The following is a 57,671-nucleotide window of genomic DNA, read 5'->3' on the forward strand; positions in this document are numbered from 1 at the left end:
GCCTTATCCAAAGTCTCCATGGACAGCTCACCGCTATTCACCGCGTTTACGATCTTGGCATCGCCAATTCCGCCGCTTGACGGCATTTCCAGCTCCAGCCCGGCCTGCAGCGCCTTCACCCGCTCATTCACCGCACCCCAGTCGGACACGACAAAACCCTCAAAACCCCATTCATCGCGAAGCACCTTAGTCAGCAGTGTTTCACTCTCTGAGGCGTACTCACCGTTGACCTGATTGTAGGAACACATTACGCTCCAAGGCTGACTCTGCTTCACGGTCCCTTCAAAGCTGGCCAGATAAATCTCGCGCAGGGTCCGCTCGTCAATGACGGCGTCAACAGACATTCTGCGGTGCTCCTGGTTATTGGCGGCAAAATGCTTGAGCGAAGTGCCTACGCCCTGGCTCTGCACACCCGCCACATGGCTTGCCGCCATCTCCGAGGCTAAAAACGGGTCTTCCGAAAAATACTCAAAGTTCCGCCCGTTCAGCGGCGAACGCTTAATGTTGTTACCCGGACCCAGCAGCACGGCAACATTCTCCGCCTGACATTCCGCGCCAAGCGCTTGCCCTACCCGGCCGATCAGCTCACGATCCCAGGAGGAAGCGAGTCCGGCGGCAGACGGAAAACAGGTAGCTGGCACGCTGTCGTGCAGCCCCAGATGATCCGCGCTGCTCTGCTGCTTGCGCAGGCCATGCGGTCCGTCGGTTACCATGAGCGACGGAATGCCCAGCCGTTCAATTCCTTTCGTATGCCAAAAATCCAATCCGGAGCATAGTCCTGCTTTTTCTTCGAGTGTCATTTGTGAAATGAGGTGTTGAATGTTCGTTGTCATCAAGAGCCCTCCCTAAGATAGCGTTTTCTTTTTTTCATTCTAACTTACTTTTCTCTGTATTTATGGCATTTTTATTTGATTTTTGGTATTTTAATTGGATAAGAGGGAGGGCTGGAATGTTAAACTACTTGAAAGAAGCCGACGGTATTCCTTATATCTGCAGGCTGCTGTATGAGGCTTACCGGATACAGGTAACCTGGCTGGACGCAGAAGACAATATCCGCCTGACGTTGCCTGCACTAGTAGAAGGACGTCCGGCCAAACCTGGCAGCAAGGGCCTGCTGGAGGAAATTATGGATGTTGTCCGCAGCAACAGGATATCCCAAAGCACTGAGGCCCACAGTCCGCTTCCGCTTGTGCACACCACCGGCTTTTTGGAGAATTGCTTATTACTCCGCCTTCCCGCTGACGGAGCACATTCCGGCGGAACGATCCTGCTCGGTCCTTCACTGTCCGCTCCCATTACGGAGGAGATGGCTGCCAGCCTGCTCTGCGACTATAATCTTCCGCAGAGTCAACTGGAGAGCTGGCTTCGATATTACCGTAGCCTGCCAGTATTGAACCGGATGAGATGGTATCATGCTGCACTGCTGCTGTACACGCTTATCACCGGGCAGGCACTGTCTGTTACGGACCTGCTGCTGGCTTCGGCCATTCCGGAGCCGGCTGTGCATCCGGGTGACGGGCCGGATCTGGACCTGTCTTACCGGCGCGAGAATGTGTGGCTGCACCATGACCCGATGCTGGAGCGGGAGATGTTCCGCCATATTGCCAGCGGGGATAAAGCCGGACTGCTGAGGGCCCAGGCTGCTTTTCCCGAAGAGAGTTTCGGTCTGCTGTCCAAGAAGAGCCAGCTGCGCAGCAAAAAGAATCTGGCCGTCTCCTCCATTACCCTGGCGACACGCGCAGCGATTGAAGGCGGCCTGTTCTGGGAAATCGCCTACACCCTCAGCGACTTCCATATCCAGCACATTGAGGAGTTAAAGGACATTCCGGCTGTGGACCGGGCCTTGAACGCCGCCCTGTGTGATTTCGCCGACCATGTGCGCGACAACCGCAGATCAAAGCTGTCCCGCACCGGGGCCCTGTGCCAGAACTATATTTTTAACCATTTGTATGAAGAGCTTTCCTTAAGCAGGTTAGCTGAGATTGCCGGATTGAATGCCAGTTATCTTTCTCAATTGTTCAAAAAAGAAACCGGACTTGCCATCAGCGACTATATCCAACGGGAGCGGATTGAGGAAGCCAAGCGCCTGACGGAGCTGCCAGGCATCACCCTGTCAGAGATCGCTACCCGGCTGCATTTTAACGATCAGAGCTATTTCACGAAGGTGTTTAAGAAATATACGGGGAAGACGCCAAGGCAGTACAGGCAGGAAAAGGGGAATCTTCTGTAGCCAACTTGAAAATTATGGTATGATTATTAGGAGATTTCCTCACACTATTTCCTAAAAGGAGCGATACCTACTTGGGCATAGGCATTATTTTTATTGGTGTGGTTGCGTATATCATTGTGCAGGCCATTGTACGTGATAATGGAAGAGGCCGCAGAAGAAATCGGTACGGGGACAAAAGCGACTCTGCCGACAATTTTTTTTATACGGGTGCGAACCCGAATTTCTTCACTGGTGACGACAATCGTAATGATGATAACAGCAAAAATAGCGGACATCATGGACATCACAGTCATAACCACGGCGGAAGCAGCTGGAGCGGCGGACATGATCACGGGCATGGCGGACACGGAGGCTGGGACAGCGGCGGTGGAGATTCCGGCGGCGGTGGCGGGGATTCTGGTGGCGGTGGCGGAGATTCCGGCGGCGGTGGTGGCGGGGATTAACTCAAGTAGTAGCTAACCTCTCAGGCTGCACTCTAAACGGTCGTTTTTTTACGAAGCACTTATCCATAAGTTCCTAAACTTTAGGTCTTGACTTTCTATCCGAGAAAAATACTAAGATAAATATATCAGTGTGTAGCGATGACGCATGACCATCTGAACCGGGTCTTGCGTTTTTTTGTGTGATGTTGTGAAATATCCTGTACAAGAACGTCTTCCATCTGAAATCACATTTTGGAGATGACAAGCATGCTGCAAGAAACAAGGTTACCAAGGAACAAACAAGAGGGTCTTCTCTTCCTATTGATTGTTTCGCTCATTTCAGTTAACACCATTGCTCCAACTATTGTGGGCCTGGAACGCGGCTTTAGTAAAGAGGTTTATTTGGATACGCTGCAGATTCTTCCGGTCATGTGGATTATCGTAGTGTTGTTAGTTAAGTTCGTTGCCGGGCCAATTGTTGGCAGGCTTCTGCCAAAGTTCGTAGGGCAGACAGATGGATTTAATGCCAGAGTATTATTCAATATTGTTCTGAATGTATTGGTATTATCCCTCATACTATCCATTATCGGAACTTGGGTGGGAACGAAGCAAATAAGCCTGGAGCCCTTTAGAAGCTTTCTTCATATCTGGCCTAGAAATTTCGGTGTAGCGTTCTGGATTGAAATGATAATTGCTCAGCCGATAGCACGATTCGCAATGAAGCTGCTGCATGCCAAGCAGGCTAAGCGCGCCGGAAGCATCAATTAAATTACGCGCTATAACACACCCGCCTGGCAGCTTTCCACGCAGCTTGGCGGGTTTACTATTTTGGACATGAATCTATTGCTTAATCCAGCCACCATGAAACATACATTCATACACTTTCATACCGCCCGCCCGGATTTCTTCAATACCGCTGAACCAGCCAAAATCCCCGTTCACAGTACAGGTGTAGGTGAAATGTCCATCACTATAATGCTCTGGCCCACGAAATGGCCGATCAGCCGGCACATGCAGCAAAGCCTCCTTCAGGAAATCACCACTGAATCCTTCAACGGTAACACGGCCCGCATAATTCATGGCCCATAGCGGCTTGTCATTCTCCCACAAGGCTTCTTCTCCGGCAAACTTCTCTGACCCAAGATAAGTATCGATGTATCGAAGATTCCCGCGTGTAAACTCCAAATCATGAGATGACGGGCGGGACGGGGACAGCTCCGGACCCTCTCCTGCATAAGTTGCTTTCTTAGCCTCCAGCAAAAAATCAATCAATTCCACCATACCAACCATCTCCCCGGAATTATTAGTCACCCCTCTATTGTAGAACATATGTTCTTGGATAAATATGACTTTTATCCCAAATGCTCTGTAAGGCTCAAAATGTCGTCAGAAAATGTGAATGTTGAACTATGTTCCCCATTAATGAGCCGCTAATATAAAAAAAGAACCTCTGAGGTCGCGCCTCAAAGGCCTTGTGTTTAGTAATGTTTTATGACTGGTTTAATTCTATTGATCTTCTACACCGGTAGGTAGGTTTTTACTCGCTACATTTGGCTTCGTGTATATTTTATTGAGTATGATCGTTTGCATGATAATGAATATACCGCCAACCGCCCAATATAATGGTAAAGCAGCGGGCATCCCAAAGGAAAATACCCCCATCATGATCGGAGACAACAATCCGATGAAAGCCATTTGGTTATTTTGATTTTGCGGATACTGCGCTGAACCGGATTGAGACACGCGAAACTGCAAGTAATACACCGCAGCAGCAATAAGCGGCAAAATCATATCTGTTTTCCCCAAGCTAAACCACAGAAAATTGTGAACTGCAATCTCGGGGGTACGACGGATGGCGTAGTAAAATGCAAGGGTGACCGGCCATTGGAGAAGCATCGGTAAACACCCCATGCTTAAGGGATTAAATTGATGTTTCTGGTAGAGCTGCATCATCTCGGCTTGCTGTTGTTTTTTTGCCTCGCTATTGACGTCGTTCTTATACTTCTCCTTAAGTACAGTTAGCTCCGGCTGAAGGACGGCCATCTTTTCTTTCATGTCCATTTGTTTCTTGGTTTGATTCATCATGAGCGGCATGATCGCAATTCTGATGATGAAAGTCATCAGCACGATCGATAATCCGTAGTTACCGTCAAGTGCATTCGCAAAGAATTTGATCAGGATCGAAAACGGATAAATAAAAAAGTGATTAAATATTCCTGATGAATCTGCATTAATCGAGTTTGATTGGGATGCTGTTGAACACCCGCTTAGCACAAAGATCGGAATAACTCCAATCAACATAATAAGAATGGGCTTGACCCATTTTTGGAGCACCAAAATCTTTTTCATCATTGTCCTCCCTTATTGAAAGAATGAAATATCAATGTGGGGAAGGACCATGATTCTCTTCATCGGGTGCTTCTCTTCGTCTGGCGATACGTACGATCCACCGCTGAATGCTGCTCACTTGCGACAGTCTGACAGCCACAAACCAAGTAGAACCGGCTGCAGCAATTTCATGACCCCTGTGAATCTGTTGTAAAGAAAAATAGGTGAGTGGAATTAACACTAAGGAAGAGATGAGAGCGATCGAGAATGCCAATTGAACCAAGTCAAAAAAATGCTCCAGTCAAGTTCACCTCCGTACGAGCTGCATTTGGAAAATTTTGAATAATGACTATACGTTAGAAAAACAGGGTGGTTTCACTAAGCTGCCTGTTACCTTATTAAAGGATCGTCAGTCTAAAACTTTATTTTCTGAGTTTATCAAGACCTAAATTTAAGAGAATAAGATATAAATAAAGGGTGCAAAATCTTCCATGCGATAAGCCAGGCTGTTTGGAGAAAGTTTATTTGATATAAGATAGGTTCTTGTCATCCGCTGTACCGATCCAGCCAGTCCCGCTGCCACGCCTCGAAGGACTTGCCACTTCTACTCTGCAGCGGCTTGCCACTGGGGAGCGAGAACATGCCGTCCCCGTTTAAATCTACAACCGTTACGGTGCCGCCGATCGGCTTGCCGTCAAGTAATAAACACCAAGGCAATAAATTCCCCCTCCATCGCTAGGCTTCCAATCGCCTTAAATCGTTCTACCTCTATGGTTTTGCCTATAATCGGCTGGATCAATGTCTTCCATTAGTCACCATTCGACCATATCTGGCATACGGGTCAGCACTTCCCGATGCGACTGTCGAAAATCCTCTCTACCGCTGGATATTCCTAGAATCTTCGATCAATGAAATGTTGAATAACCGCCCCGTAAAGGGGCGGTTATCTTTAATCTTGCATGAATGCTTCTAACGGCTCCAGAGTCGAGAACGTCTTCTTTGCATCCTTCTTCCGTTGCTCATCGTAGAGTTTAGTCAACTCCACGAATGATTTAGCTTCAATCTTCCTATACCCCGACTTGGTGTATCTGTTAATGTACGTCTTTTGTCCTTCCTCTTCAACCCACTCGTAAACAACGTCATATAGGTTCCTCAGATTCTTCAAATGAAGTGCCCGGCACAATACTGCATAGTGTTCTTTAATGGCTTCATCGCATTCCTCCACAATCTTCTCGTATGGGCAGCCAACTCGCATCAGAATCTCAAAGGCCCGTTCATCGCCGTATCTCAAGAGAAATTCCTTCAACGAAACCAGAGCATATAGCGTTATTTGTTCCTTGTCATTCGGATTCTTGTATTCATAACAACCTACAACCAAATTGCGATCAGTCAATTCCTCCTTACTGAATTGCATTTTGAACAAATACTCGAGTGACTTCTGCTTCATAACGGTTTCCAACATCTGTTCTTTATCAATCTTGATGCCCGTTGTCACCCAGGGAAACGGTAGTTGGCCGTTACTTTCATGCGATATGCTACCCCTAACATTCAAAATCGGCAGACCTGCAGCACTTGCGTACGACCTGTTATATCCTTCGGCCGCGAATATTTCCTGTTCTTCTTGCATGTGTCCTGTCCCTCCCTTTAGTATCATATTCCATTCGGCGCGTAGTGCCGGCAGTTGTCTGCGAAGTGAATCTCCGCTTACTTCTTCGCTCGATTCCAGCGCACCTTCATACTGTGTTCTGGCTTGTAGTTCTACCGCGTTCCTGCCCTACTGACCTGCAAATGCTTCAGATACACACGGTTAATACTTTGCCGCTTCCGACTCCTTTCAATTAAAGCAGTCGATTCTAGAACAACCTCCATTTATGACAATTAAAGAATTACCCTTGGTATTTAGGTCTAGGGAAGAGTTTCATATTATTCAGTTACCCTGCCAATTAGCACAAGCCTTTCCCCCTATTAACCAATATTAACATAGGTTTATTCGGTAATTACCAGCATTATCCTGCTCGTTGGCCTAATGAATCATCATCAGTCTAACACTCCATTTCCTCAAACTTTTTTTCTTTTGATATAAGTCCCCTCCGCCACTTTTCCGTTAAGTTTAACTTTAATCCAGTAAAAAAGCCCCGCCATTTCTGATAACCAGAAATGACAGGGCTGTACATGTTCCATTCATACTTCGCAGCCAGGATTTACAGCGTAAACTGGAAACGGCTGAGCAATACTTCGCCTGCAAAGAGCAGGAATACATCGGTGGTTCCGGCATCGACTCCGGCTATAGCCGACAGCTGCTGCCATTCTTGAAGCCCTCCGCCTGCCGGAACCTCCAGGGTTGCCGCAAGCTTACCTGTCGGACTGCCGGTTCTGACCTCAATACTGCCGCCGCTCACAGACGAGACAAGCGCCTCGAAAGCTGCCGCTCCGTCAGCAAACTGCACATTATTGAAAGCGATCCAGGCTCCGTCCTGAACCGGATGAACCGAAGCACCGCCTGCCTTGCACTCATCCAGATAGACGCCTTCATAATCGTCGTAATTCTCTGCTTTGGTTGCAGTATAGAGATTGCGGGCCGGTACCGTATCGCCGTGCACTCTAATCTTGGCGGACAGCTGGATGTCACCGGAGGAGCGGCCAACTAAAATGTTATATTCTCCGTCTTCCACACAGTATTGTTCACGGGTTACATCCCAGAACGCCAGTTCAGCTACCGGCAGGGAGAACGTCACGGTCTGCGATTCACCGGCGCCCAGACGGATTTTCTCAAAGCCCTTCAGCTGCTTGATCGGACGTTTGATCCGGGTGGACAAGGACTGCACATACAGCTGAACAACTTCATCGCCTTCTACACTGCCGCTGTTCTCAAGCTCCACGCTCAGGCTGATGGTATCGTCCTGCTGGAGTTCTTCCGCCGCAAGCGACAGTTTCTTATAAGCCACCTGTGCATAGCTCAGGCCGTGGCCGAACGGATACAACGGTTCACCGTCAAAGTACATGTACGTTCTTTTGCCTTTGATAATATCGTAGTCCATCAGCGGAGGAAGCTGGTCCACCAAACGGTACCAGGTCATATTCAGCTTGCCGGACGGGCTGTAGCCGCCGAACAGCACTTCGGCCACAGCGTTGCCCAGCTCTTGACCGCTGTGGGAAGTATACAGTACCGCCGGGATATGCTCATCGATCCAAGTGGAGGTAATCGGGTAGCTGCCGACAATTACGACAACCGTGTTCGGATTGGCTGCATAGACAGCCTTTACCAGATTCTCCTGCTCTTCCGGCAACACGATATCCGGTCTGTCGATTTCTTCCTTGCCGTTCAGCAGCGGATGGTTTCCGACGAATACGACGGCAACCTCGGCAGCCTTCGCCGCTTCAACCGCAGCTTCCACACCATTCACAACGATGTTTTTGCGGAACGTGTGCGCCTTAGCATCGTCCTCCGGCTCACCGGCACGGAGCGTACCGTCTTCTGAGACGGAGACCGGCTTGTCATTCCAGGTCCGCAAGCTTACCGTTCCGTCTTTTTCCGGCACAAGGTTCATCGATTCCTTCACATACCAGCCGTAGATTTCATCAGCGGAGGCTGTTAGTGTCCCCTCATCGTTCAGGGTTACATATTGCCCGCGGCTTGTCGCTTCAAGCGTATGGGCAGTCCAGCCCCAGGCGGTATGGCGGAACAATTCCCCGCGCTCCGGCACATCATGCAGCACAGCGAGTCTGCCGTCTTCTCCAGTCATTCCTACAGCTTGGCCGCTGGCTGCTGAAGTCAGAATAATCCGGTCATCACCGCTTTCAAATGTCACCTGCTTGCCGGCCAGCTTCTTGGTTACCCCCTGCAGCGGAGTGACCCCATAGGCCAACGTGCCGGAATACCAGTCTCTGAAGGCTTCGTCTCCGAGCGGCCCGATTACAGCTACTTTGGACAGCTCCTGCGGGTTCAGCGGAAGTGCAGCCTTCTCATTCTTGAGCAGCACGATGGATTGCTTGGCCGCTTCGAGCGACAGCTCGCTATGTTCTGTGCAGAGAATGACAGAGTCGTCGATAGATGCATAAGGATTGCCTTCCTCGGGATCGAATTCACCTAGACGGAACCGAACACGGAATGTATTGAATAGCGCGCGGTCCAGATCTGCCTCCGCCAGCAGTCCTTCGTCCAGCGCTTCATGAATTACTTTGATCGTTTCAGCCGTTTCTTCAGTCACGCTGTCGATCCCGTTTTTGATAGATTCCGCCATGGACTGGGCAAAGGACTCGTAATATTTATGGTCCTTCACAATCCCGAACAAATCGCCGGCATCACTTACTATAAATCCGTCCATTTCCCATTCGCCCTTCACCACATCCATAACCGCTGGATGCAGGATCACCGGCACTCCGTTGACCGAATTGTAGGCGGTCATCATCGACTGGGCGCCGCCTTCCTTGAAGGCAGGCTTAAAGGCTTCCAGATAATATTCACGCATATTGCGCGGATCAATGCTGGAGGAGTCCACACCGCGGTTAATTTCGTTGTTGTTGCCAAGGAAATGCTTCAGCGTTGCTACCGCTTTCAAGTATACCGGATGATCTCCTTGAATTCCCTGCACCAGCGAGGTGCTGAGACGTCCGGTCAGTTCCGGGTCTTCTCCGTAAGCTTCTTCGGTACGGCCCCAGCGCGGATCGCGTTCCATATCCACTGTCGGCGCCCAGAGGGTCAGTCCGTTGACCGTCGGATTTTTTTTATAGAAGGCTCTGGCTTCGTCGCCGATGGCGGAACCGATCTGCTTCATCAGCTCCGGGTTCCAGGTGCAGGCCAGGCCGCTCGGCTGCGGGAATGAGGTTGCTTTGCCCAGCCAGGAGATGCCGTGCGCTCCTTCCGTACCATGCTTATAGGCGCCTACGCCCAAACGCTCAATGGCCGCTTGATACTGCGGCATCAGACTTACTTTCTCATCCAAAGTCAATCTCGACAGCAAATCCTGCACACGCTCATTTAGCGGCAAGTCGGTCTGCTGAAAAGGATATGTAGCGGTTTCCATTCATAGTCACTCCTTCGGTCTATATGATAACGGTTTCATCCTATTTCATCATAAAAGATAACCGCTTTCAGAAACACCAGAACAATTGACATAAAAATCAGTGCAAAATTAGAGATTTATTCTTCCGTTTTGAGGAACTTCAGAGCATCGAGGGACAGGCCGGTCAGCTTAATTTCTTTTCCGCTCGTAATGACGTAGTCGCCCTCCGGTTCGCTCTCCAGCAGACGGCTGCGGATTTCTTTGGGTGACATCCCGTATCTCGCCTTGAATACCTTGTGAAAATACGAATAAGTCCCGAATCCGCAATTGCCGGCAATACTCTCCAGACTTAAATCCGTATAGCGGATGCGCTCCATGGCGTTGGACAGACGAATTTCCTGGGTGTATTGGATAATGGTGTAGCCGGTCTTCTCTTTGAATAGATGAACCGCCCGCGAGACGCTCAGCCCGGCGAATTTCGCGACATCCTCAACCCGGAGCGGCAGCAGCGCATTCTCATTAATATACCGCTTCATCCGCATGATCAGCTCATTAGAGCGCCCGGGGGTGTCCTGCCGGGAAAGTGCTTCAACCGGCAGGCGGTCAAGCGATAAGCAGAGTGCGCAGAGCAGATGGCGGATCAGCTCGGGATTCTGCTGCACAATCCGGTGCTGCTCAAGGCCGAGCTGCTGCCATAATGACAGCATCCCGGCATCCAGATGGATCCGCTGCTGTGTCTGCCGCGGCTGGGCAGCCCACCAGGACTCGATCCACGAACCTTCACAGAGCAGGTAATAATCGCCGCTTTCAATCTTCCCGTCAATCTCCTCAACAGACAGATAATACGGATCTCCGGGACGGTAAATGAGCAAATCTCCCGGCTCGATCAGGCACATTTTTCCGTCAACGAGCGCCCGGCAGCTCCCCACCACCTGCAACCGGAACAGAAAAAACGGCGGCGGCCTAAAGGTCGATTTGAATGGAAGTGTATGAAAGGAATACGCGCAGGCATGCAGCCTCAAGTCCACAATTGTCACCTTCCCAGCCAAATAGTAGAGGTTTGTAATCAGATAAAACATTCACTAATCTTAAGTAAATCACTATACTATAACCAAATCAAAGAGAATACCGCAAAGAATTCCGAAGGAGACTATTTACATCAATGTCAATTCGCATCCGCCAGCTTTTCAGCATTCCAGGCTATACCACGTTTATGATTTGCATGATCCTGCAGGGGATGGGCATTTCCATCAGCTCACCGTTTCTGGCTGTCTACTTCACCACTAAGTTAGGGGTATCCGCCGGTGTTTTCGGCATTTTCACCGCCATCACTCTGATCAGCGGCGTCTGGGTCAGCTCGCTCATTGCCGGGCGTTCTGACACCGGTATGAACCGGAAGACCCTCATGGTTACGGCTATGTTTTTTAACGCTCTGGCTTTTTCCGGGTATTTATTTATCCATGAATTTTATCTGCTGCTGATCTACATGACTATTTTCACAGCAGCCGGTGCATCCGCCATGCCGCAATTGTTCGCCAGTGCGCGGGAAGCGGTCAATGCCAGCCGCAGCACCGATCATGCTTTTGCCAATTCTACGCTCCGTTCCATGTTCTCCCTGGGCTTCATCACCGGCCCGCTCATCGGCGCGGTTCTGCTCAGCCGTTTCGGATTTCAGGGTATCTTCACCGGAACCACTCTGATTTTTGTCATCAACGCAGCACTGATGCTTCTCTTCGTGAAACGGCCGGCACCGGCAGCTGCAGGCTCTGTACGCGCCAAGCCCAAGCTGCAGCTTAAGCTGCATCAGAATCCGCGGGTTCTTATTCCGTTTCTTGTATTGACGCTGCTCTATTCCGGACATTGGCTGAACAACCTGAATATCTCACTGTTTATTATTAACACTTTAGGCGGCAGTACAGAGAATGTAGCCTCGGTATCCAGTATATGCGCCTTGCTGGAGATCCCCTTCATGCTTGTACTCGGCGTTCTGTCAGCTAAATATTCCAACCGTCTGCTGATGATCTGGGGAGTTGTTCTCGGTGGAGCCTATTATGTACTGGTGCTGTCTTCAACTGAACTGTGGCAGATTATCGCCGGGCAGGTGCTGCTGGCTTTCTTCGTAGCTGTAATTTCGGCGATCGGGATCAGCTATATTCAGGATCTGCTGCCGGATCTGCCCGGCTATGCCTCCACTCTCTATACCAACGCTACAACGCTCGGCAGACTGTTCGGAAGCCTCGCGGGCGGAGCTGCAGCGCAGTGGGTCGGCTACCGTCATGCCTACTGGGCTTGTCTGCTGCTCGTGGTCATCTCCTTTGGCCTCTTGGCACTTCCCCAGCGCTTGCCGGGACGGCAAGCCGCGGATTGACGGCCTATCCAGACAGGAGGAACTTTATTATGAAAATCATACTTATCGACGATAAAGCGCATGTGCGCGATTCATTGAAGCCGGTGCTGAAGAAGCTGTCGTTTAAAAATGAAGACATCCTGGAGGCCAATTGTGATCAGGGGGCGATCCAGCTGATCGCAGCGCATGAACCGGATATTATTGTGACCGACGCCAAGCTGCTGCTGCTCAGTGAGTCCCTGCTCCCGGACGAAACTTACCCTAACAGCAGAATCATTGTTACCAGCAGCCATGCCTTTGTACTGGATGCGTTTAGCCGGGGCGGGATGGATTCTCTCCTGAAGCCCATTGACACAGGTGAACTGGAGAATGTCCTGCTGCGGGTGTCAGCCGCCGGATAGGCGAAGCTATCGGTTAATCCAGCAGCTGCAGCTCCCGCGCGCGGGCAATAGCCTGGGCGCGGCGTTTGACGCCGAGCTTGCCGTACAGCCGGAACACATGACTCTTCACGGTTCCCTCCGTAATTCCGAACCGTTCGGCAATCTCCTTGTTGGACAATCCGTCTGATAAGGAATATAAGATTTCTTTTTCCCGGTAGGTAAGAGAATCAACCAGCGGATCCTCCGCGCGCTCCACAGGCCCACCCGGTTCATGCTCAGGCTCATGTTCATAGGTAGTCCCCTGCGGCCCTACACTCTGCTGTGAATGCAGGTATACCATGCGGGCGATCATGAAATCCAGCACGTTCTGCCCATCCAGCGTGAACACTCCCGTAATCAGGTCATTCTCCAGGTAGAGCACAGAGGTCATGGCCTCTCCCGGAAAAAGAATCGGCATGCATAGTACCGACAGCACCGGATGCTTACGGATGTGGGGATCAGCGGCAAAGGAACTGCGCCCGGCATCGGCAAGCAGCACTGGCTCAGTGGTCTTAACGACATAACGCACAATAGACTCCGCGAATACCGTGCCTTCCTCCCGTACCGGGGCCTCGAGGTTTCCGCTCTGTGCAGATACAGTAAAATTCTTGCCGTCGCTATTCAGCACATATCCCTGTACTGCTCCCGAATACCGGACGGCCGACTCCAGGAAGCTGCTGATTCTATCCAGGCGTTCTATGGGCTCAGGCCACCCGTCGAACCGGTATGGCGCCTCTTTGCGCTGTTCCGGCACAGCTTCTCTATCAATGATTGCTGTAGCCGTTTCTGCAGCCGCCAGCTCTCCCGCCTTCAGCAAAGACGGCAAGGACAGATCAGGATAACGCTCCTTGAGCAGCTGTACCTTACCTTCGGCCCCCCACAGGGAATAGGCCCGGCAGGCATCAGCCAAGAACCCGTCTGCTCCGGCCACACTTCCAGCCGCTCTGTAAAAATGTGAAGAGCGTTCGCAGGCAATTCCCTCCATCATCCCGTTGCCTTCCCTACGCGCTGTTGTAATGGCCAGTTCATAGTTTTTAGCTGCTGCCGTCCGTTTTCCGTCAATCCGCTCGATTTCAGCCTTAATCAGCAGGCAGGCGGATGAATCCCGTCCGAAATATCCGGTCCAGCGTTTCAGGGAGTCCAGCTGTTTGTTAAGCTGCCGGCGGAACCTGCTGCGCTCCTCCGGCAAGGCGTCCGGATAAAGGGCGGCAAGCGTCAAAGCATGGTAGATATGCTGTTTGCGCACCTGCATCCGGGTTTGCCGGAAGGTGTTAAAGCGGCCTTGAGCCACCCAGACAAGCGCGTCCCGGTATCTCCCTTCCAGATAGGCCAGCTCCGTTTCACAGGTACAGATATAATAGATTTCGTTATTCAGACTTTCCTCGGAACGGCTATTGTTCAGTACCGGAAGAGCCGCTTCCATACTAAGGCCGGTATCTCCCTGCATCCGGGCAATATACTCTTTAGCAATCCGGAAAATGCTGAGCGTAACCTCATCCACAAGCTTCCGCGAGAGGATCTCATACTCCATGATCATCCTGGATAATGAATGCAGGCTTCCCGTGTGGTTAACGGTAGAGGTCAGCATTGCAATACTGACAAAAGACAGATTGGCCGCCTCCATGCCATGCTGGACCGACTTTCGGAAATAACCCCCCGCCTCCTGCGGATTCTGCTGCAGCCGGGCCAGCCCGCGGATATAATCGAGGCGGCACGATAAATCTGCACTTTCAAAAGGAGCGGACAGCTGACTGGCCGTTTCAATGTACAGCTTCCCTTTTTGATAAAGAGACAATTTATTGCGCAGAATCACCAGCCCGTAGCCGGCAAGAATATAGGCAAAGGCTTCATTGTTCCCGGCCTTCAGCCCATAGCGGACGAATCTGGAAAAGAGCACCGCCGACAGTTCCAGACTTACCGTAAATACGGAGCTGGCAATGGCCATTATAAGGTCAGATAAAGCTTTATAGTGGGGGTCGCGGTTCACCGGAAGTGCTGTAAGCTGATCACGCTTGCGGTACAGGGCCGTCTGAGTCAGCGTCACTTCCTTTAAAATGGCGGCATGGGAAGGTCTGAGCGGCAGCTTCCAGCCGAATTCCGCGAGCGCCTTACGCCCGACTTTTACAGCCAGCTCGTCTTTTTTCAAATAAGCATACATAGCAATCCGGATACGGTAGATATTGGAACGTTCGAGCAGGTCTCCGGTGAGCCCCATCAGCCGGTCGAGCAGCGCCGCCGCACGCTCTGTATACCCGCAGATATATTCACATTCCGGCAATTCCAGCATCAGCCTGTAGGGCAGCGAGCCGGGAGCAGCCTCTTCGTCTCCCAGGAGATGTAGCCCTGTCTCCAGAAAATATAATGCGGCGGCAAACGCTGTAGTCGCTTTCGACTTCAGGCCAGCCTGAAGATTCAGCTCGGCAAGCGTTCTGCGCTCTGCACGGTCATCCATCTTGGGGGAGCCCAGATTGAGGTGATACACCCGGTCAAAAACCGAGTATGCCTGTTTGTCGAGGCTACGGCTCATACTGCGTCCGATAGCCAGATGCAAGCCGGCCTGCTCCTCCTCCGGCACAATACCATAAGCGGCTTGCTGAATCCGGTCATGCAGAAAGGAATAGACCAGCCCGCCCGCTTCTATATCCGGGGAACTCTCCTCCCGGCTGATCAGGCTTTCCAGCTCGGCAGGCTGCAGCAGCACCAGGGTATCTTCCAAAGAATACCCGCTCATTGAAGCAATATCCGATACACGGAAGCTATATCCGAGCGCCGCTGCTATTCCCAGCAGGCCGACGGTATCTCCGGGAAGCAGCCGGATGCGCTGTTCAATTAATTGGAGAAGCCCGGGCGCTTCCGGCAAGGCGGTAATTGCCGTTATATCCCATTCCCAGCTCCCCCGCGCTTCATCAAAATATAGACATTGCTCGCGGTGAAGACTGTCCAGCAGCCGGTGTATGTAGAGCGGATCCCCGCCCGTGCGGTGGTACAGCAGTTCAGCGAGCATCCGGACACGTGCCGTGTTCTCTTCAAAAATATCCGAGAGGAATTGTCTGACATCCACGTAAGTCAGCGGCTCCAGCGCTATATGCTGGACACGCGGTGAAGATGGTTTGTGCTGCATTGCCAGCATCTGCTCAAGCCAGGCTGCGGAGGCCCCATTCTGATCCCCGCTGTCCAGCCGCTCCTCCAGCGTTTCTGAGCGAAATGATCCGATCACCGCTATACCGCTCGTCACTTCATCCTCTGCAAAGACCCTCAGGAAATCCTGTGTATCCGGGTCAGCCCATTGCAGATCATCCAGGAATAACACGAGCGGCTGGTCTTCGCCGGCAAACATACCGATAAACGTCGGCAGCAGCCGGCGGAAACGGAGCGCAGCCTCCGCGGGAGGAAGAGGTTCAGCTAAAGGGATGGTACCGAGCAGCCGCACGGCTTCCGGTAATATTTCAGTGATGATCCCTGCGCCCTGGCCCAGAGCGTCCAGCAGCCGGGATTTTAACTGCTCCACTTTGTCCGGAGCTTCGCTCCAGGTTTGCCGAAGCAGCCGGCGGAGAGCCTGCAGAATAGGCGCGAACGGAATCTCATGATTCATGTAGTCACATTTCCCCGTAATAAACGTGCCGCCTTCACGGGTGAACGAAAGCTGCAGCTCGCCAATAAGCGAGGTTTTGCCGCTGCCGGCACGGCCTGTAACCAGAACGAAGCCGGATTCGCCGGCCGAAGCCCGTTCAACCACCGCCCTTAGTTCACGCGCCTCCTCTTCCCGGCCAAATAGCCGTTTCGGCAGCCGAAACTGGCTGATCCGGTCCTTCATTCCGATCTCAAAGTGTTCAATCTTCCCTGTTATGTCCAGAAATGAAATACACTGCTTCAGATCAGCCAGCAGTCCGTACGCACTCTGATAACGCTGTTCCGGGGACTTGGACAGCAGCTTGGCAATGATATCTTCCAGAGGCCCCTCAAGCTCCGGCCGCAGTCCGCTGAGCGGTGCGGGCACAACAGCCATATGTACATGAATCCAATCCTCTAAACGCCGGGCCTGCAGCGGCAGCCTGCCTGTAAGCATCTCATAGAACAGGATTCCCAGGGTATACAGGTCGCTGCGCTTGTCCGGCAGCAGTGGATTGCTCCGGCTCAACTGCTCCGGGGACAGATAGGCATAATTCTCCCCGCCCTCTTCAGACAGGTAAGCTTCCTTCAGCTCTCTGTGAACCAGCAGCACGCCAGGCTGTAGGCAGCCGATGACTTTATCCTTCTGATGTGCAGACTGAACCAGCTTCGTCAACGCCACAGCACAATCTAAAAAGGAAGATACCTCCATACACGTTCCGTCCAGTAATTCCCGAAGCCTAATGCTGTCTGCAAATGACATTGTGTATTGATTCCTCCAAACCCTTCTTTGCGATTCTTCAAATGTGCCTGCATCAGGTATAGTTGCATTTATCTTAACACGTTTAACTAGCTCAACATATCCGCTGTATAAGCTGAGGTATACAATTTTTAGTTATTATAAATTTAATTGTCCTGCATGAAATCTAACTAAAGTTATAAGCCGGTCAATAAATACAGAAAAAGCCGGCAATCCGGCGAAAAAACGGCCTGACTGTCGGCTTATCATCCTATGCTGGATTAATTCTCATGCTCATCTGTACCCGGCTTCATCCGGTGCTTGCGGTAGTCGCCGGGCGTTACACCGACTACCCGCTTGAACACCCGCCCAAAGGTAATGGAGCTTGTATACCCAAGCTTCAAGGCAATATCCTGGAGATTATCGCTTGTAGTTGCCAGCAGATATTCCGCCCGCTGCATCCGCAGCTGGGTCAGGAAATCTACGAATTTCATATCAAATTCCTCTTTGAACAGATGGCTGGCATATTTGCCGGAGATCTGAAACCGGTCACTGAGATGCTTCAGGGATAGGTCCGGGTTGTCAAAATTCTCTTCGATATAGACCTTCATCTCGCTGATCATGGCCCGGTAGCTCTTCGATTCATTCACAGATACATAAATCCGGTAAATTTCGGCCAGCCACTTCAGTATCACAGCGTGGACCTGCTCCAGTGTTGTCTGTGACTCCATTTCGCTATAGTATCCCTGCAGGCTGGGCTCGGCGAACATTCTGCGCAGGCTGTCCGACAACTGGCCAAGCTCGCGGTCAAGCATCTGGATCAGCATATGCAGCAGCATATGAATCTCTTCATCCTTGATCTGATCGCTGCTGAACCAGCGGAACAGCTCATCCACCCGCTGCCGCCAGTTCTCGTCGGCAATCCGGAATTCACGGACGATTTCACTCAACATCTGCAAATATTTATAGGAATGCAGGGTGGAACGGTCCGGCAGGCTGTCACTCAGTACAATCATATCCCTGCCGAGCGACAGCTTATGCTGAAGCGCTGCTTCCGCTGCGGTGCAGGAATCCAAGATAGCTTCCAGTCCGTCAACAACCGGCCCAACACCTATCGCGAGCGACAGCCCAAGATTATCACTGACCCATCTCAGATAACGCTCAGCCAATATTCTCAGCCTATCCTTGCCCGTCCGCAAATCCCCACCGCTGCCGATCATCAGCCCGATCCGGTTGCCGCTCACCCACTCTGCCCAGCCCTGCAGCTGCTCTTCAACCGCCAGCTCCTGGAACAGATTCATAAGTGTCAGCTTGAGCATGTTCTGCTCCTTGGCCGGATATTTTCTGCGAAATTCCTCATATTGGTTCATCTCTGCTGCAATAAAGGCAAACTGTACCGCCTCATCCGTAAAGGGCTTAAAGTGCTGCAGCTTCTCCTCCAGCGATGAAGTCCCTTGCTCCCCTTCCATTAAATCCAGAAAGAGCTGGCGCCGCTGGACAAGCAGATTCTCATCGTATTGCTTCTGGTAGCTTACCGTCTGGTTAATCAACGTTTCCAGCGCCCGGTCAATCAGCACAAGCTCGCTTCTCGAGGTGTTATCGAGGCTTTCTTCACGGAACTGCAGTGCCTGGATCCGGTTCATCATCGCTTGAATTGGCCGGTAGTTTTTGCGGGTGATATACAGGATGTACAGGGTTCCCAGCACAACGGTCAGGATACCGATGATAATCCAGAGATACGAGACAACAGACATCCAGGCGAACAGCTCGCCTGCACGAATACCGCTCTCAAAGGTCCAGCCTGTGTTATCCAGTGTGATCCGGGTCAGCACATCCCCCTCCGGAATATCGTTTTCCTGGTGAGCAGCATAGACCAGGTCTCCCTGGTCACCCAGCACACGCATGAAGGAGACCTGGCTTTTCGTCATGTCATCAATCATCCGTTCGAGCCGGTACATGCTTAGATTCACTACAACCACACCCTCTGCCCCAAACGGCAGCGGCAGCATTTTGCCCATGCTAATCACCCGCACCGTCTGATCAGAGCTGAATAACCGGAGCGTACGGACATCACTCCAGTTCCGTTCCTCATTCTCCGCCAGCACCCCGGCCAGATAATCCCGGTCAGCAAAAACATCCCGGTCGACCAGCCCGTTAAGCGTCAGCACCTTATCGTCCCACTTACGGTAAATATAGATGGAATCAATCAGCTGGTTGCGGTACAGCATCCCCCGCATATCATTCACCGTATTATAGAGCCGGGTCCGGTCACCTTGATCACTCAGCCCGCTCAGGAAATCCCCGTAATCGTGATTGGTCTCCATTTCCTGAAGCACAGAGAGCTCCACATCACTTAATGCATTCTGCACGGAATCCACGACGTAGCCTGTAGAGATGCGGTTCGCCTTGTTGGTTTCGCTGCGGGACAGCTCGCCTACGATCAGAAACGACAGGAAAATCAGGATAGACACGGTCAGCAAAAAGATAGGGAAGTAGGAGAACATCATGCTTCTCGACCAGTTCCGTCTCATATGTACTCCCGCCCTTCTTCAATGGGTTCCGAAGCATGCCGCCCGATGAATGACAGGAAACATTACACGGGCATCTTCGCTAATCGGTTAATCCAATATAGCATGCCCGCACCGATAAGTGCACTACCTGTACAAGCCAGATACATCATCTGTGCACCGCCCGAATAAAACAAATACCCGTTCAGCAGGTTACCCACGATCCCGCCAAGTCCGGAAAAAACCATATTGAATACGCTTTGGCCCGTCGCCTGCATTCTTTTGCCGGAAGCCTGGGCCACATATTCCACAGCAGCCACATAAAACAGCCCGAAGGACAGTCCATGCAGAACCTGAATGCCTACCATGACCGCCGGCACCGGAAACAGCCACTGAATCCCCCAGCGCAGCGCATAAAATAAAGCCGCCAGCAGCAGCGTCCGCTCATGGCCGATCCCCCTGAGGATTCGGGCGGCCAGCAGCATCGAAGGGATGTTCGTCAGGGAGGCGAGCAGCAGGGCTGTGCCCACAAGCGAATAGCTGCCCCCCGCCTCCTGAAAGGCCAGGACGAAGAATGAGTTGTATGCCGTCAGTGTCTGGTTTACGAAAAAGCAGGCAATCAGAAACAGCAGGAACAGGCGGTTCCCCAGCAGTTCCTTCATCCCTTGCGACAGGGAAATCGCCGCAGCTTTGCTCTCTGTACTGCGGGATAAGGTCAGCACCGTAGCGGTTCCTGCCAGACTAAGAGCCAGAAAAGGCATCCACAGCCGGGTGATCTCGAAGCTCGACAGATAGAATCCTCCGGCATAGCCGCCCAGTGCTGTACCCAGGCTGCCCAGGCTGCGGATCGTTCCATAAGAAGTACGGCCCCTCGATGCGGCAGTGACCGCATAGGAATCTGCTACAGGACTTTGCGTCGCCTGGAAGATAATAGACAGTATATAGACTATCACAATGATTGCAGTATATTGGAAGCTATAAAACAAAGACAGGCAGGCCGGTACAGAGATCGCAAGAATCAGTACCAGCTTGGTCTGACGGTACCTGTCAACGAGCAGTCCCCACACCGGCTGGACTACAATGGACAGTAACGTGCCGATCGACATCAGCACACCGACTACATTGGCCCCGATGCCCTGATGCACAAATAAGGTCGTTAAATAGGGATTAAACAGTCCGCCTGCGAGGCCTGTCAATAAATACAATAAGCGGAGCTTAAGCAGCTCCGTTTTGGCTTCCTGCGGAATGATCGCCGTATATTCCATAGTGCATTCATCCTTTACCACAGAATCGCCGCAGCGGCAGCCGCTGCCCCCACCGCCCCGGCCCTATTGCCCAGCTTTGCCGGCCCGATGGCAACAGGAAACGGCAGATAGCGGTTCACCCGGTTGCGGATTTCATGCACATAATACTCTCCGGATGCCGCTACGCCTCCGCCCAGCACTACCAGCTGCGGGTTCAGCAGCACTGCTGCACTGGCAATGGCAGCCGCCAGATGCTCCAGCGGCTGCTCTATAATCTCACGCGCGGCGGGGTCCCCTTCAGCCGCTGCCTGCAGCACATGCCGGGCGTCCACCGCTTCGGCTATGCCGCCGGCAAGCTCCAGCAGCCGGGAATCCTGCCTAGCTGCCGGACCAGCCAGCCAGACTCTCGCCAGCGCCGTAATCCCGCTGCCGGATGCCACCGCCTCCAGCGGGCCGAAGGCTGCGGCGGAAACCGGAAACCGGCTGCGGGCATATCCGGCATCCACGACCATGTACCCTGCTTCACCGACGGCAAAGGACGCACCTTTATACAACCGCCCGTTCAGCAGCATTGCTCCGCCGATGCCGGTACCTACCGTGATCATCAGTACATGCTCTTTCCCTTGGGCGGCACCCTTCCAGCATTCGCCGAGCAGCGCCAGATTCACATCGTTATCTAAGTGCAGCCGCCCTTTATAATGACGGCGGATGACCGGCCGGATATCTTCTTCCGGCCAAGGAAGCGCCGGAGCCTGGGTCAGAATCCCCTCAGTATCGCCAATTACTCCCGGAAAGCCGATGCCGATGCCTTTCAGCTGCTGAAGGGTAAGCTGAAGTCCTGCCAGAAGCTGCTCCAATTCACTGAACAGCCATGCCATAAAAGGCTCCGGCGCTTCATGTGCCGTCGTGTTTCTCTGCTCCAGCAGTAGAATTCGGCCGTCTCCGCCTGTAATGCAAAACATAGTCTTCGTACCGCCAACATCAATCCCTGCGTGATAGCCGGTCTGATCCTCTGTTGTCATTGTTTGATGCCACCTTTCAGACTTGGCTTTAAGAAACCGGGTCCATCCTAAGTGTAAAGGACATGTTCTGCACACCGTCCTCCGGACGGTGGAGATAGATAATTTCCAGTTTACTCTCCTGCTCATCGCATAGGATAGAAGGCTCTGGTGCATCCGCTGTCACCCGGCATATTAAACCCGGAAGTGACCATAGTTCCGGACTCACCTTCGCCTGCAAGAGCCCTGGACCGGTAACTTCAAACAGCACTTCAACCGGAATCTCTGTGTCCAGCCGGACATCCACAGTCAGCAGATCCTTGTCCACTGAAGCTTCAAAAGTAATCCCCCGTAAATGGCTGTTCCAGCTCCTGCCCTGCTCCCTGCGGATAAGGCGCAAATAATACCGGGCTCCATCCACGTCTATCCAATGAACAGTCGCCGGATGCATCTGCCCGTTCGTATTCCGGCTCCCCGACATCGCCCCGATCATCCGCTTCTCCTCAATCCAAGCCGCCGCTGTGCACAGGTTACGGTTTTCTCCAGGCTTATCCCGCTCACATAGCTCGCGGAACTGCTTTTCCACTCTGCGGCTCTTCCCAAAGGCCGTGAACTGCGGAAGCAGCCCGGGCGGGAGCTCTCCGGCTGACAGCACAATAAGCGGATCATGACTGGTTTCACAGTTCGGTGCTGCCAGATGCTCATAGCCTGCTCCCAGTGCCAGGTAGAGGAATACACCAATCGAGCTGTGACCGGTCATCTCCATCTCATAAGCCCGCGAGAACGGCCCCGACAAATTCTCCAATACCGGATTGTAGAACAGGGCGATATTCTCCCACATTCCACGTTCGAGCGTACGCCCGGTCTCTCTGAAAGCAGCGGTATGCCCATACTTCCTCCACATGCCCAGCACTGTTAGATCCACACCGTAATAAGTAGTTGTATTAAATTCGGCTATACTTCCAAATTCTTCAAACCCCTTCAGGAAGGCCGCAGCCTCTTGGTCTGCATGCCGGGTCCATTCCTCATTTCCAAAGCGGTGCCCGTAGTAATGGACGATAAAGATATGCATCAGTTCAATATTCGAATTCATCGGGATGGCATCGGATAACCGCCGGTCTATGGAAGCTGAAACACTCTTCTTCATCGCCTCCTCCATCCGCTTCACAAGCGCCTGCGGCAGAACTAAGGCAAACTGCTCAAGAATTACAGCAAAGGTACTGGCAATGAATTCACGCCAATTGGGGTCATAGCTCTTCCAGACCGGCGGCAGCACCTCATCGACCGCAGTCTGCAGATATTGTCTAATCTTCTGGCCGTCCGCTCCCGGCAGCCCGGAATTTATTTCCCGGGAAAGTATGTCACTCAGCCGTTTGCCCACCTTCTCTGTAGTTTCACTGAGAAAAAAGGCGAATCCCGGCGCAAACTTTTTCCACTCATAATTGCCGGCCGGCGGCAGAGCCGCCTGTGGAGAAACGCGGAATGTTCCGTGATAGATCTCTTCCGGGCAATCGAACTGCAGGTCCATCACCCGATTCAATAAACCGCAGGCCCGCTCGGCATCGCCTGGACTGCTGCGGATCAGCAGTCCCAGCGCATAATGGGCACTGCTCCGCGTATTATGCCGGTCACTCCGTTCCTCGTCGATCAAGAGCTCCATCACCCCGTCATAGAGCGAATCCATGAGCGCCATGGATTGAACCACCAGATAACGCTGCCTTTCCGTTAGCTTGTCTATCATCGCCTGTGTCACAATGCTCCCCCCTTTCATTAGCCTTTGACTGCACCAACCATCATTCCGCTGATGAAATAACGCTGCAGGAACGGATAGACGATTAGAATCGGAACAGTGGAGAATACGACGCTCGCCGCTTTGAGGCTCTCGGGCATCAGCTGGGCCATCCCCAAGCCTTCCTGCTGCATCAGCTCGCTGACCTGATTGTTCTGAATCATCTGGTAGAGCTTCAGTTGGAGCGGATACAAATCCGGACGGTTGATATACATCAGCGCATCCTGGAATCCGTTCCAGCGTCCCACAGCATAGAACAGGCTGAGTGTAGCAAGTGACGGCAGCGACAACGGAAGAATGATGCGCAGCAGAGTGCCCAGATGGGTTGTACCGTCGATTTCCGCCGCCTCCTCCAGACTTTTCGGGATGCTGTTGAAGAAGGAAATCAGGATGATCATATAGAACGGACTGATCAGACCCGGCAGAACCAGCGCCCAGACCGTATCCAGCAAATGGAGGTTGCGAACCAGAATATAATCAGGGATAATGCCTCCGCTGAAGAACATCGTAATTACAATGATCAACATGAACCACTTGCGTCCGCGCAGGTCTTTTTTGGATAAAGAGTAAGCCACAGCAATGGTCATAACCATCGACAGGACAGTCGCCAGAACCGTCAGCATAATGGTGAAACCCAGGGACCGGATCATCGCCATATCGGAAAAGACCTTGGTGTAGGCATTAATATTAAACTCCCTTGGAAAAAAGGTCACGAGTCCCGACATAATCGGGCGGGTTGAGCTAAGAGAGATCGCAATAATATGAATAAAAGGCATTAAGCACAGCAGGATAACAAAAGTAATTATCAAGATATTAAAGATATCAAATATCCGGTTTGATGCGCGTTCGCTCATTGGATTTCCCCCTTCAGTCTTTCTCACGTTTGGCCTGGACTAGAGAATGCTCTCATCCGCCAGTTTCTTGGATGCATAGTTTGCACCGAGCAGGAAAATCAGTCCCACCAGCGCCTGGAACAGCCCCACAGCGGTAGCCAGCGAAATCTGCCCGGATTCAATACCAACCCGGTAGACAAAGGTACTCAGCACCTCTGAGTAATCCCGTACAGCCACGTTGCCGATGATGAACGGACGGTCAAAGCCGATGGAAATCATATTGCCCAGGTTGATAATCAGCAGGGTGGCGATAGTAGTTTTGATGCCCGGAAGGGAAATATGCAGTATTTTCTTAAAACGACCTGCACCATCAACCTCAGCAGCCTCGAACAATTCTTTGTTGATCCCCGTCAAAGCCGCCAGATACAAGATCGTTCCCCAGCCTGCGCTCTGCCATACTCCGACCAGAAGATAGGTTACCAGCCAGTAATGCTTGTCGGAGAGGAACGGAATGGCATCCAGCCCCATACCTGTAAGCATGTTATTGATAAAGCCGGATTCGGTGCCGAACACCTGCAGCACAATGCCGCCGATAATAACCCATGAAATAAAGTGAGGAATATATAGTATCGTCTGGGCAAACTTCTTAAACCAGACAATCCGCAGCTCATAGAGCATAATTGCCAAAATTAGCGGAGCGGGAAACGAAATGATCAGGTCCAGCAGATTGAGCAGCAGCGTATTGCGCAGCGCCTTGAAGAAGTCATTGTTATGAAAGACCTCGCGGAAAATATCAAGTCCAACCCATTCACTCCCGCCGATGCCCTGGAAGAAGTTAAATTCTTTAAAAGCAATCTGTACCCCGTACATCGGCCCATATTTAAACACCAGGAAGTAAATGACCGGCAGTACGAGCAAAAGATACAATTGCCAGTTTCTGCGGATATAAGTGCTGTTCTTCACTGCCATCACTCTCCTCTCTTGTCTGCGGCAATATCCGGGGGCCTTGCCCGGCCCCCGGGGTACCTGCCGCTGTCTCTTTAATATTAAGGCCGCTTATTTAGAAGACATCTCTTTGTAAGCTTCGGTACGCTCATCCAGAATGGCCTGTCCGCCGCTTGCCATGTAATCCTTGATCATCGAATCGTAGGTGCTGTCGAACTGATCCGGTTTGATCATGGTCATTTTCACGATGATCTCCTGGAACTTGTCAGCCAGTGCCGTGCCATATTTCGCTTCCGCTTCGATCGGGTGATCGAATTTCACAGGCTGAATGTTGTCTGTATTCGAGATTTCCACCGACTTTTTCATATCTGCCTGGTATTTCTCCGGAGTCTGAGCAATGTACGCTGCTTCATTTTTGGCATCGTCTCCGGCATATTTACCATTAACGATGATGGCAAGGTCACCAAAGTTGTAGATCCGGTCCATCGCTTCCTGAGTCGCATCTGCTTTGACTACAGGCACTCCGTCTACGAGGGTATAGTTCTCATTCTCTACACCGAACTGCATATCGAAGAGATTCGTATCTGAAGCCATCCAATCCAGATATTTCAGTGCTGCTTCAGCATTTTTGCTGGATTTCGGGATCATGACGTACATGGCATTTGGCGCATAGGCCGGCTTGGCATGTTTGCCCTCCGAGTTCGTGAAGACATCAACCGGTGTGATCACAGCGCCCGGCACATTAGCCTGCAGATTTTCGTACCCGCCATTCGCTGAGAAGTACAGTTCCCCTGCATCCTCTGTATAGAAGCCGAGCAGACCATTCTGCAGATTCTGCCACAGCTGTTTCTTGTCTTTATCAAGGCCGAAGTCTTTGCTGATCAGACCTTCATTGTACAGCTTGTTCATGAATTTCAGACCATCCTTGAAGCCCGGAAGCAGCGTCGGATAATCATTGGAGCCCAGCTGCTGGGTTAAGGTATACTTCTGCTCATCCGTGAGCGGCTCAATGAAGGACCAGAGAAGCGGCTCATATTGAGCGGACGCCAGGCTCATCCCGAATGGAATGACCTTGCCGCCGGTATTGCCGGGGTCTTTATCCTTAAATGCTTTGAGTGTAGTGTAGAGCTCATCTGTTGTCTGCGGCACCGGCAATCCCAGCTTGTCCAGCCAATCCTGGCGGATGTAACCGGCGTATTTGCCCAGCACAAGTCTTCTGCCCGGAAGGGCGAATTGCTGGCCTTTATATTGTCCGTAGGCTAACGTGTCCTCGCCCAGAAACTTCTTGAGGTTCGGCGCATTCTTTTCCAGCAAGTCCGTAAGATCTGTCAAACCGCCCTGCTCAGCATACCGGTTGAAGGTTCCTGAATCGTAAGTGAACACAATGTCCGGCACTTCACTTTGGCTGGCCATCAGGACATTCAGCTTCTGAATTTCTTCCGAACGCGGCACCGGTACGAACTGGACATCAATATTATTCGGCTTGCCAAAACGCTCCTGCACCAGCCTCGTCAAATAACTGTCGGTGATGGTGTAGCCGGCGGGGGAGTTCCCCCGGTCGAACAACTCTACTTTTAATGTAGTAGACTTGGATGATTCTGACGCCGCATTCCCGCTGGCAGCATCCTCCTTGGAAGAACATGCGGATAATAGCATAGAGGAGATTAATACGACCCCCACTGCGGGACCTGCCCATTTCTTAGACCAACTTGTTGTCATTCTCTCATCACCTTTCCCCTTTTGATGTTATTTAACGTGTCATCGAATGTTTCGACATTTGTGTACGACGCCCTCGATGTCACCTAGTATCACATTTATATCCGAAACTGCACAATAAACCATTTTCCACCTCAAAAAGACCATATATTATGTGCGATAACCTGACAAACAAACAATTATCGTCCAAACAAACTGCTTTCAACTAGCATAGCGGCTCCTGAAGAGACGTCAATCCTGTATATTTTACCTTGAGGTTAAGGTGGGATGCTCGGCAAACTATTTTCCAGTTATTTAAGTGGACGAATGAATCTGTTCTATTCTTGTCGTATATAACAAAAAAGCCCTCAGGATCATCCCCAGGGCTTTTACTTTTCGAAAAAGAGTTTGAATGTGCGCTACAGTTCTGTGATTGCTGCAAGAACCGTATTATTGAAGTAATCCGCATACATATTCTTGAACGGCTTCTGATGATCCAGCTCTACCGATAAATGAACCGTTACCGTCTGGTAGACCGGATCAACACAAAGGAAGGGACCGGCTGCGCCCCAGTGCGAATACGCTTTGGGTGAAAAAAGATCTCCCCCATCCCGTTTCGTCCCGTTGATTGCCCAGCCGTACCCCCAGTATGCTTCAGGAAATACCTCATCTCTGTATTGCGAGGACACCCCGGGAATCTGATTCCGGGTCATTTCTTTCACCGTTACCGGACTAAGCAGCCTTATCCCGTTAAAGATGCCGCCGTTTAAAAACATTTGGCCGAAAATGGCCAGATCCATCGCTGTAGAGTATGCCCCGCCGCCCGCAGATACTGAATTCAGCTGATATTCGGTTTCAGTCCACTCCGCACAGGCCGCCTCAGGTGAACGTCTCACCACTCTGCTCCGTACTTCCTGAGGCACCCGATAGTATGTATTTTCCATCCCCAGCGGCTCCAAAATGTTATCCCGCACGAACTCGTCATGAGCCTGGCCGCTGACGCGCCGGATGATTTCTCCCAGCAGCTCATATCCGTACCCGCAATAAGACATTGCCGTTCCCGGCTCACAGCTAAGAGGTGCATCATAGCCGCTATACAAGTACTCATGAAGCTCGGGGTCCTGGTTGGATGCGCTTGCAGGAAACTCCGTTCCTTCAGCCCGTTTGGCCTGTGCATGTAAGTGTATTTTCTCGCCGTCTAATCCGGAGGTATGGGTCAGCAGATGATGCACGCACACCTTGGATTTTCCCTCGCCTGTAAACTCGGGGATGTAATCCACGACCGGTCTGTTCAGCCCTGCCTTTCCTCGTTCAACTAACATCATCACAGCCGTTGCAGTAAACAGCTTCGTGATAGAACAGAGCGGAAATAACGTGTTAACGGTTAATGTGGCTGCGTCAGGCTCAGGGCCAATTTTTCCATCAGCTTGATGTACTAGAATAACTCCCTTTCTGGCAGCAACAATCACTTGTGCCGGTGTAATGTTGTCTTCCACCATCTGTGCGGCAGCAGCCTTAATCCGTTCGACACCTGATGCCGATACACCGGCCTGTTCTAGTGAACTTGCCACTAACTCAATCATAGAATGCCTCCAATATGTTTTTATTTAATGATTATATTAAATATTATACAAAAACATAAACATTCCTTCTTTTTTGGGAATTTTTCCTAATACTCAAAACCAAAAAAGCTGATTACGGTTTTCTGCCGAAATCAGCTCTTCCTTATTAGGCGGCCTGCTAGCGCACTTATATCTTCATATCCTTACCGGTATAATCCACGAACCTAAAGACGCCTTTGGGGTCTTTGCGCTGCTCGATCAGGGTGATAATGCCCCCGGCACTTTGGCGCGGATCGGTCGGTGCTTCTTCACCGCCCATGTCAGTATGCATCCAGCCGGGATGTACACTGAGCACATGGACTCCGCGATCCTGCAAATAGACGTGCAGCTGCTGTGAGAACATATTCATTGCTGTTTTGGAGATGGAATAGGGATAGTCTCCCGGATAGGCGTTAGAGATACTGCCCGCTTCCGAAGAAATATTAATAATAGAGGGCTTGGTTTCAGTGAGCAGTGGCAGGAAGTGCTTGACCACCCGGATGGGCCCATACAGATTAATATCCATAGTAGTCAGCATGTCCTGCAGATCCAGCACTTCAACTGGCGTGTTACGGGCGGTCAGGACCGCCGCGTTGTTAATAATAGCCCCGAGTGTCCGCTCTTGCGCCTTCAGCTCTGCAGCCAGTGCTGCAATTCCTTCTTCGTCCGTCACATCCAGCCTCGCCACGGTTAGTTTATCTCCGTAGGCGGCCGCAAGCTTCGCCAGTTCCGGCTGTTCCTGCTCAGGATGCCGGACCCCGGCAATAACGCCGTGACCTCTTTCCAGTGCTTCAGCCACCAGCTCTACACCCAGGCCGCGTCCGGCACCGGTAATCAGAATATTCATCATAACTCCCCCTATATAGGCTACTCTGGCTGCTTTATTGCTTATCGTTCTCCAGCAGCTCCACGAGCACCTTTAATTCCTTGAAGGTATCCATATAAGCGTAACGGCCACCGGTATACTCACCCTTTTGCTGGAGCGGGAACCCCTTGCCCTCGAGCAGCATGATCTTTTCCTGCATGCCTTCGATTACAAAAGCAATATGATGCGGGCCTTCACCATGCTCATTCAGATAATCGCGCCATGTGCTCGGCTGATGGTCCGGCTCAATCAACTCCAGCTGCAACGATCCCATATCAAAAAAAGCCAGCTTCGCCCGTGCCTCTGTCGGGCCCCCATTATAGCGGGTCTGGGCAATGTCGGCTGTATCTGTAATAATAATCTCCGGCTGCTCCAGTCCAAAAAACTCCGCATACGCCGCGCTTACCTTCTCCACATCATTCACCAAAATCCCAATCTGTGTAACAAAATGATTACCAAGAACTCCTGACATATCTCCCAGCCTCCTTATAATCTGACCAGTCTACCATACCGATACTTTGAAAGGGCTGTCAAGTTTGAAAAGACAGACGGCGTTCAGCCTGCCAGCGGCGGAATCAACGGGATTTTTACCGTTGATTTCCTAGTTCAGCATGCCGGTTTCAAACATCTCATTAAGCATCTTCTTTACTTCCAGATCGCCGAAACCGCGAATGACCCGTTCGCTAAAACGTTCGTTGTAGTCGATGACGTCCAAGTAGATAAGCAAGCTATTTGTATGAGGGTGATATCGTTTCTTACGATAAAGGATCCGACTATACAATGAACCACACGGCTGTAGTAACAAACACGGATACGCCTTCTAATCCTCTGGTTTCATAGCACACAAAAGACCGTAAGAATGTATCTTGGGATTATTACATCATTTATACCCCTGATACAACAGTGATTCCTTATTTCACACACATTTTGTAGTATAATGATCAGGAAAAGTAGTACAATCCTAGGATTGTACTACTTTTTTATTCCGGAATCTTTGACAGGAGGGACTAAACATGAAACGGAAGAGAGTTGTTTTTTCACTGATCACTTTATTTGTCATTGTTTATGTTGCCGTAGGCGTGTGGATTTCACATGACACTAAGATTATTTTGGTAAAGGCAATGAGTGGGGCTGCTGACTATAAGGTATATATGAACGATAAAACATATCAAAATATTAACCCAGTTACACGTGATATGACGACGATACCTTATGTGTATGATAAAAAATATCATAAAATCGGGTTTGTCTTCCCTTTGCATTTCTTTTTTATATCAAAAGCATATGTAAATCAATTCTATTCAAAAGGGGACTTTGGTTTCAGGGAGCCGGTTAGGTTAAATCTAAAACTGAAATCTGGGAAATGGTACGCTACTGATGTGTACATTGAACCATAAGAATTGTTTCACAAGGGTATTAGGATGATAGAGACCCATTGCATTAGCAGTAAACATACACTGATTCCGTTGAGGAGTCCTTAAGATGCTTGCATCAGGGTTTTTGTCATTTCCGTATGAAAAAACAACAGCCCCTCCAGAGAGCTGCTGTTTTTTGTTCTGCTCTTGATTCCTGTGTTATAGCAGCCTTATCCATTATCTTCTAAGGCCTCTCATTCAACGGATTGCATGCTCATTTGGGTTACAGCTCCACCGATTTCCCCGACCCCGGTCACATTTATTTTTTAGCTACTCTCATTCTGATCACTGGGCATAACCCAGAATTCACCTGCATTCAATTGAATATATTTGAATACATTTGTATTCAAATACTAAGATAATAGCCCTTTCTTCTTTTCACCAGACCCGCACAAAAAGAGACGTCCAATTGGGACCCCTCTTATGATATACACATGGTGATACACACAGTTAAATATATACTACATATATATTTTTAAATTTTTTTGCTCATCGTTATACACTTCATTACAAATCCATGTGTACGTCAGTACACAGTGCCTTATACTGCCTTCCCTCTTTGAGGAAAGACACTGCTTCGCTGCACAACTGCTGGAACACCCCCGTTTGCGCATTACGGCCAACTATTCACAACTTCTTGGAGCGTCAGTAGCTCAGATCTGAGTTAGGCAGGACTGGAAAAAAGGGATGAATCTCTATTATTATTCTTGACTATAGTCAGCTGGTAGGATAAAGGTCTCCTCATCAGACTCAAAGTGAAATCCTTTGAATCGGTAATAGGCGTTTAGTGCATCGGACATAGCTAATATCTCATCTTCAACAGATTTACCGAAGTGAGTTAGAATATAAGATTTGATAAATTCATTTTTTTCACGGTTTTCTTTAGCGACTTCTTCCCAGGGCATAAACAACCTCCTACTTAATGATTTCAGCTTAATTACCTTTCCAGAAAATGACTTCGACAATCTCGAGAATACCCTGCTTTTTTGTTGCCTGATTAGGCTCCAAATCTTGGTACACAATTTACTTTACGCCAGCCCATTCACTAAATCAATAGGCGTAATATAGCCATTAGACCGTACCGCTAATCGCAAAATCTCTCTTTCCATCCTTGTGTACTGACTCTGTTCACCTCCGCATGCTGCAACAGGCATGGAATTAATAAGGATTTGAATAGAGAAACCGTCAACTCCGGCGCCGATTCCAAATCATCATAGGGTACCGAGACTACACGGTAGCCTGCAATCTGCAGATAAGTTTCCCTGTTTAGCTCCTGCCGGTACCTGGTGCGGTCTGTATGCTGCACATGGGGACCATATCCTTTTATCTCAATGGCAAACTTCACCTGGCCCGGCTTCCATACCAGATCAACAAAGTATGGCCGGCCCCGCCAGTCTGAGACCTCATACTCCGTCCCACTCCCCTCCTCTGCACAAAAAAAGTCCCGCACCCCAATAAACCATGGAGTACGGGACGTTCTTCGTCCGTTTTTTAGATTATAAAGTTTACTATTCTCCAGCTTCAATGACATCATTTCATTCTGTAAACCAGAAATTCCCGCACAACTAATTTGGTAAATTCTAGAATACCTGATTCGGATATTTGTTCTTCCGGTTATTTAATGAAATGTTTACTTTACATCAAGGGGTGAGGAACGATGGACCATAAAAGAAGATCAGGCCTGATGCAGCAGTTTATCTTTGTCGGGCCAACTTCCCTGTTTTTCTTTGTTATTGTACTGATTCCATTCTTTTTGGGACTTTATTATTCGTTTACCAGCTGGAACGGAATCTCGCGTCATGTGGAGTGGACGGGCCTGCGGAATTACCTGCATATTTTCACCAAGGACCCTTCCTTTCTGCACTCGTTCTGGTTTACGGCCAAGTTTACTTTATTCGGTCTGGTGCTGACCAACCTGCTCGGCTTCGCACTCGCCTATGTGCTGACCCGCAGGCTATTTACGCGCAATGTGCTGCGGACGGTGTTTTTTGTTCCCCATGTCATTGGCGGCCTGTTGCTCGGGTTTATCTGGCAGTTTATTTTTGTCCGGGGATTCGAGTCGATCGGCCAGGCTACCGGCTGGTCCTTTTTCAATCTCCCATGGCTGGGTACTGGAGGAACCGCTTTCTGGGCGATTGTGATCGTGTTTGTCTGGCAAAATGCCGGCTATCTGATGGTGATCTACATCTCGGCGATCAACAACGTTCCGCGGAGCCTGATGGAAGCTTCCCGGGTTGACGGAGCCGGGCGGATGCAGACACTGCGCCATGTTACAATTCCGCTGGTTATGCCGGCCGTAACGGTCTGCCTGTTCCTGTCGATCTCGTGGTCCTTCAAGCTGTTCGACCTGAACCTGTCGCTGACCAAAGGCGGCCCGTTCAAAGCTACCGAATCCGTGGCGCTGAATATTTATAATGAAGCCTACACGATTAGCCGGTTCGGCATGGGCTCGGCCAAAGCGATGATTTTCTTCGTTGTTGTGGCCATCATCTCCCTCCTGCAGGTGAGAGCAACCAAGAAAAGAGAGGTGGAGCTGTAATGGAGAGTGCCGCCAAAAAATTCAAGGCCCCGCTGCTGCTGGCCGAACTGCTTATGCTCCTGCTGGGCCTAATATTCCTGGTTCCGTTTTATTTTCTGCTGGCGAACTCGGTCAAAAGCTACAGTGAAATTCTCTCGGATTCCGCTGCGCTGCCCTCTATGCTTCAATGGAGCAACTATGCTGAAGCGTGGAAAGCCACCGATTTCCCGCATGCTTTCCTGAACTCCTTCATTGTTACAGTTATCAGCAACGTGCTGCTCGCACTCCTCTGTTCGATGTGCGCCTACAAAATGGTCCGTAATAACAGCCTGTATAACCGTATGCTCTATATAGCACTGGTAGCGGCCATGGTTATTCCGTTTCAGGCGATAATGATTCCGCTAGTCAAGGTTGTGAGCGGATTAGGCGTGATGGATTCAACTGCCGGCCTGATTTTGGCTTATCTGGGATTTGGCGCGCCGATGACTGTTTTCCTCTTCCACGGCTTCGTCAAATCGGTGCCGGTAGACATTGAGGAGGCTTCACGGGTAGATGGCAGCAGCCCATACGGTACCTTTTTCCGGATTGTGCTTCCGCTGATGCAGCCGATCATCGTTACGGTGATCATACTGAATACGCTATGGATCTGGAATGACTACCTGATGCCATCGCTCATTCTGCAGGACCCGCAGCACCGCACGATCCCCATCGCCACATATGCCTTTTTCGGTCAATACACGAAGCAGTGGGATCTGGCGCTTCCGGGACTTGTGCTCGGGATTACGCCGGTGGTGATCTTTTTCCTGCTGATGCAGAAATATATTATTGAAGGCATCGCTCAGGGCTCCGTTAAGGGCTGACGATACATGCGATTTTCAGGCAGAGAGGATGAATCTGATATGAGCAAAAAACATGGACTTCTCCTCGCATGCTCGCTGCTGGCCGGGCTGACAGCCGGCTGCGGACGCGGCAGTGACCATGCGGATAGAATCAAAACGGTGCATATCTACCAGTTCAAGGTGGAAATATCCGAAGCGCTGGCTTCACTTAAAACCGAATTCGAGCAGGAGCACCCGGGCATCCGGCTGGAGATTCAGAGCGTCGGGGGCGGCAGCGATTATGGGGCATCCCTGCGCGCCAAGTTCTCGTCCGGTGACGAGCCGGACATCTTCACCATCGGGGGCAACAACGAACGCGATATGTGGCTGGAATACCTGGAGGACCTGAGCGGTGAGGCCTGGGCCAAGGATGTTAAGCCGCTCGCTGCAGAACAAATGACTGTAGACGGCAAGCTCTATGGTATGCCGATGAACCTGGAAGGCTACGGCTTCATTTATAATAAGAATCTGTTCAAGCAGGCCGGCATTACGGAGAAGCCGCTGACCCTCAGTGCTCTGCGGCAGGCAGCGGAGAAGCTGCAGGCTGCAGGGATCACGCCTTTTGCCAACGGATATCAGGAATGGTTCGTGCTTGGCAATCATAACGTCAATGTAGCCTTCGCCCAGCAACCCGACCCGGAAGCGTTCATTGCGGGACTGACAGACGGCTCAAGGACATTCAATGGGGATCCGATATTCTCCAAGTGGATGGACCTGCTCGATCTTACGGTTGAATATGGCAACAAAAATCCGCTCTCGACCGATTACAATACCCAGGTAACCATGGTCGCCAGCGGAGAAGCGGCGATGATGCAGCAGGGTAACTGGACCCAGGGACAAATCGACGGCATCAATCCGGACCTGAATCTGGGCATCCTGCCGATGCCGATTGATGATACGGCCGAAGACAACGATAAGCTCTATGTAGGAGTGCCCAGTAACTGGGTCGTTAATAAGAACTCTCCCGTTAAGGAGGAGGCCAAGCTCTTCTTGGACTGGCTTGTAACCTCAGAGACCGGCAAAAGATACATCACCAAAGAGTTCCAGTTCATCCCTGCCCTCGACAGTATTAAGGGCACTGAAGAAGAGCTCGGGGCACTGGGTGCCGAAGTACTGGACTATACGGATAAGGATCAAGCCCTGACCTGGAACTGGTCACGCCTTCCGAACGGAATGCCGCAGGAATTATCGAGCAGCATTCAGGGTTACCTCGGCGGCAAGCTGACCAAAGAAGGTATGCTGAAGGAGTTTCAGGTCAACTGGGACAATCTCAGTGTGCAGTAACCACCGTTTTTATTTTGCTTCTATATACTGAGCACAAGCCGCGCAGCGATGCGCGGCTTGTATTTTTAGATTATAGCCGTTCTCTTTCCGCTACATCACCGTTACCCGGTAAGCATCAACCGTTGCTGCAGTCCCATTGAGGGTTAGTGTCGCATTGTAATATCCACGGTCACCAGGCTTGCATTTATAATCTCCGGAACATCCGGTCACGAAAAATTTTGTCTTCGAAAACCCCGGATAAATATGGGCCAGCTTCCGGTAGAATTTATGCCCGTGATGGGTGAAGATAGCCAGCACCCGATCTCTCACCTTTACCGGAATCGCTGCAAAAAACTTCCCCGTCTCTGTCCCGCTGAGCACATGACTGGGATCAACAGTAATCCCGCTTACCTTTAAAGGCCAATGAAAATCAATAATGTAATAATACCGGTCATCTAAATTTTTCAGCAGCTTTAGACTTTCCGGCGTGAATTTCCCGAGTGCACAATCAAGCCATACATACCTCACCTTGCCCTGTGTACCCGGAAAATCCATCTGCCCGGCTGCAGCTCCTAAATATTTAGTAAATAAGGACCGGGTGCTTGCCTCCCAATTCCCGATTGAGGCTTTGTAAGGAATACTCCCGAGCGTGCACGTAACCGTATCCTTGAAATCCTTATAGAAGGCATCAGCATTACTTCCATGATTAGCCCCTGCCTGTGCATTATCCCCGCCAAAAATCACAAATCTTTTGTTCCCGCTGCTCACCGCTTGGGGTAAAAGATTTCTAAAAATAACTGAGCTGTTCCCGTATCCCACATGGCTGTCTCCGATGACTGCAAAATTAATGCTCTGGGCCTTCACCTTGCGCTTCAAGCTGCGTCCCTGCTCAGCTCCGGATGAAAGGCTCCGCTTCTTCATTATTCCGTTCCGCTTTTTCATAAGCAATCCCCTCATCGAATGGGTTAGAATTTCCTGTCATATTTATATTCGATGAGCACGGAAAGCTCTTGGACTCGCTAAATGAACGAAGGGGCAGGCCCAGGATAACTGGATACTTAGAACCAAAAAAGGCTTGAGTCTTTTTTCACTTGTTGCTCATACATCCATTATTTACAATATAAATAACAATGTTCCATAAGAAAAAGAAAGAAGGCTGCTGTATGCGCATCAATAAATGGATACCGCGAATACTGTTCCCCGCCATGGTTATGTCTATGATGGCCGGATGCGGAAACAACGCAACTAACAATGAGGCAGAAGGAAAAAACGAACCCTCACCAACTACCGGTGCACATCAGGCGCACTGGTCTTATGAAGGTGATACCTCTCCGGAGCACTGGGCTGAGCTGGATCAGCTGTTCACAACCTGCAGTACCGGTACCGCTCAATCACCGGTTAATATCCTTCATGACCAAGTAAAGGACGACGAGAGCCTATCCCCGATCAAGGTGGAGTATTCGCCTTCCCCTGTAGCTATCATTAACAACGGCCATACGATCCAGGTAAACCTTAAGAATCAGGATAACCGGCTTGTGGTTGAAGGAAAGACCTATATATTGCAGCAGTTCCATTTCCATCTGCCCAGCGAGCATGAGCTGGACGGCAAACATGCTGAAATGGAGCTGCATCTGGTACATAAAAGCGAGGAAGGGTCGCTTGCCGTGCTGAGTGTTCTGATTCATAGCGGCAGCGAAAATACCGCACTGAACCAGCTATGGTCCCTGCTTCCGGCCAAAGAAAGTGAAGAAGAAACTCCGGTGGAGGGTAACTTCAATCTGAATGGGCTGCTGCCGGCAGATCTTCATTCGTTCCGCTACCAGGGTTCGCTCACCACACCGCCGTGTACCGAAGGAGTGCAGTGGATCGTCCTGGAGAATCCGGTGCAATGGTCCGGTGAGCAGATCGGCAAATTCGCCGCTATTTTCCCGCATGACAACCGTCCGGTACAAACACTTGGAAACCGAGAAATCGATAGTGATGAATAGGCTGCTGTCCATACAATATCCGTAGCCTAGTCGGCATTTGAGGGCTTACATCGATTATTTGGTTACTTGTGATTCCCCTGCACAGGGGGATTGACCAGAGTGCCATTGGCCGATACGCCTACGCCATCCGTATACACCATTTTGCCGCCGTAATAACCGGTTCCCAGTACAAGGCCGCAGGAAGCAAACGAAACAACCAGGTACAGCACCAGCGGAGCTTTTACAAATTCGCGTTTCCCTTTCAAGTACATCAGTAATCTCCATACAACGATCAAAGTAACGACCCAAGCGGTTAAGGTGGCGAGCAGTTCATGAGGCTCTAAGAATGATGTCACACCTCTGGCATCATCATCCGGCCCGGTTGCAATAGCGATCCAGGCTCCACCTGCAGCAAGCAGCCACATCCATAACCCGCCGACAGGATTCAAAGAGCGTTTTTTTAAGGCCAGCACCAAATCATAACCGAATCCGATGAGGATTAGGGCAATAGGGAAATGTACGACAATGGGATGGGTGTGGTTAAAAACTTCAGTGAACATCGATAAAACCTCCATTTTTTAAAAAGATAAGATTTATATGCTCCGTGCAAACAATTATCCTTATCTTTCTCGCTGAAACGGATACCGTACTTATACGGACGGCGTAGCCGTTTCTACTTGAGTGGTTGTCTAAGGATTCGTTTGGTTTCAGGAAGGATGACCGTAAAGGTGCTCCCCTGATGCAGGGTGCTGGTTACGGCGATTCTGCCGCCATGCCTGCTTACAATCTCATAAGCGATAGCCAGCCCCAGTCCGGTGCCGCCATGTTCCCTTGTACGGGCTTGGTCTACCCGGTAGAACCGTTCGAATAAGTGAGGAATATCCTCCTCGGAAATCCCGCAACCCGTATCCTGAATGATTACATTCGCAGTACCGTTGTCATTTCGGGTAATTCCCATAGTAACTGTGCCGCCCTCCGCAGAATATTTAATGGCATTGTCCAAAAGAATATACAGCACCTGGTCAATCTGTTCGCTGTCACCTATACAGGTAAAGCCTTCTTCCGTATAGCTGATGTGGAATTGTAGCTTCACATTTTTCTCCAGAGCTATTAGCTGCATTCTTGCGGCTGCAAAAGAAAGGCTGTGCTGCAGATCGAATACCTCACGCCTCATCTGCTGCAGAGGGGAATCATTTCTGGCGAGTGTAAGCAGCTGTCCGGTCAAACGTGTCATACGCTCTATTTCTTCTTTCATATCCTGAAGCACCGTCTGATGGACAGGCGATAACTTGTGCTGTTCCTCTTCGAGGATGTCCACTGATAGCTGAAGCACACTGAGAGGGGTCCTTAGCTCATGGGATGCGTAAGCGGTGAATTTTTGCTGCCGGATAAACGCTTGGTTGAGAGGAAGTATAGCCCGGCCGGCCAGTATATAACCTAAGATTGTAGTCACCACCAGGAGGAGAAGAGTGATCCCGATGAGGAGCAGCCTCATCTCTTTTAATAGATGTTCCTGTTTGCTCACCTCTTCCCCGATCCAGAGAACAGGATGTTCTTCATCACCTGTCATCAGACGCAATACCGCGTAATTCGCCTGGTTGCTACCCGAAGATAGACTTAAATGAATGTAGCTTCTACTCCCTTGGGCCTCCAGCTGCTGCTGGAAGGAGGGTTGGATCAGCAGATTATTCCCCTCCGGTGAATGAACGAAGATCGTCCATGAAGAATCTGTGATGACAGCGAACTGGTCGCTTTGCAGATATTCCCATTCCATTCTACGGGCGCCATCCTGCTGCTGTTCATGAATCTCCTCAGCATCCTGCGACTGCTCCGGTTTATTCCGCCACTCATCCATAGCTTTTTGTCCGGCCGATTCCAGATTATGTTTTTCATCCCTGTGCATCACATCCGTCAATACCCAATAATAAGAGCCTGCCATAATGAGCAGAATCAATCCAATCATCGTGCTATAAAAGATGGTTAATTGCCTGCGGGTATTAGGTATCATCATGGTCAGCTCCGTTATCTACTAAACGGTAACCTCTTCCGTGTACACTCCTGATCAGCTTCACAGAGTATGGGTCATCGACTTTTTTTCGCAGCAGCTTGATGACGGCATCGACAGCGTTCAGCGTTACATTAGCTTCACTGCCCCACACAGAATTGAGAATACGCTCTCTGGAGAGCACGACATTCGGATGACGGGCAAAAAACTCCAGCAGCTGGAACTCGCGTTTGGTAAGCGTCAAAGGGACACCGTCACGCTCTGCCTCCTGTGTGTCCGGACTCAGCCGGAGGCCGCTGACCGCATACTTTATGTTATAGCCCCGGGTTTGCTTTCTGCGGTCCAGGGAGGTAATTCGGGCTAATAGTTCTTCGAATGCGAAGGGTTTGATCATGTAATCGTCCGCTCCTGTCAGAAGTCCGCTAACGCGATCCTCAATCTCTCCGCGTGCAGTCAGCATTAGAATAGCCGTGTTGTCGTTCAGGCTTCGCTGCTGCCGGCATAGCTCCAGACCGGTTTTGCCGGGAAGCATCCAGTCCAGAATATACAGGTCAAATTCCGCAGTAGAAAAAAACAGTTCCGCCTCTTCGGAATTGCGGGCCCATTCCGTCCGATGTCCTGCAGATGTGAGCTTATACTGAATCATATAGCCAAGCTTGGCGTCGTCTTCTACTAATAAAATGTGCATAATATCCTGCTTTCCAGTTCCAAAAATGTTAGATCATGTGGCGCTTGGCTCTGCCATAAATTGAAGTCCGCCTTTAAATATCCTTAAGACACATTATAGCTATAAAAAATGAAAAAATAATGAAATACTAATTTATGAAATTCAGGCAAAAGAAAGAGACCTGCCGGCTTATAGGCCTGACAAGTCTCTGCTGAAACGGTTCTTTAAATATAACTATTAATTACCTATGAAATAAGGCATCTTGCTTGCACAACCTTAACTTTGACCTCTTCCTTACTCTGCTGCTTCTCCGCCAGCTTCCCGTGTTGTGTAGCTGTGGTTTGTGGTGGCTTCAACAATGTCATAGAAAGCCCAATGGCTACTCGACACATCCGACCAGCTGGAAGACTGGATACCGAATAAAGGCCCACGTTTCAATACTCTGTTGAAAATAGTTACCGCTTCTGCCCGGGTTAAGTACTTATCCGGCCCGAAGCTTCCGTCCGGCATCCCTTTCATATAACCGGCCTGTTGAACCAGTGCAATGTTGTGAGCCGACCAGTGATCAGCAGTATCCGTGAATGTTGACACAGGTTCCCCGCTCAGCTGCATCCAGCGTACGACAACCGCAGCCATTTCAGCTCTGGTTATATACAGATCCGGCCCAAAGGTGCCGTCTGGATAACCTGTCATTAATCCGCCTGAAGTCACTTTAAGAATATCACCCGCAGCCCACTGGAAATCATTCTGATCTGTGTAAGCCACCGCCTGGGCATCTGAAGTCTTAACGGCTCCAAGGCGGGACAGAACTGCCGCCAGCTCAGCTCTGGTCATGGCTTGCTCCGGTTTGAACGTCCCGTCAGGGTAGCCTTGCATATACGCTTCATGTGATTTCTTAGGGGATGCAGACCAGTTATCCATGTCTAGCACAGTGAAGGTACTGAACTTGTTCACACTGATTTTCAGTCCCAGCTTATCGGCAGAATATTGCACCACTTGAGGCTGAACCAGCACTTTCTCCCCGTCACTATGTTCAACATAGATCACCAGATGAGACAGGAAGGCCTCTCTCGCTGCTGCATCCATTGGCAGCACATTACCTGGCAGCGGGAGGATCAAGTCTACCGGCTGATTTTTCACACCTGTCTCAATATTGACCGGACGGCCTACAACATGAACAGCCCCTGAGCCCGCAGCTGCTTGAACGATCTGCTCCCGCTTCGCCCGTTCTTCCACAGCCTTGATTGCCTGTTCACTCTTAACCGGGGTGAATTTGAACTGATAATCCCCGTCCAGCTGAGCCAGAGTTTGCTGTGGCAGAATCAGTCTGGCATTCACTGTAGACATCTCCAGATTAACCTTGCCGGATGCTATGGTCTTCAGGGTATCCTTAGACAAGCCAATTTCCTGCTCAGCGACGTTATCCTCTGTATCCGGAAGAACTAGCCGTACCGTATCAAGGCCGGCTGCAACAGCCTTGTTTACAGCCTCAAGCGCTTTTGCTGCAGTGTAGTCCACTTTGTCTTTCTTCGTTCCGTCCGCCAGGGTCGTACGGTTAATAATCAGACTGCTGCCATCTCCATTGACCGCTATAACTTCGGTCTGAGGCTGGGTTACTCCAGTAGACGGCTGGGTCACAGGCGTTTCTATTCCTGGTGTTTCCGTACCTGGCGTTCCTGTTCCTGGTGTTTCCGTTCCAGGCGTTCCTGTTCCAGGCGTTTCCGTTCCTGGTGTTTCCGTTCCCGGATCCGGCTCCTGCTCTCCGGTTCCCTTCACAAAGCTCAAATAGAAATCGTCCAGTGTTCCCCATGCGCCGCCGTCTGCTTTAACGCGGGCACCGATCGTCAGCTTTCCGTCCGTTACAAGAATATTCTCGAGCTGCGGGTTATTCCACTGCGTCCACCCGTTCACTCCGGTGTCCGTTTTCACTTCCGCTCCGCCTGTTACCGCGAAGAGATTCATCTCCGGATTAACAGCGTCTCCGCCCTGGATAAACATGGACAGATTGTAGTAACCTGGAGTCAGCCCGTATACCGTCTGCGTTACGCTAAAATTAACTCCACTGGCAGAATAGAAGTGTAACGAATAATTTCCGCTTTTGGCATCCGCCGCTTTATTCTGATAATCGGTATGCGGGCTGCTTCCTGCACCATAGGTGATCTCCCACATGCTCCGGTCGTTATTCTCAAAGCCTGCGTTAAGAATGAAGTTCTGTTTTTTAATCTCCAGATAAGCTTTCACCGTCAAGCCGCCTTCAGCCGTTCCTCCGATCACATAGCTGCCGGCTCCCTTGGTTACCGCTTGTTCAAGTGCGGATTGATCCCAGACAACAGGGATCGTTCCGGTACTTCCATCATTATAAGTAACGCTTGTTACGGACGGCAGCTGGACTGGTTCACCTGCAACAGCCGTCACCGTGACATCCTTGATCTCATCAACGGCGAGAGGTGCAACCGCCCCTGTATTCACATATTTGAACACATTCAGTGAAGCCAGCGGGTGCCCGTTGAAATCAAACAATGCCTGGTTGTCAACAGCACTTCCGCCATACCATACCCCTGCATCCTTAGGGTCATATTCCTTCGCATAGCTGGCTGCCCAGCCTGAGCCGTATTGCTCCCAGAGGAGCTTATTCTGCTCGAGCTTATCCTTCGGACCTACCGGAAGCCACGCCGGCTCCCAGTAGAATACGCCGATCCCCGCTGCACCCACTTTGGCAACCGCTTCGATTACATTTCTGAGCGAGTTGGCCTGGCCTTGAACGCTGATCGGGTAGTCCAGAACTTGCCCCGAGCTCTGAGGTGCAGTATTGCCATGCCCGTCCCCATCCTCAGCGGTATACGCATAAGAGGTTTCGGCTACCATCACTTTTTTACCGTACGTGTCGGCAACCTGCTTCAGTACAGAGGTCAAATTGCTTAATGTGCCGTGCCAGAACGGATAATAAGAGCTTGCAAATACATCATAGTCTACCTTATTATCCTGCAGGGTTTTGGCATAGGAAGCATATCTGCCTGCCGATTCCGGATTCGTAAAATGCAGTGCGATCTGAATGCCCGGGTCGGTCTCCCGGATCGCTTTACTGCCTGCACTGAACAATTCGCTCATCTTCGTCCAGTCGGATTCCCCGACGAATTGTCCATTGGTTTCATTGCCTACCTGAACCATGCCGATATCAATCTTTTGATCAAGCATAGCCTGCAGACTTTCTTTGGTATAGTTATAAAGTGCAGTCTTCTTCTCTTCAAAACTCAAATTTGCCCAGGCCTTAGGTGTATGCTGCTTGGCCGGATCCGCCCAAAAGTCGGAATAATGGAAGTCCACCAGCAGCTTCATGCCGTTTGCGGTCGCTCTTTTGCCGATTTCGATTGCGGTTGCCAGATCATTATTGCCTCCACCGTAACCGTTTCCAGCTGAATCAAAAGGATCATTCCATACGCGCACCCGGATATAGTTCACCCCGGCCTCATGTACGGTCTTAAAGATATCCTGTACCTCTCCAGCTTCGTTATAAAATTTAACTCCGCTGTTCTCTAACGAAATAATGCTGGAAATGTCCATGCCCTTAATAAAGTCAGACGGAAGTCCCTCCACCTTCTTCACAAAAATATCCGCAGCCACCGGCGGAACCGCCTCGGTGCTTGTCTGCTTCAGCTCAAAGCTGTCCGCATATCCCCAAGCGCCCGGACCGCCGCTGATGTTCGCTCCAAGTACAAGATTTGCGGTATCCTGCGTCAGAACAAATTTCAGGCTGACCGTTCCCCAAGCATTATAGCCGGTGGTGGCAGCAGCTGGCGCCTTCTCTGTACCCGCAAATAATTCAACATGTCCCGCTTGCTTATCAGCACCGCCCATAGACTTCACTGTAAGCTCGTAGCTTCCCGCAGGAAGAGAAGGAATGCTCTGCTTTACCTTGAATGCCGTGGTTCCGGCAGCAGTATCCTTGATCCAATATTTAAAGGCATGCGTCCCTTCATCCGGTGTGAGCCATTTATCGGAAGTGTACGCAAACTGCTGAATATCTAACTGATCCCACGCTTCGGTTTCCACACTCCATGACTTATCGGCCCAAAAATCCGACTCAAAACCGCCGTTCACAATATACGGACCGTTCGAATCTGCAGCCACAGCCGCTCCCAAGTTGAATGAAAATGAACTTAACATCAACAATACTGCCACAACAACAGAGATTACCTTTTGCCTCATCCTCAATTCTGATCATCCTTTCTATGTAAGCCCTTACAGCTCAATATATCAAAAGATCAGAAGCATTGATAACGTATCAATTTTAATATTTTGTATGCTTTAGCAAGAAGTTTAATCGTTATGCTCCAATTGCAGCAAAAAGCCACCGGGACAAGTCCCGATGGCTTACTAATGATTCAATATTGATTAGAAGGAGATAATCCCTGACGTATGAAGCAGTACCAGGAACACCAGCACAGGCGCCACATACCGGAGCATGAACAGCCAGATGCGGAACCAACGCGATTGAAGCCCGGCCGCTTCTGCCGCACCTTTCCAGAAGTATCCGGCAAAAACAGTAATCAGCAGACCGCCAAGCGGCAGCATAATATTAGAGGTAATGAAATCCATCCAGTCAAACAGGGCTTTACCTCCGAACGTCAGCTCAGGGAACATTCCGAGCGACAGCGCCGAAGGAATTCCAAGCAGGAAACAGACCAGTGACAAGATCCAGACCGAACGTTGACGGCTCCAGTTCCAGCGCTCCATTGCAAAGGATACAGGAACTTCAAGCAGGGATACCGCTGAGGTCAGCGCTGCAATCGCCAGCAGGATGAAGAACAAACCGCCGAAAAATCCGCCAAAAGGCATAGCCGAGAAAGCTGCCGGCAGCGCGATGAAGATCAGCGAAGGCCCCTGATCGGGAGCAATACCAAACGAGAACGTTGTCGGGAAAATAATCAGTCCAGCGATTAACGCATAGAGCAAATCTCCGCCGCCAATTGCGAATGCAGCCGTTCCCAGTGACTGTTTTTTATCTACATAAGAGCCATAGGTCAGCAGAATCCCCATCCCGAGCGATAAGGAGAAGAAGGCATGTCCCAAAGCGACCAATGCTGATTCCGCAGTCAGTACCGAGAAGTCCGGTTTAAGGAAGAACGATACACCTTCAGAGGCACCCGGCAAGGTTACAGCACGAATCATTAGCACAATGAGCAGAACTACCAGACCTGGAATCAGTACCTTGTTAAATTTCTCAATCCCGCCTGATACCCCGAGGACGACTACACCTGCCGTAACCAGCATGGCTACACCCTGCCAGACAATCGGCGCATATCCGGAAATAAAGGAGCCGAATTCACCGGCATAATCACTGGTACTGAACAATTGTCCATTGAAGGAAATCACTGCGTAATTCAGTGTCCAGCCGGCAACGATAATATAAAAAGATAGAATTAGAAACGGAGCCAGCACCTGCAGAATTCCGGCTGCCTTCCAGCCTTTTCCGCCTCCGGCCCGGATAAACGAAGTCGCTGCGCTTCCGCGGCCGCTGCGTCCGATGGCAAGCTCAGCGAGCAGCACCGGCAAGCCGATCAGCACCAGACAGACAATGAAGAGCAGGAAGAACGCTGCACCGCCATTTTCCCCTGTAATATACGGAAATTTCCACATATTCCCCAGACCCACCGAGCTGCCGATGGCTGCAAAAATAAAGCCGCTGGAAGAAAAACGCTCCTTCTTCTCCGAAAGCAGGCTTTGTTCACCTTTAACCTTATTCATGAATCGACGCCCCATTTTCTTTTTTAGACCTCATTATAGCTTATGTAACGATGTGTGTCATATACAATTTATTACTTTCCCGTAATAAAGGCATCTTCCCCCCCAAGAATATGCAAAACGACGCGAAAACGCTTAGGATTCATATAAAAAAAGCAACTCATCTGTTAGACAAGTCGCTTTCTTCATTCAGCATCGCACATGCTTGCGTTTAAAACCAATCCGTCCTTTATCTACGGCCTTTTGAATATTGTCGCAGGCGTTAATAAATTTGCTGCGGGGCTTACCCGTATTGACTTCTACCGGGCCTATGCTTCTGGCTGTCTCACATGCCTGATCATGAAGGGGCAGATAAGATACCGCCACTGTGTATACAAAGTTGTTCATTGCGTATTGGGCGCGTTCCGGAGCATCCTGAATTGTATTTTCCACAGTCTTCAGCATACCGGCAAGTTTGCGCTCAGAGAATTCGTGATCCTTACGGCTGCCGAGCAGCCAGCAGTAACAGCTCCAGCCCGCGGACATCCGCAGCTCCTCGCCGCTCGCGATCCACTTATCGGCCACCTGCTGCGCAATATCCGCTTCAGCCAAGGTTACCGCCACCACAAAATCAGACACCATGTAAAAATAGGCCCCGTCCATCCACCGGTCATAATCGGCTTCCGACATCGCATTCGGGTCGGCAATGATGCCGGCGAAATACATAGCGTCGTAATTTCCGGTGGCGTATAGCTGCTCAGCCAATGGCTGATTGATTTTGGTTTTCTTGAAGATCGGCTTCATTGCTCCGGTAGCCACACCAAACAGCGGCTCGTGTGCGCCATTCGAGAGGTAGATTTGCTTGGTTCGTTCCTTGCCGAGCGCTTCCAGCTCCTGCATGACCAGCTCTAGATTCATAGTTGCACACTTCCTTCGGAATCTTCTTATCCAATAACATCCATGATGTGGAGGTCATTCGTTTTACTAAGATCAATAAACTCGTTATCATCAATTGCAACAAGCGGCTTTGTAGGATAATTCACGTTAGTAAGCAGAATCTTCCCCGTACGTCCGTCTGATAAATGAACCTCGCATCCGACTTGATTCGCAAGCAGCGAATCCAGAAACGTCATGCCTATCGCAGAGTCAAAACGGTTATGTATAATTCCTTTATGAATTTCATTGATGACTTCGAAAAAAGTAAACGCGGGTCTATGCGGCCGGTCTGAGATCATCGCCATATATATATCTGCCAAGGTGACAATTTTACTTAGCCGGTCGATTTGATCGCCTTTTAATCCATGCGGGTACCCGCTGCCGTCTTCCCTTTCATGGTGCTGTAAGGCGACTAAGGCAACACGCGGATCCACATCCGAGCCTGCCAGCAGTTCGTAACCAAGTACGGTATGCTGCTTCATGATTTCCTGTTCGTGCTTTTCAAACCTTCCCGGTTTATTCATTAAGGAAGAAGGCAGCTTAACCGTGCCAATATCATACACACAGGACGCTATGGTCAGAAGACTCAGTTCCTCTTCATCCAGCTTGAGCCATTTGCCAAGCGAGGTGGCAATGACAGCAACCCCGATGCTTTGCTTATAGCGGTAATCCCCCTGGTCTTTAAGTTCGGAGAATACCTGGAATAGGTTATATCTCTTCGCAGTGTCTTTAATAAAGGGGAGTATTTTTTCTTCAACTTCCTCCATAGGAACGGTGCCGTTGTTCCGTACAAGCTTGTCTATTTCTTGCAGATGCATTTCAGTCCGTTTTACTTTGGCGCGGGATTCCGCGGCGGCTGCAGAACGAGGCAATACGGGAACTTCCGGCCGGACCGCTTCTTCCTCTACATAGCCTTCGACGGCTGCCTCCACACTGCCCAGCTGAATCTTGAAATTTGCTAACTTTTCGATATGACTCTTTCGAAGAATCGTGTCCTTGGAAATTAACAATATTCCATTGTCTGCATAAATGTGGTTCGCCAAACGTTTTCCAATAAAATAGTCGTATTCAATGATCGACATAATGGAGCCAACTCCTCTTTCATCCCTCGGGGTACAAAGTCTTTCTGGTTCGAGATAGTTATCCTTCTATGGAGAATATTCTATAGACTATTGCGGCAGATTGGAAGAATTTATTATTTTTGCATTCTGAAAATGAATCTATAGTAACGGTCCTGTTAGCCGAAGGCTGGATTTACTTGGGTCATTCGATTTAGGGTTTCGTTCTTTGGCGGGAAAATTTTTTTGAATCTATTCTATGAAAAAAGCTTCCGCTTTTAAATAAAATGCTATATTATATTAATTCAAATGCATAATAAAAATATTTAATGTATATTAATTCGTTACATGTGATGTGAATATGACATGTTCATGGGAACATTACCATGCGAATCTGAATGGAGGGATGCATAAACTTGCATACGCTGTTGTCCTTAGTACCAGCAAATATATAAATAGAGAGAAACACTGGGAGGTAAATAATGACCAAGAAATTATTATCCTTATTAATCGCATTAACCCTGACGTTATCCGGAATCCTTCCCGCAGCTTATGCGGGTGAAGCTGTCACTGAAGTTCAGACTCAGGTTCTGACTGCACCGGCATCAACCGGTTCCGGCATTTCCGCTACAGTTACCTCAGAAGTCTATCAAACCCCTGCACCTACCGTATCGGCAGAAGTCTACCAGGCCTCGATGACTGAAGCCAGAACAATGCTGGTTACGCTAACCCTTCCTGAAGGTGTCACAGCAGACCAGCTTACCTGGAATTTCGGCAGAACGGCGGAAGAGATGAAACCGCTGGCAGAGTGGAAAAAATGGAATAACGCTTCTAACGTTAGAGCCTATACAGGAGATCCGTTCGTAAAAGTAACCTATGAGCCTGTTTCACCTACAACGGTCACCGCTCTGGTATACTTCGATATGCCTTTCGGCTCCAATCTGTCCCTAAGCGGAATCCGGGCCGAATATGTCAAGCTTGCCGGGGTATACAACCTTACAGCGGCCGCTCCTGCCGGCCAGGTGCTGGCACAGCAGCAAGTGAAGCTGAACCCGTATGATACCTATCATACATATGATGAAATCAAACCGGCGATCGATAGAATTACAGCTGACAGCAATAATAAATACGGCCGTTATGTAGAATATCAGCAGATCGGTACGTCCACACAGGGACGGGCGATCCACTTCTCCATCGTCGCTAAGGACAAGGCATCCGTAGACCAATATTTGAATAAAACACTGCCGCTGATGAACAATGACCCTGCTGCATTGCAGGAGATGATCAAAAACGGCCAGTTGCAGGATTATAAAGTGCCGATTTGGCTGAACAATATCCATGCGGATGAAGCCAATGGTGTAGATGTCATTATTAAGTTTTTGGATACACTGATGACCCAGAAAATCGTCAACTATGATACGACCGATGCGAACGGTAACGTGGTTCCGGTAGCACTGGACATCGACAAGGCGCTGGACAATGTGATTTTCCTGCTCGATTATGTGGAGAATCCGGATGGACGTGCTCTGAACACACGCGCTACTTCAACGCTGCTCGACCCGAACCGCGATAACTCCTACCAGACACAACCGGAGACCCAGGCTGTCACAGCACAAATTGCCAAGTGGACACCGCTGAGCTTCCTGGATATGCACGGTTTCGTGAGCGGCTTCCTGATCGAGCCTTGTACACCGCCGCATGATCCGAACATCGAATACGATCTGGTTATGGATAACATGCTTGAACAGGCTACAGCCATGGGTAATGCCGGGATCGCCAATACCAAATATGATGCTTACCACATCCCTTATCTGGAAGCGGAGAAATTAAAGAATGACCCGGCTTATGCTAATCCTTACGGCAATGCCACCGGATGGGATGATGCTTCCCCGGCATACACCGCAGTCTATGCGATGCACCAGGGTGCCCTTGGACATACCATCGAGGTGCCGGAGCTGAATGAAGATTCCCTCGATGCGTTCTATTATGCAGCACTGGCTGCCACCAGCTATGTGCAGGACAATAAAGAAGAGCTCTTCCTGAACCAGCTCGAAATCTTTAAACGCGGCATCAATAATGAAGACCACAAAGAGGTTGATCCGTATCTGGTAAATGCCAAATATGAATCCATCGGCCGTGAGCGTGAGACGGCGGACACGAACTTCTTCCCTGAATATTATGTGCTTCCGGTAGCCAAAGATCTGCAGAAGAACGAGCTGGAAACTTACAAAATGGTGCAGTATCTGCTCCGTAACGGAGTGAAGGTTGAGCAGACGACCACACCGGTAAGCGTGGATGGAGTCACCTATCCGGCTGGCACCTATGTGGTGAACATGCATCAGGCCAAACGCGGCTATGCCAACCTGGTTCTGTATGACGGCCTGGATGTCTCTGACTTTGATGCGATGTATTCCGACACCGTACAGAATTTTGCGGATATGCGCGGATTCGACCGCTACATCAGCCGGAGCACCGGTGCCTTCACTGGCAAGACCCAGCAGGTTAGCAGTGTCGTCATTCCGACAACTAACCTTGATCAGTATCCATTTGCGCAAAATTACGTTATCCGCAACAGCAACAACGATGCGATCAAAGCAGTTAACGAATTGCTTGCGAACCACAAAGCAGTAACCTTGCTCTCCAATAATGGAGCCGGATATGAAAAAGGCAGCTTCCTGGTCTCCAGATCCAATCTGAGAACTGTATCTTCCAAATACTTACTCGACCTTGTGCCTTTCAGCACTACGGGAGACAAGACCGGCAAGCTGCTCAAGCCGGCGAATGTAGGCATTGCCGGAGCACCTTCCTTCATCTTAGCCGATCTTGGATTTAAAGTGACTACCGACACGGCAGCTGCAGACGTGCTGGTCAATGCAGGCACGAGCCTGATTGCCAGCGGCAAACCGTTCATCGGATATGGACGCACCATGCTGGGCAGTATCAAATCTCTGAATATTTTACCTGGCCTGGACTATGCCAATCCGGTCAACCAAGCGAAAAAGGCTGCAGCACATGAAGGCTTGTTCCAAGCGAACGTCTCACAGGACAGCGTAATAACGGCTCCTTATGCAGACAATGAATACCTGTATACTGTTTCGGCTGCTTACATCACGGCTGTTCCGCAAGGCGCTGAAATACTGGCGGAATACGGAACGGGCGAAGATTTCTTCAAAGCCGGCTGGTGGCCGAATAGCGATGCTGCTAAAGGTCAGGTGCTGGCCCTGAATTATCAGACGGACAACATTCATGTGACCTTGTTCGCAAATGATCTGCTCAATAAATATCACCCGCAGAACCAGTTCCGGTTACTGGCCAATGCGATCTATGCCTCCGCTCCGGCAGCTACGGAAGCAGACGGCATGGATAACGGTGTGCTTGAACCGGAACCGCCTGCTACTCCGGGTACGAGTGTACCTGTGCCAACAGCAACACCGGCACCAACAACAACACCTGCTCCGGTTGCACCTCAGCCGTCAGCTACACCTGCTCCTGCGGTTAGCTTCACCGATCTTGGCAATGTTGCATGGGCCGCATCGGCTATCAAAGAATTAACCGCTAAAGGCATCCTTCAGGGTGTGGGCGGCAACTCCTTCGCACCGCTCAAAGAAGTGACCCGTGCCGAGTTCATCACCATGATCGTCCGTGCCTTTAACCTGCCGCTAGAGAATGCATCAGCTACCTTCAGTGATGTGGCTACCACTGACTGGGCCTACAGCTACGTTGCTGCTGGTGTCCAGAATGGTCTGGTGGGCGGTGTAGGCGTCGGCAAGTTCGAACCCAGCCGCTCTATCACACGGGAAGAGATGGCGATCATCGCCGCGAATGCCCTGACGAAGTTCAAAGGCAAATCGGTTACCGATACGGATGCGATACTGGCGAACTTCAAGGACAAATCGAGCATTGCTTCCTACAGTAAAAACGCGGTAGCGCTGCTTACTCAGGAAGGAATTGTGAAGGGCATGACGGACAGCACATTTGTACCAAAAGGGATTGCAAACCGTGCCCAAGCCGCTGTCATTATCAGCAACATCATCAGTCTGCCATAAACCGAATGCATAATTGCAAGTAAATGTGAACAGGGATGTCTCCAGCCCGCTAGTGGCTGAGGACATCCCTGTTTGCCGTTCATAACAACATTTTTATTTATCGCCGCATACCCAAGGCAAAGTAACGCTCACGGTGGTTCCTACCTGCACCTCTGAATCCACCTTAATTTGCCCTCCATACATTTCAATTAACTGTTTACAGATTGATAAGCCGATCCCTGTCCCTTTTGGCTTGGTAGTAAAGAAAGGGTCAAATATCCGCTTTAGTTTCTCGGGCATAATTCCTTCCCCGTTATCTTTAAAGAGCAGGATAATTTCGTTTGTCTCAGCCGCGGTCGTAATCGTAACATGTATCTTCCCTTTGCATGCTGTGAAGGAATCAATACTATTTTTCAAGATGTTCAGGAATACCTGTTCCAGTTGAGAAGCACTCCCAAACGTTAGTACCGTTTCTGCGGAATAATCCACTGAAAGAACAATATCATCACTGAGAATAAGCTGATTCACAATGTTATTAACTCTATGTATAACCTCTATAACATTAAATACTGCACCGCTATCCTTCTTACTATCCCCTTTTCGGGACAGTAGCAGAAAGTCCGTTACTAGCCCGTTCAGCGTATCAATCTCTTTAATCGTTATGTCCATGTATGTACGCAATTCATTGGCCTTGATCTCAGGTTCAGCCAGCCTGTTATTAACAAGCTGGGCAAATCCTTTAATTGAAGCCAGGGGATTACGGATTTCATGTGCCATGCCGGCTGCCATTTGCCCCATTACAGCAATTTTTTGTTCATGTAAACTGTCAATCAGTTGTTTTTTATTGGATAGATAGCCCTGGGTAAAACCGCTAAAACGGGTCCAGTTACTCTCCATTAAGCGATTATAGAAAAACAACCGGTTTGTTGAATCATCCACAGCCTCATCAATGATCGTAAACATGATATTCTGAGCGGTCAAGTTTAAATCTTTACTCATTTCAAGCAGGATATCAAAATGATCACCGAATATCTCTGCAGTGTAATTCCCTTGCTGGACCCCCTCTTTTTCCTGTGAATCCAGGTACCTGCCGTAATCCAAGGAATCCAGGAACATTGCATCGATCATACGAATGAATGTCGTACTGAAACTTGAGTTTAACAGGTCCTTATAAGTTTCTACAAACCAGGCAGATTGGATGTTTTTTAGAGTAACAGAGTGATAATGCCTGTCCAAAATCGTTGAAACAGCCATGATTAATGACGTACGTAATTCCTTTTTACTATATGCCATTTCTATCCTCCCTCTTTGTTGTTTATATTCAATAAATGTGTATATTTTCCTTCCTCAACAAAACCAATTATTCCACACTACTCAGCTCATCCTATTTTACTTCAAATTTAAAACATAAGCTCTATAAAAATACAAAACAGCACTTCTCCACAAAAGGCAGAAGTGCTGCTTTGCTGGTGAAGCCTAAGGGCTATTTGTCCAGCCAAGTCCGCATCATGGATAACAGCTGGGTACTGTTAACCGGTTTGGTAATGTAATCCGAGCAGCCGGCTTCGAGGCACAGCTCCCGGTCTCCCTTCATAGCTTTGGCTGTAAGGGCAAGAATAGGAAGGTTCTTGAATTCTGCCTTCTCCCGGATCGCCCGGGTCGTTTCGTACCCGTCCATTCCCGGCATCATGATATCCATTAGCACAATTTCGATATCCGGTGTCTGTTCCAGGAGATCAATGGCGTCCTGGCCGTTCTCGGCAGGAATGACCTTCATATGATGACGCTCCAGGATCGAGGTAAGCGCAAAGATGTTGCGGATATCATCATCCACTACCAGCACTTTCTTAGATTCGATCATTTCATCCGAACTATATAGTTTAACCAGTTTATCCCTTAAGTCAGATGGCAGATCCTCCGCTTTAAGGTGCAGGAAGAGGGTCGTCTCGTCAATCAATTGAGTATTCGACTTCACCTCTTTGATGACCGCCATCTTGACCAAATCATCCCACTCGTTCTCCTCAGCAGTTGTCAGCTTCTTGCTCAGGCGGGCAACAACGGGAACTTTTTTATTTTTGGCGTTCTTGTGCATATCCCGGACAAACCGGATGAGATTCATATCGGGCAAATTATTGTCCAGAACCACACAATCGAAATCTTTATTATTGATCTGGTTCAAAGCCTTGCGTCCCGTGTCGACTACCGTGAGCTTGATATCCTGATTGCTCAGCTGGTCGACGATTTGCTTGCGCTCTTGCTCATCATGAACTGCAATCAGCAGGCTGCGGCCTTTCTTGTCGGTGAATTGGTTCAAACGGTCGAGTGCATTCTCGAGCTCTTCGTTTGTCACCGGTTTCCGGAAGTAATCGTGAACCCCCTTCTGCAGCAGGAGCACCTCTTCCTCGTCCACGGTCATGACACAAATAGGAATATGCCGCACATAGATATCGCTCTTCAGCTGCTCCAGTACCATCCAGCCGTTCGTATCCCCGCCAAGATGCAGATCAAGCGTTATAGCAATTGGCTTATACTTATGGACGAGTTCCAGTGCATCATATCCGCTTGACGAAATGATAGCTTTAATTCCTCTTTTGTGAAGAAGATCGAGAATGATTTCATTGAACTTCTGGTCATCCTCAACAATCAGGAATACGCGGTCTCCAGGCTCAAGGTTATCCCGGTCGTCAAGCAAAGCTTCCTCCGCCGGTTTAACCAGGCTGCTTCTGCGTTTAGGCGGAGTGATATCAATCACTTCCGGAACATGCGCCTTTTTGATTTCCGGCTCCGTGAATTCCGCTTCAGTCGGAAGATACAGATTAAATACGCTTCCCTTGTTCACTTCACTGTACAGGATAATTTCTCCGCCCAGCATTTCGGCAATTTCACGGGATATGGCTAAACCTAAGCCTGTTCCGCCATATTCCCGGTTGGTGCTGCCGTCCGCCTGTTGGAAGGCTTCGAAAATGATCTGCTGTTTTTCATGCGGGATGCCGATCCCCGTGTCGCTTACGGAGAAGCAAATAACCGTTTTGGCCCGGTTCAGCGATTCATTCTCCGGATGCCAACCCTCAGTCGCCTTCCGGATCTGGAGCATAATCTGTCCTTGTTCCGTGAACTTAAAGGCGTTTGAAAGCAGGTTTTTTAGAATTTGCTGAAGCCGTTTGAAGTCCGTTATTATTCTAGCCGGTAAGCCGGGATCTACCTTGATCCGGTACTCGAGCTTCTTAGCATCCACCATATGGCGGAAGGTGCGGTCCAGCCCGTCGGTCAGCTCGGCCAAGGACACTTCACTATAATCCGGCGTAATCGTGCCCGATTCGATTTTGGACAGATCCAGAATATCATTGATCAGGTTAAGCAATTCGAGTCCGGAGTCCTGAATCGTCTTTGCGAACTTCACCTGAATCTCATGAAGGTTGTCATCCGGGTTCTCGGCAAGCTGTTCTGCCAGGAGCAGCAACGAATTCAGCGGGGTACGCAGTTCGTGCGACATGTTGGCCAAAAACTCGGATTTGTACTTGGAGGTGAGGGCAAGCTGTTCCGCTTTCTCCTCCAGGTATCGTTTGGCCACCTCGACCTCATGGTTTTTGCTCTCCACTTCCGCTTTCTGCAGGACGAGCAGCTTTGCCTTATCCTCGAGTTCGTCATTTGTATTCCGCAGCTCCATCTGCTGCTTCTGGAGCTCTTCGGTAAGGGACTGCGACTGGATCAGCAGTTCCTCTGTACGCTGGTTCGCCTGCATCGTGTTAATCACAATTCCTATCGATTCCGTAAGCTGATCCAGGAAGGCAATATCGATATCGCTGTACGGGCGGAAGGTTGCCAGTTCCAGAATCGCGAGCACCTGATCCTCGAAAATAATCGGCAGTAAAATGATGTTGAGAGGTGTAGCTTCACCCAATGCTGACGAGATTACGACATAATCACCCGGCACGTTGGTGAGCAGGATTCGCTGTTTCTCGATCAGGCATTGGCCGACAAGGCCCTGCCCGGCCCGGAATTCGTTCGCCAGATGCTTGCGGCTCTGGTAAGCATAGCTGGCAAACAGCTTCAGCACCGGTTCACCGCCGGACGGTTCATTGATATAGAAGACACCGTGCTGCATGGACACGAGCGGAGCCAGCTCGGACAGGATCATGCGGCTGACCGCATACAAATCTCTTTGTCCTTGCAGAAGCCGTGAGAATTTGGCGAGATTGGTCTTGAGCCAGTCCTGCTCCGTATTGATACGGGTCGTTTCCTTCAGATTCCGGATCATTTCGTTGATGTTGTCTTTGAGCGTCGCGACTTCTCCGGATGCGGATACGTCGATAGCACGTGACAGATCGCCATTCGTAACCGCAGTTGCAACGTTAGTGATGGCGCGCACCTGGGTGGTCAGCGTACTCGCCATGTAGTTAACGTTGTCGGTGAGGTCACGCCAAGTACCGGCTGCGCCCGGAACATTCGCTTGCCCGCCAAGCTTTCCTTCGGCACCTACTTCACGTGCCACCGTAGTTACCTGATCTGCGAAGGTAGCCAGCGTCTCGATCATATTGTTGATGGTATCCGTCAGCTCGGCGATTTCGCCTTTCGCTTCCACAGTCAGTTTTTGCTTCAGGTTACCATTCGCAACCGCGGTCACTACCTTGGCGATTCCGCGCACCTGATCTGTCAGGTTGGTCGCCATAATATTAACGTTATCGGTAAGGTCTTTCCAGATCCCTCCGACCCCGCGGACCTGGGCTTGGCCGCCCAGCTTACCGTCTGTACCGACCTCACGGGCCACACGCGTAACCTCGGAGGCGAACGAATTCAGCTGATCCACCATCGTATTGATTGTGTTCTTCAGTTCCAATAGTTCGCCTTTAACGTCAACAGTAATTTTCTTGGACAGGTCCCCGTTCGCTACCGCCGTTGTAACACCGGCAATGTTACGCATTTGAATGGTCAAGTTGCTGGCCATGTAGTTAACCGTATCGGTCAAATCCTTCCAAGTACCGGAGACATCCTTCACTTCTGCTTGCGCGCCGAGTTTACCATCCGTCCCCACCTCGCGCGCTACGCGTGTAACCTCGGAGGCGAAGGTCGAGAGCTGATCCACCATCGTATTGATCGTATTCTTCAGTTCAAGGATTTCGCCTTTTACGTCAACAGTGATTTTCTTGGACAGGTCACCCTTCGCTACCGCCGTCGTAACGTCCGCGATGTTACGCACCTGGTCCGTCAGGTTCCGGGCCATGTTATTAACGCCCTCGGTCAAATCTTTCCAGGTTCCGCCGACCCCTTTAACCTGAGCTTGTCCGCCCAGTTTCCCCTCCGTACCTACCTCACGCGCTACCCGCGTAACCTCGGAGGAGAACATGGAGAGCTGGTCCACCATCGTGTTGATCGTATTTTTCAGCTCGAGGATTTCCCCTTGTACATCGGCCGTGATTTTCTTGGACAGATCGCCGTTCGCTACAGCCGTCGTTACGACGGCGATGTTGCGCACTTGGTTGGTTAAGTTAGACGCCATGTAGTTTACGCTCTCGGTCAAATCCCGCCAGGTACCCGCAACGCCTTTAACCTGGGCTTGTCCGCCCAGCATCCCCTCCGTACCTACCTCCCGTGCTACACGCGTTACCTCGGAAGCGAAGGTTGAGAGCTGATCCACCATCGTGTT

General features: G+C 50.2%; 43 protein-coding genes (2 of these 43 cut by a window edge). 12 read left to right on the forward strand and 31 right to left on the reverse strand.

All coding sequences use genetic code 11. The features are described from left to right. Positions 1-833, reverse strand: the 5' portion of a protein-coding gene (locus L6H70_RS14350) for a glycoside hydrolase family 3 C-terminal domain-containing protein (RefSeq protein ID WP_236334183.1). Its footprint begins 1,438 nt before the window's first position; 833 of the gene's 2,271 nt are visible here — the first part of the coding sequence; the start codon lies at positions 831-833; the stop codon falls past the left edge of the window. Between the two features lie 116 nt (positions 834-949). Between L6H70_RS14350 and L6H70_RS14355 the strand changes: the two genes are divergently transcribed. The 3 genes from L6H70_RS14355 (at position 950) to L6H70_RS14365 (ending at position 3,420) form a co-directional block, all read left to right on the forward strand. Continuing rightward, positions 950-2,230 carry an AraC family transcriptional regulator gene (locus tag L6H70_RS14355; RefSeq protein ID WP_236334185.1) on the forward strand — a complete coding sequence of 427 codons (1,281 nt, stop codon included), beginning with the start codon at positions 950-952 and terminating at the stop codon, positions 2,228-2,230. Positions 2,231-2,301: 71 nt separating this feature from the next. Then, the gene (locus L6H70_RS14360) at positions 2,302-2,673 is read left to right on the forward strand and encodes a hypothetical protein (RefSeq protein ID WP_236334187.1); all 372 of its coding nucleotides are present in this window, start codon (positions 2,302-2,304) and stop codon (positions 2,671-2,673) included. 246 nt (positions 2,674-2,919) lie between these two features. Beyond that, positions 2,920-3,420 (forward strand): DUF2798 domain-containing protein, encoded by a 501-nt coding sequence (locus L6H70_RS14365; protein WP_236334189.1) that lies wholly within the window; start codon positions 2,920-2,922, stop codon positions 3,418-3,420. A 72-nt stretch (positions 3,421-3,492) separates the two neighbouring features. Here the strand turns inward: L6H70_RS14365 and L6H70_RS14370 are convergent, their stop codons facing one another. The 6 genes from L6H70_RS14370 to L6H70_RS14395 all read right to left on the reverse strand — a co-directional run bounded on the left by L6H70_RS14370 (position 3,493) and on the right by L6H70_RS14395 (position 11,011). Next, positions 3,493-3,981, reverse strand: coding sequence for a DUF5680 domain-containing protein (locus tag L6H70_RS14370; protein ID WP_236334191.1), 489 nt, complete (start codon positions 3,979-3,981; stop codon positions 3,493-3,495). A gap of 177 nt (positions 3,982-4,158) precedes the next feature. Then, on the reverse strand, positions 4,159-5,001 hold the full coding sequence (gene yidC / locus L6H70_RS14375; protein ID WP_236334193.1) for a membrane protein insertase YidC: 843 nt from the start codon (positions 4,999-5,001) through the stop codon (positions 4,159-4,161). Positions 5,002-5,526: 525 nt separating this feature from the next. Beyond that, positions 5,527-5,697, reverse strand: a complete 171-nt coding sequence (locus tag L6H70_RS14380) for a hypothetical protein (RefSeq protein WP_236334195.1) — start codon at positions 5,695-5,697, stop codon at positions 5,527-5,529. 232 nt (positions 5,698-5,929) lie between these two features. Then, positions 5,930-6,607: a hypothetical protein gene (locus tag L6H70_RS14385; protein WP_236334197.1), complete on the reverse strand. Its 678-nt coding sequence runs from the start codon at positions 6,605-6,607 to the stop codon at positions 5,930-5,932. A 574-nt stretch (positions 6,608-7,181) separates the two neighbouring features. Next, positions 7,182-10,004 carry a glycoside hydrolase family 3 protein gene (locus L6H70_RS14390; protein WP_236334198.1) on the reverse strand — a complete coding sequence of 941 codons (2,823 nt, stop codon included), beginning with the start codon at positions 10,002-10,004 and terminating at the stop codon, positions 7,182-7,184. 116 nt (positions 10,005-10,120) lie between these two features. Then, positions 10,121-11,011, reverse strand: a complete 891-nt coding sequence (locus tag L6H70_RS14395) for a helix-turn-helix domain-containing protein (RefSeq protein WP_236334200.1) — start codon at positions 11,009-11,011, stop codon at positions 10,121-10,123. Between the two features lie 134 nt (positions 11,012-11,145). Here L6H70_RS14395 and L6H70_RS14400 point away from each other — a divergent pair, with 134 nt between their 5' ends. Further along, entirely contained in the window at positions 11,146-12,351 is a 1,206-nt protein-coding gene (locus L6H70_RS14400; RefSeq protein WP_236334202.1) for a sugar efflux transporter, read from the forward strand. Between the two features lie 29 nt (positions 12,352-12,380). Beyond that, complete coding sequence (locus tag L6H70_RS14405; RefSeq protein ID WP_236334204.1) at positions 12,381-12,731, forward strand: response regulator; 351 nt, start codon at positions 12,381-12,383, stop codon at positions 12,729-12,731. A gap of 13 nt (positions 12,732-12,744) precedes the next feature. On the opposite strand, the gene L6H70_RS14410 is transcribed toward L6H70_RS14405, so the two are convergent. The 12 genes from L6H70_RS14410 to L6H70_RS28695 form a co-directional block, all read right to left on the reverse strand. Then, positions 12,745-17,121, reverse strand: coding sequence for a helix-turn-helix transcriptional regulator (locus tag L6H70_RS14410; protein WP_236334207.1), 4,377 nt, complete (start codon positions 17,119-17,121; stop codon positions 12,745-12,747). 257 nt (positions 17,122-17,378) lie between these two features. After that, positions 17,379-19,628 (reverse strand): AraC family transcriptional regulator, encoded by a 2,250-nt coding sequence (locus L6H70_RS14415; protein WP_236334208.1) that lies wholly within the window; start codon positions 19,626-19,628, stop codon positions 17,379-17,381. Positions 19,629-19,690: 62 nt separating this feature from the next. Further along, on the reverse strand, positions 19,691-20,869 hold the full coding sequence (locus L6H70_RS14420; protein ID WP_236334210.1) for an MFS transporter: 1,179 nt from the start codon (positions 20,867-20,869) through the stop codon (positions 19,691-19,693). A 14-nt stretch (positions 20,870-20,883) separates the two neighbouring features. Then, entirely contained in the window at positions 20,884-21,870 is a 987-nt protein-coding gene (locus L6H70_RS14425; protein WP_236334212.1) for an ROK family protein, read from the reverse strand. Between the two features lie 28 nt (positions 21,871-21,898). Then, on the reverse strand, positions 21,899-23,617 hold the full coding sequence (locus tag L6H70_RS14430; protein WP_236334214.1) for a hypothetical protein: 1,719 nt from the start codon (positions 23,615-23,617) through the stop codon (positions 21,899-21,901). Then, on the reverse strand, positions 23,617-24,489 hold the full coding sequence (locus tag L6H70_RS14435; protein WP_236334216.1) for a carbohydrate ABC transporter permease: 873 nt from the start codon (positions 24,487-24,489) through the stop codon (positions 23,617-23,619). Before L6H70_RS14435 ends, L6H70_RS14430 begins: the two co-directional genes overlap by 1 nt. A gap of 39 nt (positions 24,490-24,528) precedes the next feature. Continuing rightward, positions 24,529-25,437, reverse strand: coding sequence for an ABC transporter permease (locus L6H70_RS14440; protein WP_423802826.1), 909 nt, complete (start codon positions 25,435-25,437; stop codon positions 24,529-24,531). Positions 25,438-25,524: 87 nt separating this feature from the next. Beyond that, the gene (locus L6H70_RS14445) at positions 25,525-27,132 is read right to left on the reverse strand and encodes an extracellular solute-binding protein (RefSeq protein ID WP_236334220.1); all 1,608 of its coding nucleotides are present in this window, start codon (positions 27,130-27,132) and stop codon (positions 25,525-25,527) included. Positions 27,133-27,527: 395 nt separating this feature from the next. Next, positions 27,528-28,691 carry a serine hydrolase domain-containing protein gene (locus tag L6H70_RS14450; RefSeq protein ID WP_236334222.1) on the reverse strand — a complete coding sequence of 388 codons (1,164 nt, stop codon included), beginning with the start codon at positions 28,689-28,691 and terminating at the stop codon, positions 27,528-27,530. 166 nt (positions 28,692-28,857) lie between these two features. After that, positions 28,858-29,556, reverse strand: coding sequence for an SDR family oxidoreductase (locus tag L6H70_RS14455; protein ID WP_236334224.1), 699 nt, complete (start codon positions 29,554-29,556; stop codon positions 28,858-28,860). 34 nt (positions 29,557-29,590) lie between these two features. Then, positions 29,591-30,046, reverse strand: a complete 456-nt coding sequence (locus L6H70_RS14460) for a VOC family protein (protein ID WP_054939522.1) — start codon at positions 30,044-30,046, stop codon at positions 29,591-29,593. 129 nt (positions 30,047-30,175) lie between these two features. Further along, the gene (locus L6H70_RS28695) at positions 30,176-30,301 is read right to left on the reverse strand and encodes a hypothetical protein (protein ID WP_279306757.1); all 126 of its coding nucleotides are present in this window, start codon (positions 30,299-30,301) and stop codon (positions 30,176-30,178) included. A gap of 5 nt (positions 30,302-30,306) precedes the next feature. Between L6H70_RS28695 and L6H70_RS28920 the strand changes: the two genes are divergently transcribed. Together L6H70_RS28920 and L6H70_RS14465 are read left to right on the forward strand one after the other, a co-directional pair. Continuing rightward, a complete protein-coding gene (locus tag L6H70_RS28920) occupies positions 30,307-30,414 on the forward strand; it encodes an amidase domain-containing protein (protein ID WP_423802827.1) in 108 nt (35 codons plus the stop codon). Between the two features lie 173 nt (positions 30,415-30,587). Further along, positions 30,588-30,971, forward strand: coding sequence for a hypothetical protein (locus L6H70_RS14465; protein ID WP_236334227.1), 384 nt, complete (start codon positions 30,588-30,590; stop codon positions 30,969-30,971). Positions 30,972-31,690: 719 nt separating this feature from the next. Here the strand turns inward: L6H70_RS14465 and L6H70_RS14470 are convergent. Continuing rightward, positions 31,691-31,894 carry a hypothetical protein gene (locus tag L6H70_RS14470; RefSeq protein ID WP_236334228.1) on the reverse strand — a complete coding sequence of 68 codons (204 nt, stop codon included), beginning with the start codon at positions 31,892-31,894 and terminating at the stop codon, positions 31,691-31,693. A gap of 179 nt (positions 31,895-32,073) precedes the next feature. Beyond that, the gene (locus L6H70_RS14475) at positions 32,074-32,520 is read right to left on the reverse strand and encodes a hypothetical protein (RefSeq protein WP_236334230.1); all 447 of its coding nucleotides are present in this window, start codon (positions 32,518-32,520) and stop codon (positions 32,074-32,076) included. A gap of 126 nt (positions 32,521-32,646) precedes the next feature. Between L6H70_RS14475 and L6H70_RS14480 the strand changes: the two genes are divergently transcribed. From L6H70_RS14480 to L6H70_RS14490, 3 genes are read left to right on the forward strand one after another with little or no spacing between them, the layout of a single operon-like run. Then, positions 32,647-33,528 carry a carbohydrate ABC transporter permease gene (locus tag L6H70_RS14480; protein WP_236334233.1) on the forward strand — a complete coding sequence of 294 codons (882 nt, stop codon included), beginning with the start codon at positions 32,647-32,649 and terminating at the stop codon, positions 33,526-33,528. Beyond that, positions 33,528-34,367 (forward strand): carbohydrate ABC transporter permease, encoded by an 840-nt coding sequence (locus L6H70_RS14485; RefSeq protein ID WP_236334235.1) that lies wholly within the window; start codon positions 33,528-33,530, stop codon positions 34,365-34,367. The genes L6H70_RS14480 and L6H70_RS14485 overlap by 1 nt, the downstream gene beginning before the upstream one ends. Before the next feature lie 39 nt (positions 34,368-34,406). Continuing rightward, the gene (locus L6H70_RS14490) at positions 34,407-35,669 is read left to right on the forward strand and encodes an ABC transporter substrate-binding protein (protein ID WP_236334237.1); all 1,263 of its coding nucleotides are present in this window, start codon (positions 34,407-34,409) and stop codon (positions 35,667-35,669) included. Between the two features lie 90 nt (positions 35,670-35,759). Here L6H70_RS14490 and L6H70_RS14495 read toward each other — a convergent pair whose 3' ends face one another. Continuing rightward, complete coding sequence (locus L6H70_RS14495) at positions 35,760-36,569, reverse strand: metallophosphoesterase (RefSeq protein ID WP_236334239.1); 810 nt, start codon at positions 36,567-36,569, stop codon at positions 35,760-35,762. A gap of 242 nt (positions 36,570-36,811) precedes the next feature. Between L6H70_RS14495 and L6H70_RS14500 the strand changes: the two genes are divergently transcribed. After that, on the forward strand, positions 36,812-37,636 hold the full coding sequence (locus L6H70_RS14500; protein WP_236334241.1) for a carbonic anhydrase: 825 nt from the start codon (positions 36,812-36,814) through the stop codon (positions 37,634-37,636). A gap of 62 nt (positions 37,637-37,698) precedes the next feature. On the opposite strand, the gene L6H70_RS14505 is transcribed toward L6H70_RS14500, so the two are convergent. From L6H70_RS14505 to L6H70_RS14535, 7 genes are all read right to left on the reverse strand, one after another. Further along, positions 37,699-38,175, reverse strand: coding sequence for a DUF2231 domain-containing protein (locus L6H70_RS14505; RefSeq protein ID WP_236334242.1), 477 nt, complete (start codon positions 38,173-38,175; stop codon positions 37,699-37,701). Positions 38,176-38,288: 113 nt separating this feature from the next. Beyond that, the gene (locus tag L6H70_RS14510; protein WP_236334244.1) at positions 38,289-39,623 is read right to left on the reverse strand and encodes a sensor histidine kinase; all 1,335 of its coding nucleotides are present in this window, start codon (positions 39,621-39,623) and stop codon (positions 38,289-38,291) included. Next, entirely contained in the window at positions 39,613-40,308 is a 696-nt protein-coding gene (locus L6H70_RS14515; RefSeq protein WP_236334246.1) for a response regulator transcription factor, read from the reverse strand. The genes L6H70_RS14510 and L6H70_RS14515 overlap by 11 nt, the downstream gene beginning before the upstream one ends. Positions 40,309-40,581: 273 nt before the next feature. Beyond that, complete coding sequence (locus tag L6H70_RS14520; RefSeq protein WP_236334248.1) at positions 40,582-44,493, reverse strand: glycosyl hydrolase 53 family protein; 3,912 nt, start codon at positions 44,491-44,493, stop codon at positions 40,582-40,584. A gap of 186 nt (positions 44,494-44,679) precedes the next feature. Beyond that, positions 44,680-46,032, reverse strand: a complete 1,353-nt coding sequence (locus L6H70_RS14525) for a sodium-dependent transporter (RefSeq protein WP_236334250.1) — start codon at positions 46,030-46,032, stop codon at positions 44,680-44,682. Between the two features lie 186 nt (positions 46,033-46,218). After that, positions 46,219-46,926 carry a DNA alkylation repair protein gene (locus L6H70_RS14530; RefSeq protein WP_236334252.1) on the reverse strand — a complete coding sequence of 236 codons (708 nt, stop codon included), beginning with the start codon at positions 46,924-46,926 and terminating at the stop codon, positions 46,219-46,221. 26 nt (positions 46,927-46,952) lie between these two features. Next, positions 46,953-48,026, reverse strand: a complete 1,074-nt coding sequence (locus L6H70_RS14535; RefSeq protein WP_236334254.1) for an HD-GYP domain-containing protein — start codon at positions 48,024-48,026, stop codon at positions 46,953-46,955. Positions 48,027-48,484: 458 nt separating this feature from the next. Between L6H70_RS14535 and L6H70_RS14540 the strand changes: the two genes are divergently transcribed. Further along, complete coding sequence (locus tag L6H70_RS14540; RefSeq protein ID WP_236334256.1) at positions 48,485-52,048, forward strand: M14 family metallopeptidase; 3,564 nt, start codon at positions 48,485-48,487, stop codon at positions 52,046-52,048. A gap of 93 nt (positions 52,049-52,141) precedes the next feature. Here the strand turns inward: L6H70_RS14540 and L6H70_RS14545 are convergent, their stop codons facing one another. Further along, positions 52,142-53,320, reverse strand: coding sequence for a sensor histidine kinase (locus L6H70_RS14545; RefSeq protein ID WP_236334258.1), 1,179 nt, complete (start codon positions 53,318-53,320; stop codon positions 52,142-52,144). A gap of 190 nt (positions 53,321-53,510) precedes the next feature. Beyond that, positions 53,511-57,671: the 3' portion of a HAMP domain-containing protein gene (locus L6H70_RS14550; protein ID WP_236334260.1), read on the reverse strand. 1,548 nt of this gene lie beyond the right edge of the window; the window shows 4,161 of its 5,709 coding nt (coding positions 1,549-5,709); its start codon lies off the right edge, out of view; the stop codon is at positions 53,511-53,513.

Source organism: Paenibacillus auburnensis (genome assembly GCF_927798115.1).
Lineage (GTDB): Bacteria > Bacillota > Bacilli > Paenibacillales > Paenibacillaceae > Paenibacillus_AQ > Paenibacillus_AQ auburnensis.

What these genes read in the sequence shown, in the direction of transcription:
- L6H70_RS14490 (WP_236334237.1), top strand. Translation starts at nt 34,407, where the DNA reads ATGAGCAAAAAACATGGACTTCTCCTCGCATGCTCGCTGCTGGCCGGG.
- L6H70_RS14405 (WP_236334204.1), top strand. Translation starts at nt 12,381, where the DNA reads ATGAAAATCATACTTATCGACGATAAAGCGCATGTGCGCGATTCATTG.
- L6H70_RS14530 (WP_236334252.1), bottom strand. Translation starts at nt 46,926, where the DNA reads ATGAATCTAGAGCTGGTCATGCAGGAGCTGGAAGCGCTCGGCAAGGAA.
- L6H70_RS14455 (WP_236334224.1), bottom strand. Translation starts at nt 29,556, where the DNA reads ATGAATATTCTGATTACCGGTGCCGGACGCGGCCTGGGTGTAGAGCTG.
- L6H70_RS14475 (WP_236334230.1), bottom strand. Translation starts at nt 32,520, where the DNA reads ATGTCATTGAAGCTGGAGAATAGTAAACTTTATAATCTAAAAAACGGA.
- yidC (WP_236334193.1), bottom strand. Translation starts at nt 5,001, where the DNA reads ATGAAAAAGATTTTGGTGCTCCAAAAATGGGTCAAGCCCATTCTTATT.
- L6H70_RS14535 (WP_236334254.1), bottom strand. Translation starts at nt 48,026, where the DNA reads ATGTCGATCATTGAATACGACTATTTTATTGGAAAACGTTTGGCGAAC.
- L6H70_RS14450 (WP_236334222.1), bottom strand. Translation starts at nt 28,691, where the DNA reads ATGATTGAGTTAGTGGCAAGTTCACTAGAACAGGCCGGTGTATCGGCA.
- L6H70_RS14510 (WP_236334244.1), bottom strand. Translation starts at nt 39,623, where the DNA reads ATGATACCTAATACCCGCAGGCAATTAACCATCTTTTATAGCACGATG.
- L6H70_RS14540 (WP_236334256.1), top strand. Translation starts at nt 48,485, where the DNA reads ATGACCAAGAAATTATTATCCTTATTAATCGCATTAACCCTGACGTTA.
- L6H70_RS14440 (WP_423802826.1), bottom strand. Translation starts at nt 25,437, where the DNA reads ATGGCAGTGAAGAACAGCACTTATATCCGCAGAAACTGGCAATTGTAT.
- L6H70_RS14365 (WP_236334189.1), top strand. Translation starts at nt 2,920, where the DNA reads ATGCTGCAAGAAACAAGGTTACCAAGGAACAAACAAGAGGGTCTTCTC.
- L6H70_RS14525 (WP_236334250.1), bottom strand. Translation starts at nt 46,032, where the DNA reads ATGAATAAGGTTAAAGGTGAACAAAGCCTGCTTTCGGAGAAGAAGGAG.
- L6H70_RS14430 (WP_236334214.1), bottom strand. Translation starts at nt 23,617, where the DNA reads ATGAAAGGGGGGAGCATTGTGACACAGGCGATGATAGACAAGCTAACG.
- L6H70_RS14400 (WP_236334202.1), top strand. Translation starts at nt 11,146, where the DNA reads ATGTCAATTCGCATCCGCCAGCTTTTCAGCATTCCAGGCTATACCACG.
- L6H70_RS14515 (WP_236334246.1), bottom strand. Translation starts at nt 40,308, where the DNA reads ATGCACATTTTATTAGTAGAAGACGACGCCAAGCTTGGCTATATGATT.
- L6H70_RS14505 (WP_236334242.1), bottom strand. Translation starts at nt 38,175, where the DNA reads ATGTTCACTGAAGTTTTTAACCACACCCATCCCATTGTCGTACATTTC.
- L6H70_RS14370 (WP_236334191.1), bottom strand. Translation starts at nt 3,981, where the DNA reads ATGTTCTACAATAGAGGGGTGACTAATAATTCCGGGGAGATGGTTGGT.
- L6H70_RS14485 (WP_236334235.1), top strand. Translation starts at nt 33,528, where the DNA reads ATGGAGAGTGCCGCCAAAAAATTCAAGGCCCCGCTGCTGCTGGCCGAA.
- L6H70_RS14495 (WP_236334239.1), bottom strand. Translation starts at nt 36,569, where the DNA reads ATGAAGAAGCGGAGCCTTTCATCCGGAGCTGAGCAGGGACGCAGCTTG.
- L6H70_RS14415 (WP_236334208.1), bottom strand. Translation starts at nt 19,628, where the DNA reads ATGAGACGGAACTGGTCGAGAAGCATGATGTTCTCCTACTTCCCTATC.
- L6H70_RS14425 (WP_236334212.1), bottom strand. Translation starts at nt 21,870, where the DNA reads ATGACAACAGAGGATCAGACCGGCTATCACGCAGGGATTGATGTTGGC.
- L6H70_RS14445 (WP_236334220.1), bottom strand. Translation starts at nt 27,132, where the DNA reads ATGACAACAAGTTGGTCTAAGAAATGGGCAGGTCCCGCAGTGGGGGTC.
- L6H70_RS14355 (WP_236334185.1), top strand. Translation starts at nt 950, where the DNA reads ATGTTAAACTACTTGAAAGAAGCCGACGGTATTCCTTATATCTGCAGG.
- L6H70_RS14435 (WP_236334216.1), bottom strand. Translation starts at nt 24,489, where the DNA reads ATGAGCGAACGCGCATCAAACCGGATATTTGATATCTTTAATATCTTG.
- L6H70_RS14390 (WP_236334198.1), bottom strand. Translation starts at nt 10,004, where the DNA reads ATGGAAACCGCTACATATCCTTTTCAGCAGACCGACTTGCCGCTAAAT.
- L6H70_RS14420 (WP_236334210.1), bottom strand. Translation starts at nt 20,869, where the DNA reads ATGGAATATACGGCGATCATTCCGCAGGAAGCCAAAACGGAGCTGCTT.
- L6H70_RS14465 (WP_236334227.1), top strand. Translation starts at nt 30,588, where the DNA reads ATGAAACGGAAGAGAGTTGTTTTTTCACTGATCACTTTATTTGTCATT.
- L6H70_RS14500 (WP_236334241.1), top strand. Translation starts at nt 36,812, where the DNA reads ATGCGCATCAATAAATGGATACCGCGAATACTGTTCCCCGCCATGGTT.
- L6H70_RS14545 (WP_236334258.1), bottom strand. Translation starts at nt 53,320, where the DNA reads ATGGCATATAGTAAAAAGGAATTACGTACGTCATTAATCATGGCTGTT.
- L6H70_RS14460 (WP_054939522.1), bottom strand. Translation starts at nt 30,046, where the DNA reads ATGTCAGGAGTTCTTGGTAATCATTTTGTTACACAGATTGGGATTTTG.
- L6H70_RS14470 (WP_236334228.1), bottom strand. Translation starts at nt 31,894, where the DNA reads ATGCCCTGGGAAGAAGTCGCTAAAGAAAACCGTGAAAAAAATGAATTT.
- L6H70_RS14480 (WP_236334233.1), top strand. Translation starts at nt 32,647, where the DNA reads ATGGACCATAAAAGAAGATCAGGCCTGATGCAGCAGTTTATCTTTGTC.
- L6H70_RS14385 (WP_236334197.1), bottom strand. Translation starts at nt 6,607, where the DNA reads ATGCAAGAAGAACAGGAAATATTCGCGGCCGAAGGATATAACAGGTCG.
- L6H70_RS14520 (WP_236334248.1), bottom strand. Translation starts at nt 44,493, where the DNA reads ATGAGGCAAAAGGTAATCTCTGTTGTTGTGGCAGTATTGTTGATGTTA.
- L6H70_RS14410 (WP_236334207.1), bottom strand. Translation starts at nt 17,121, where the DNA reads ATGTCATTTGCAGACAGCATTAGGCTTCGGGAATTACTGGACGGAACG.